This is a genomic window from Planktothrix prolifica NIVA-CYA 540 (assembly GCF_963864145.1).
Taxonomy (GTDB): Bacteria; Cyanobacteriota; Cyanobacteriia; order Cyanobacteriales; family Microcoleaceae; genus Planktothrix; species Planktothrix agardhii.
This window is the reverse complement of the sequence record NZ_CAWLTW010000001.1, coordinates 313,408-371,078: the sequence shown is the minus strand read 5'-3', so window position 1 is coordinate 371,078 and position 57,671 is coordinate 313,408. Positions and strand designations below refer to the sequence as shown.

Genomic DNA, 57,671 nt, shown 5'->3' with positions numbered 1-57,671 from the left:
GGAAAAACTTCCCCTAAGATTAATCGAGATCCCAAGGCTACAAATAACCCTAATAATGCCACAAAAACTAAGTTTCTGAAATATAATTTTTGAGTCGGTTCTTCTGACTGGGGAATAACGCTCAAATCAGGATTAAAATATCTTAAAATACCCACAGAACCCAATAAAACTAAAGACCCAATAGTAAAGGTAATTCCCGATCCTAAACTGAGAATAAACTGACTAGAAATAGGACGAATTGCCCCGACAATACCCCCCATAACAACTAAAATACTCATGGCTTGGGGGAGTTTTGTTTGTACAGCATATTGACCTAATAAAGCCGTAACTGGACTTCTAAAAAGCGCCATGGCAACGGCCCATAAAATCAATAGAATTGGGAATATCCAATGTAAGGAATTAAGAGATTGACCAAAAATATAAAAGGCGGGAATGGCAATAAATAAAGCTGAGGCTAAAATTACTCCTAAACTAATTAAGGGAAAACGAGTTCCCAGCCATCGCCGTTGACGGTCAGAGAAATTTCCTGCTATCGGTTCAATAATTACCCCTAACGCATTTTCAATTACTAAAATAGTTGGGAATAAACCGGGAAATCCAAAAGTTGTTAAGAGTTGAGGAACATATAATCTATACAGTAACCAAGTTAAGCTAATTGCGCCTTGAACTAAGGCTAATCCGATTAACTGAAACCAAAGAATAGACGGTTTAGAAGTTGAGGTTGACATCGGAATTAAGGATTAATACGATTATTTACTAATTCTATGCCTAAATCAATAGCTGCTTTCATACTTGACCCATCAGCTATTCCTTTTCCCGCAATATCAAAGGCTGTGCCATGATCGGGAGAAGTTCTAATAAAGGGTAAACCAATTGTAGTATTGACTGCCCGATCAAATGCCATTAATTTAACCGGAATTAACCCTTGATCATGATACAATGCGATGTAGGCATCATGGGCATTTTTTCCTAAATTAAACCAGGCTTGACCGGGCTTAACCCACATTGTATCGGGGGGAATTGGGCCGTCTAATTGAATATAGGGATAGCGATCGCGTTGTTGATTTAACCAAGGAATTAACCAGTCTTTTTCTTCTGTTCCTAACTGCCCATTTTCTCCGCTATGGGGATTTAATCCGGCTACGGCAATTCTAGGATTTTCTAATCCAAATTCATGGCGTAAACAATCGACCAATAACTCTAATTTTAAACTCATTAATTCCGGGTTTAAGGTTTGGGAAATTTGCGTTAGGGGAATATGGGTCGTAGCTAATAGAGTTCTTAATGTCCAGCCTGTATAGGGAGAGCGGGCAACAAATAGCATTCCAAAGCGTTTAACCTTGGCTTTTTCTGCTAAAAATTCCGTTTGTCCGGGATAATTATAACCCGCTAAATTCCAGAGATTTTTAGCGATTGGCCCGGTGATAATTCCATCAAATTCTCCTTGTAAAGTTCTGGTAATAGCTGTATCTAAATATTGAAAACTGACCGCCCCACTGGTTTGATTTCCGACCCCGATTTCTAATGGGGGTAAACTCGGATCAGGCTCTAAATCAATCACCCGTAACTGATTAGGTTTTGCCGCCTGAAATCCCTGATTTTGTAATTGCTGATAGGTTGCTTGTAAAATGCGATCGCTTCCCACTATAGTTAGATCACACTGTTGATGCAGTGCTGGATCAGCTAAAACTTTTAATATTACTTCTGGCCCGATGCCTGATGGATCGCCTAATGTTATCGCTAAACGAGGTAATTTTTTAGACTGAAGCATAATTCAATATCCTTAAAACCATGTTAATTTTAATTGATATCATACAATAATCCTAAAATTGTAGTAAGCCCTTCAGGGCTTTCTTTCCCTTATTTCTCCCCACTTTTAACCAAATATGAATATTCCCTCAACCCTTAATGTCGCCATCGGCTTATTTTTTATTTATTTACTTCTGAGTTTATTAATATCAGAAATACAAGAATTTTTAGCCAGTTCTATTTTTGATTGGAGAGCCAAAAATTTATATCGTTCTATTCAATTTATTTTAGGAGATTCAGCAACAGAACTTCTGTACCAATACCCTTTAATTAAATCTTGGAAAGATTATAAACAACGGGTGAATAAAAATTCTGTTGGGCCATCTTATATTCCTAATTCAACCTTTGCTTTAGCATTAATTAGTGTAATTATAGAAAAGTCTGGAGTTCAACCCGAAATCAATAGTTTAACCATTGATGATTTTATTCTAGCGATTAACTCAGAGGAGATCAAACAGTTTTTTGATCCAGATCAAATTAAACTATTCAAAATTTTAGCCATAAAAACCAAAAATCAAGCCGGAGATACTGCTAATTTTGAATCCTTAGAAACAGCGATCAGCGATTGGTTTCAACAGTCTATGAACCGGGCATCGGGAGTCTATAAACGGCAAGTAAAAATGATTACACTTACCATTGGATTCCTAGTCGCCATGGGATTAAATGCCGATACATTAAATATTACTAATCGTCTTTTTCAAGAACCTGTTTTACAGGAAAATCTCAGTCAAAGTATTGATATTATCCTAACTAACAATCTTAATTCTCCTTTGAATAACTGTTTAAACTCAGATGCTGACTTGACAAAAAATTGTCAAGATTTAACCGAAAATTTTCTCTATTCTTATTTATTTGACTTTTCTTCCTTGCCTTTAGGATGGGATCAATCTAACTTAAATCAACAGTTTAATTCAGGGGAAAATATTGTTATTCAACTATTTAAAGTTATCATGGGCTGGGGATTAACTGCGATCGCAATTTCCATGGGTTCTTCCTTTTGGTTTGATATTCTCAACAAATTAATTAACGTTCGGAATACCGGATCAAAACCCCAATCTTGAAGTCATAAAAAAACCAGCCTCTTAAAGAAACTGGTTGATTCAATAAATATTAAAAGGGAATTAGAAGCGGAAAGTTGTCCGCAATGTTCCCACAACAATCGTGTTGTTGTTGCTATTATGATCAGGATTGGTGACGACGTAGAAACCAGGTGTCACAGCAATGTACTCGCTGAGGGGTAAGCGATAGAAGCCTTCAATATGAATGGAGGTGTCTCTGTCTTCTAAGCCATTAATATCATGACTGACGACTTTCGGAGGCATCCCCACAATTAAACCCCCAGCATCTCCTTCTCGGAGGATATCGGGAAATCCTAACACCGCAGCCCAGTTGATAATGGTTGCATTACTGTTACCACCATTCTTCTGGTCAGCCCAGGTACTTCCAAACCAACCGCCGATGGAGAAATGGCTGGCGACTTTCCAGTTCATTTGTACGCCCAGGTTATCTGTGGTTGTGGCGTTTTCACCGAAGGGTTTATTAGCACCCCAACTCCCCGTACCACCGGAAACGTATACGTTATCGTTACTGAAGTAACGGTGGTTATAATCCAAGGAAAAAGCCAGGTTATCAGTTGGCGCAAAGACTAATTGAGCCATGGCACCATAGGTACCATTGAACATACCTGTACCCTGGCTGGCTTGAGAAGCAAAACCATCATCGGCCATATAACCCAGGTTAGCTTTAAAAGCGTGACTAAAGGCATATTCCACACCTAAGCCCGTACCAGAAGGGCCCTGGAATGTCGTCGGGTTGAAGCGTCCAAAGCGGGAAATTGAACCACCGGCATCATCACCAAAGGGAGTCAGAACATCTTGAATATCATCCAAGGCTAACCCTTTTGCACCGACCCAGACTAAACCTTTTCCTTGGGAGAAGGGGTAACGGTAGGTGAGGTTATCCAGAGTCACGTTGCCAGGTTGACCATCAATGCCCGTCCGAGACATTAGGGTATTGGTGACATCAAAAGCACTCAAATCCGGTATGGATTGGGCTTGTAAACGGGTTCTGAGTAAATCTTGGCCCGTGAAACTGGTATCAAAGTTTAAACGAGCGCGGTAGCCAAAATAGGCTTCGGCGGGGTCATCGCTCGTATCGGCAAACTGACCTACCACATTATAAGACGCCCGATCTCCAAGGGCATCTCCTGGCCAGAACACCACTTCTCCCCGTAGTTTAGTAGTGGTAGAGAATTGATTGGCTTCCAGTTCTCCGGCGCGGGCTTCTAATACCGTAATTCTTCCGCGCAGACTGGCTAACTCGGCGGCAAATTCTTCCATGAGGCGTTGCAGTTGCGCCAAGTCCTCACGGGTGACTAAATCTTTGGTTGAGGCACTAATCAGTTCATTAATCCGCTCTAAACAGGCGTTCACCCCAGCAGCGAATTCAAAACGGGTTAAAGCACGATTCCCTTTGAAAGTTCCATCGGGATATCCCGCAATACACCCATACCGTTCTACTAGGGATTGTAGAGCTTGGAACGCCCAGTCCGTCGGTTGAACGTCGGATAGTTGGGAGACGGAGGTAACTTGAGCTTGACGCTTGTTGTTGCCCCGACCTTCACGGCCATATTCATTAAGCTGTTGCATCACCTCGGCGTTATTGGCCGCATCGCTTTGAGGTGCCGCATCGAGATCCGCCAGGGGAATCTCGCTGTTAGCGGGAGTTTCGATGCCTCTACTGGGCCAAACTCCAGCATGGGGATTTACGGGTACCTGAGCTAACTGTTGCGGTGGGGTGAGGGTCAAGGTGTCCAAAGGATTCACAGAGACTTGCTCACTGATTTTTAACTCAGTTTGGATGGGTTCCAAAGGGATTTCTGCGGCGGCAGATACTTCGGTTGCCGCTGCAATCGCAGTGGGCCCGGCCTCAGTCACGGGTAACTCTGCTAATGCTGTCATCGGGGCTAATAAACTAGCTCCTAAGACGGCAGGACTGAGTAGCCATGCTTTCAGTAGTATTTTCGACACTCTATTTGCTCCTCACACGGGTCTAATTTTGATATTCTAGCAAGCACTTTCACCAAACCTACAACCATCAGTTAAAATCTAGGATTTTTTTGATGTTGGTTTTGTTCCGACTTCAGGGGTGGAAGTGTTGGCACAATCCAGTCCACAGGCTCCCACGGACAAGTTATCCGCCGAATATTATTCACTCACTTGATTGTTGTGAGTTTGTCTGTGGTTCTTGAATTTTTCAGATTCTATCAGACTGAATCTGATTTAACCAGGTTATGCTGATCTGTTGGAAATCCCTATTCTACCCTAATTCTTGCCAGATGACCTAACAGATTAGAGCTTAGGCCATTTAATGGGTAATGGGTAATGGGTAATGGGTAATGGGTAATGGGTGTAAGGATGAGGTTAGGGGTGAAATACAAACGGCCCATGCTATTGAATCAGACGTCGAATTTTGCCATAGGCGGCGTAGGATTTGCCGTCGGCAGACTCCCTGACTTCATCCACCACATATAGAACTCCTTCAGCCCGAATATCACGGGGAAACCGAATATTATAGTTAGGATTATAACCATCGGAAACCACTCGCGCCCGGAGTTTACTCCCCTCTTTAACACATTGAATAATCACCCCATTTCCCACGGTATCAGTTGTTTCTAAATCTGCAAAGGATTTTGGGGCTTTAATTGCCTGTAAATTCTTTGATTTTTTGACTTTTGGGGTTCCCGCTTGACGTTCTTCTCCGGGTTTAACTAACCGTTTAATTGTGCCTGAAGCCCGGTAAAAATCCCCATTTGCCGAAAGTTTAATTTCTTCAACAATATAAGTCACTCCCGCTTCCCGAATCTGGCGAGGAAACTGCACATTTAACTCAGGATTATATCCCTCAGAAATAACCCGAACTCGCAATTTTCCCCCCTCTCGAATACATTCTACTAATACCCCATGCTCAAAGGTAGAAACTGACTCTAAACTGTCAGCATCTCCGGTATTAATCCCTCTTAAATTTAAGTCTTCTCGGTTACGAGTTCGGGTTTGATAGGATTGATCCCGCATTTCTTTACGGCTGACGGAATCAAAATTTTGGCTTTCAATCCGTTGGGCATAATATTCTAATTGTTCAATTTCTTCGGCAATTTCAAAGATTTCATCTAATAATTTTTGTTGAATATCTTGAATCGCAGATCGTAAGATTTCCGATGCTTTTTTATACTCCCCTTGATCTGCTAGGGCGATCGCTTGTTCTTTAACTTGAGCAATTCGCAATTTACTGGTTTGTTCAAAAACCGATTGATTGGGTTGAATTTGTTCGGCTTCTGCTTCTGAACCAATATTAATTGTAACCTTTAATTCCCCTAAAATTTGCTCAATACTGTCGTTGACAATGGTTTGATATTTATAATTTAGTTGGAGTAAGGTAAGTTGACCTAACTGGTTTTGAGGAGGAATGATCAGTTGTAGTGCTAACTGTTTGGCTTCCACTTCATAGACATCTCCCACAAAAACTTCTAACCCATTGTCAATAGAATTAGTCCGATAATTATTTAATATTTCTCGAAGTTCAATCGACCCTTCCGGCTGTAATTTTACCGTTAAATTTTGTGCAACTACCGAGGTTAAACTTTCTAATTCAATCCGAAATACATCCGCCACATCATCTGGGGATTGAACAAAATAAAAGCGCCCCCCCGCCGCATCAGCCATAGCAATTAATAAGTCTTCATTAAAATAGGTTCCAAATCCTAATGTTGTGGTAATAATTCCCTGTTCGGCTTGTTTTTGAGCCGTTTTAGTCAGAATTTGCGGATCGGTAATTCCGAGATTAGCTTCTCCATCTGTTAATAATAAAACCCGGTTTAAATATTCTGTATTGAGATGGGATTTAACTTGTTCACAGCCTAATAACCAACCCGCACTTAAATTCGTACAACCTCCGGCTTGAATTTGATTCAATTTTGCACAAATATCTGCTTTATCTGTAACCAGTCGGGGAGCTAAAATTACATCAGCCTGATCATCATAAATAACAATAGAAATAATATCCTGAGCCGTTAAAGATTCTACTAATTTTTGCGCCGCTTTAATCGCATATTGGAGGGGTTGACCTGCCATGGAACCGGAGCGATCAATAACTAAACTTAAATTTAATCGCCGTCGAGGGCTAGAATTTTCAGTTTTTTCTCCATTAAAATTGAGAATTAAATCAACGGCAGTCCCCGTATTGGTGGCAATTAATGAATGGGACAGAGAATAGTTAACTTGAATCATAACTCAAAATACCTACAATTTTTCTAGTTTCCATTGTGCCAAATCAATACTAAGGTCTGCCAAAATTTAAGATTTGCTTTTTTTTGCATAAAAGCGGTTTTAGCTATAAGTAGCTAAGTACCTAAACAAAATTAATTACACATCCTCTACCCTGTTCCCTCCCCCCCAAACTGCCCGTGCACGGGCAGTTTGGGGGGGCTGTTCCCTCTCTCAACTAGGTAATTTATTTTGTGCAACTACTTATAAGTATTTTAACTCAAGGGTTGTAACAAAACTTTATATTATGGGATCGGGTTCTCATTCTACTGATCCTCGTAATCTGATAAAATGGGGTTAACAGAACTGGCAAAACAGCCTCAGTCCTCTCTTGATTACCAGAATAGTTGGAATCAAAACAAAAAGATGAGAGATGTTTAAAAAACTTTAGGAGGAGAATCTATGGATTTCGATTTTCGCATTTTGATTGTTCTATTACCCCTAATTGCAGCATTAGGTTGGGTTTTTTTTAATATTGGTGCGATCGCCATTGGACAAGTTCAACGCTTTTTAAATAAAAGTTAAACGTAACTTCTCAGCGATATTTCTTCCTATCCTGTTATGATACGGGGTAGGTTTTTTTCTAAAATGGGTAATGGCTAATGGGTAATGGGTAATGGGTAATTACGAATTATGTCAATCACAGTTACGGTGAAACTATTTGCAGTCTTTCAAGAAGCCTACAAAGTTCCAGAATTAGTATTGAATTTTCCACCAAAAACTCCCATTTCTGCAATTTTAGATCGGTTAATTCAAGAACACCCAGAACTAGAAAAATGGCGAAATGTCACCAGGTTTGGAATTAACCTAGAATTCGTTAATCCTGATACTGAAATACAGGATAAAGATGAAATTGTTTTAATTCCTCCGGTTAGTGGTGGTTAATTCCCTGAACTATTAAAAAGGAATTATTAGACTCCAAAATGCTTGGCTAAATCCTCAGAACCACCAATTAGTTTTCCATCAATAAAAACTTGAGGAACTGTGGTACCTCCGGTGACTGCTTGCAAACTTTTGGTTGTAATTTCTTTCCCTAAAACAATTTCTTCAAAAGCAATTCCTCGCTCTTTTAATAGGGCTTTAGCACGGGCGCAGTAGGGACAACCTACTTTTGTAAACAGCGAAACTAAAGGGAGTTTGACCGCATTAGGATTAATATATTTGAGTATAGTTTCTGCATCGGAAACTTCAAATGGATCGCCAGCAACTTCCGGCTCAATAAACATTTTTTCGATGATCCCATCTTTGACTAACATGGAATAACGCCAGGAACGTTTACCAAATCCCAAATCGGTTTTATCAACTAACATTCCCATCTTTTCTGTAAACTCTCCATTCCCATCGGGAATTAAGGTAAGATTATCTGCTTCTTGATCTTTTGCCCATTCATTCATCACAAAAGCATCATTCACAGAAATACAAATAATATCATCAACTCCATTTTCCTTAAATACGGGTGCTAAATCGTTATAACCCGGAACATGACTACTCGAACAAGTAGGAGTAAATGCACCGGGTAACTCAAAGACAATGACGGTTTTCTGTGAAAATAACTCATCGGTTGTTACATTAACCCATTCATTATTTTTCCGCGTTCTAAAGGCTACATTGGGAACCCGTTGACCTTCGTGATTTTCTAACATTGGTTTCACTGTTGTAGTGGTTACTAATCTGCCATGATAACATTATTAATGTTTTGTTTAAAAATATTAACCCATACAACTGAATATTACAGTAGATTGTGGATATGTTAAGTTTGATAACAAATTGAAAACCTATGTTATCATAAATAGGCAGCAATCTAAGCATCAGACTGAATCACCCACCCCAAAAACAAGTGAATTTCCGTCCCATCATGTCATTGTGCAGGTTGTCGGAATTTGTGGGTTGAAGCAGTCCTGAGAACCTGTAAGCATTGATGTGATTTGCTTTTGCCTTGCTCGATTAACGGCTGATCCATCTATTATAAAACCAGATATGAGTTTACAAACACAATTTGATGAAAAACGCAACGGCGAAAAAATTCTAGTTGCCGATGATGAGTCTGCGATTAGACGGATATTAAAAACTCGTCTTTCGATGGTGGGCTACAATGTGGTCGTTGCCGCCGATGGTTTAGAAGCGCTAGAAATGTTTGAAAAAGAAAGTCCTGATCTTTTGGTTTTGGATGTAATGATGCCGAAATTAAATGGTTATGGCGTGTGTCAAGAACTTCGCACAAAATCGGATATTCCGATTATTATGTTAACCGCTTTAGGGGATGTGGCGGATCGAATTACGGGTTTAGAATTAGGGGCGGACGATTATTTAACTAAACCGTTTTCTCCTAAAGAATTAGAAGCTCGAATTCATGCAATTTTAAGACGGTTTAAAGATACGACTCCATCCCATAGTTTGAGTCCAGAGATGATTCAACTCGAAGCCGTGCGGATTGATACGGTTAAACGACGGGTTTATAAGGGTGATAAAGTGGTTGCCTTAACCTATATTGAATTCAATCTTTTGGAGTTATTAGTTAAACGTTCTGGGAGTGCGGTTTCTCGTTCAGAAATTCTCAAGGAATTATGGGGATATACACCTCGACGGATTGCGGATATGCGGGTTGTGGATGTTCATGTTGCGCGGTTACGAGCAAAAATTGAAGAAGATCAACGCAATCCTGAATATATTTTAACGGTGCGAGGTGTCGGTTATTCTGCTCAACGTTTACCCGGTGTGGAAGAAGCTATTGGCGCTTAATTGTTTTCAAATAAAAACTTTTCAAAATTTCAAAACAACTTTCTTTTTTCTGTTTTTTGTGAATTTTAAATCTCGATTTCCTCCCTGAAAAATAGTTATAGCGCCCGCCAAGGCAGTTAAGACACCAGACGGATCTTGGAACCCAGACGGTAAAGTGTTTTCCTTCGGTGTTCCCTCCCCCCCTAGCCCCCCGTGCACTGGGGGTTTGGGGGGGCTGTTCCGGTGTTCCCTGCTATATCATCAGTTATAGATTAATAGAATTTAGGGTCTAAAATCGAGAATTGGAGGAGAAATATTCAGGCAAAAATTACAAGTCTGAATGTTTCTCCTCTGTTGTTTTAATCAGATGTCTTGATAAATAAAGCCCGATAAACGGGTTCATTTCGTTCTAAAGTTGATTGTTCTCGTTCTGTGGAAAGGGGAAGGGGATTTTCCGTTAACCAGTCATTTTGGGTACGATGAAAAGCGGGATGTTCAGAAAAGCGATCGCACATTTCTAATGCAACTTCTCGTATATCAGACTGGATAAAAATTTCTGTTTCTGCTGCTAAATAATCGGCTAAATTATTTACTAATTCCGGTTGAACAACTCGGCGTTTTTGATGACGTTTTTTAAACCAAGGGTCGGGAAATTGAATACTAACTCGTTTTAATAATCCTGTTGGTAAGGATGCTAAAATCGGTTGAATTGAAGTATTAGCATTACAAAATAAATAATGTAAATTAGTTAATCCCAGTTGATCTCGGATCATATTAGCTTCTTCAACTAAGCTTTCTCTAATTTCTAATCCCAAATAATTCCATCGAGGTTCTAATTGGGCAAATTCCCATAAAAATTGACCTCTAGCGCAGCCAATATCTAAATGAATGGGTTGGTTAGAATTGGTATAAATCTTTGACCAGTCAGGCGGAATTACCGGAATTAGATATTTTTGACTGAGGGGATTAACGTGCTGACGAACTCGGACGCGGGCCATAAATAATGATTGTAAAATGAACAATAGGATTTAATGAAATTGGGAGTATAATAGTTCTTTATGAACTTTTGCCCGATCCACAAAAAACTCGATTTTTCCCTGGGAAAAGGGTTGATTATTAGCATAACAATCAATCCAGATTTTACTAATTAAGTTAGGATCTTTTGGGATTTGAGCAATTTCCCATCCGGGTAATTCTAATTCTTCCATTAAACGGCTAACTTTGGGATCATAACTCAAGGCAAAACAGCGACATTGTTCCGTTGCTGCCATAATTAAACTATGAAATCGCATTCCAATCAAAAATTCAACGCCTCGAAATACACCTTTTAATTGTCGCGGATCTTCTAATATTAGAATTTGACTATTTTCGGGTAGGGCTTGATGTATAATTTGGGCGATCGCTAAATCTTGAATAGGCTGAAACGGAATTAATAAAATAAACGTTTGGGTAGCTTTTTGAAAAGATATTAATGCCTGAGTAATTAATAATAACCGTTCTGGCGTCAATTGGGGGTGAGGTCGCAAAGTCAGGGCAACTCGTGGCGCGGGTAAATCCCACAACCCGGCCACGGGTCGAGATTCCAAGGCCCAAACCGGATCAGGGGCCAGGGTAAAGGGAATATTCCACTTAGATAATAACCTCGCAGAACCCACATCACGCACGCTGACGGCACTACAGCCCGAAAAGGTTTTTTTTGCCAGCCATCGAGAAATAGAACGGTTCAAGGGGCCAATACCCTGGGCCCAGGCAATAGTTGTGAGTCCCATCCGTTGCGCTAATCCCATCAAAGCGCCATAATAAAAAGGACTGATGGCACTGGTCACATCTTGGATCAGACTCCCCCCGCCCCAAATCAAAGCATCGGCGCGACGCAGGGCACTGAGAACTTCCATCCCATTCATCCGGTCGCAGGCTTCCACCTGATAATGGTTTTGGGTTTGGCTGGGGTTTCCCGACAAGATAATTGGTTCAACCGTAGGCGGTAGCATTTGTAACAACGATGCTAACAAAGCCTCATCCCCGCCATTGCCCTTTCCATAATATCCACTACAAATTACCCGTTGCATGGCCTCCCGTTTCCCCAGTTCCCAATATTAATATCAGATTGTACGCTAATTAAATTAACATAAATATCAGACTCAAATATTAACTAACTTTCTGTTATCAATTGTCAAATTATGCACGCTTTATCTATTCCGACCTGGGTAATTCATATTTCGAGTGTGATTGAGTGGATTGTCGCGATTTGGTTCATCTGGATTTATGGAGAAGTGACTCAAAATCGAGCTTGGTGGGGTCTTTCCTTCGCCATGTTACCATCTTTAGTCAGCGCCATGTGTGCCTGTACCTGGCATTATTTTGATAATCCTGCCTCCTTAGAATGGTTAGTTACCTTACAAGCAACGATGACAGTTGTGGGAAATACGACCCTTTGTGTGGCGGCTTGGTGGATTTGGCGTAATGCAAATTCCGTTAAAAATTAAGGTATTTAGCTTGATTATACACAACATTTGATTCCGTCTAACCTTTAAAAAACAATGTTTTCAAAAGATACTTTATTTGCGATTTCTCTATTTCCCTATTTAGGGTTTTTGTGGTTTTTAACTCGTTCTGGACAAATGCCCCGTTTAGCTTTAATGGGATTCTATGGAACATTAGTATTTGTCGCGGTAACAATTCCGGCGGGAATTTATGCCAAAGTAGTTTATCAGGAATCTTTAGCTAATATTGATTGGTTACATGGCGGGGCAGAAGTCTTTTTAACCTTGGCTAATATTTTACTGGTTTTAGGATTTCGCCAAGCGATCATTGAAAAACAATCCTCGCCAGAATAAAAAAAATGAGTTCTCCTAAAACTAACCAGGCTTTTATTCTAACCATAAGTACCATCTTGAGTTTATCTTTATTTGGGATTATGGTTTATCTTTTTGTCAATCCTAAAACGGGTTTAATTCCATTAGTATTTTCAGAAAAACAACAACCAATAAACCGTTTAGAGACAAATTCCCTAACTATTGGAATTTTAGGAAAATCGGATGACTATACCCCATTAGTTGAGTATTTAAAACAACAGTTTGGTGATCAAATTACCATTACTATTGATAGCAAACTTAGGGAATCTTATCAAGAGGTAAAAAACAAACTGGCCACTAAAAAATGGGATATAGCTTTTACCCTTTCCCCGATGATTTCCGTAGCCGCTAAAGATAACGGATATATTTGGGTAGCGCGAATGTTTCCCCAGTCTCCTCCCTATTATCAATCGGCATTATTTGTTGAAAAAAATAGTTCAATTCAGTCTATTTCTGATTTCAAAAATACCACCGTTATTGCTTTAGGAGATTTTAACTCTGCTTCTAGTTTTTATATGCCTAGTTATGATTTATTTGGCAAATCTCTGCGGGTAACGATGGGACATAGGGGGGAAGTAATTCAAGAATTAGTTAAAACCGGGAAAGCGGATGTCGGTGCAGCATCCTATGAAGCGGTTAAAAATGATCCTAATTTTAGGGTAATTCAGAGGAGTAGAAATATTCCAGGGTCAGGGGTATATCTTTCTCCTAATTTGTCAAATAATGATCAAAAAGCGATTACCCAAGCGTTAGTTAATGCTCCTGTAAATATCCAGAAAAAAGCAAATTATGGTGTTGATGGAGAACCGGATTTTTCCTCCTTTATTCAAATTAGTCAGAGAGCAGAAGAAGTATTAAAATGTGCGGATTTCACTCGAAATCCGGTTAACTTTTTCTGTTCTCCAGTAACTTCTACTATTTCATCGTCTTTGACAACAAAATCTAATCAAATTATAGGAATTGTTAATGGTTTAACCATAGTAGAAAATCAAATAACTCGGTTAACATTACAATCAAAAGATCAAAAGATTTATTATGTTTTCCTGAATCCAAAAATTTTGAATCAGATTCCTAATGCTGGAAGTGGGTTAAATCTACAAAATAAAACTATTGTAATTAAAGGAGTTATTCCCGAACAACAATCTAATAAAATTGATAAAATTGTGATTACTGACTCCAATCAAATCAGTGTTTTAAATTAACAAATTATCGAGTCGGAGGTAAACTATTATTATTAAATTGTTTTTAATAGGTTTATTACCTATTGTTTTCACTTCTAAAAGTTTTTATCCATCCATAATCGGTTTTTCTTCGAGAGAAATTAAACAGATTATAGCTACGATTATTCCCGATTTTTCTATCCCTAAAATTACTCCTATACAACCTGAGAAAATAGACCTTGACCAATGCGATGAAATTCCATCAGGCTACGGAATTCCTGGGTTTAGGCCAGGTATTGATAAAAATCAAGTCTTTCAGATGTTTGGGACTCCCGCAAAAATAGAAACTGGGTATTGGCCGAATACCCAAGCTGTTTTTTATCATTTAATTCCTAACCGCGTTAGTCTAGGTTTTTTGTTTGATGAAAAATCGGGTAAATTGCGACAAACGGAAGCTGCATTTTCCCAAGAAGTTGAATTACAAACTATTTTAATTACTTTTAATAGTATGTCAGGTTGTCGCTTAAATTCCACCCTAGAAGCTGGCTTAAAAATGGTTTATAACCGCAAAGATAACGATTATTCTTTTGCAATTGATTCACTCAAAGGTGTTGTTGAGCGACAACAATCTGATCGCATTTATATCGGAATTTGGGAAACCGATTTACATTAGCTTGTTTCAATCAAAAAGTTCTTTAGTATCTGGTATAGCAAGAGGCAATAGGGAATAGGCAATCTCGCTATAGGTAAATACTTACTGTGAGCAGCTTTTAGCTTTCAAGAATGTCCTAATAGATGCGGCAACTGCTATATGCTAAATTTTTAAAAGACTGGAGATTATCCCCTTAAATTGTTTTATGAATTTTTGATCAATATAATCTTTCCATCGCCAAAATAAAGAATTAGGCCCAATATTAAACCATCCTTTTGATGCGATCGCTTTTTGATCTCCTGTCCCAATTAAAGTTAAAAACTCCTTTTGAGGAATAAAAGATTTCAGAGGTTTTTCTTGCGAACTTCGTTTTAAATTTTCAAATAGTGGTTGACCTTGACGCACAGCAAAAACTCCCGCTTTGGGTCGAGGATAATTAACCATTGTGGCGATATCTCCAGCGGCAAAAACTTGGGGATGGGAAATAGATTGTAAGTAATTATTGACTAGAATAAATCCCCTTTCATCCGTTGAAATTCCTGTTTTTTGAACCCAAGGAGATGCTGATGCTTGTGTTACCAAAAAAATGCGATCGCATTCTAGGGTTAGTCCTGATGTACAACGAATAATTTTAACCTGATTCTGATCAATATTACTTACTGTTTGATTTAAGTGTACATTAATATTACGATTTGCGAGAATAGTTTTTACTTTCCGACTTAAATCGGGATGACGTTCAGATAATAGCCGATTACCGCTATGAATCAGATGTAATTCTAACTGATTTAAAGGTTGATTAAATTGTTGATAAATTTGGGTTAGATGGCTATGAATATTCAAGGCTAATTCAACGCCACCCGCACCGCCACCGACAATGGCTAATCTAATTTTTTCTTGCGGATTTTGCTTGATTTTCTGAATTAATTGATCCCAATATTGCAAAAATTGAGAAATAGGTTTAACAGGAATAGTATATTTTATCGCCCCAGGAATAGTTAAGGTTGTTGGAATACTACCAATATCAATTGATAAAATATCAAAGGGAATAGTAGAATTATTTTTACAAATTACTAGATTTTTTTCTAAATCTAAACCTATTGCTGAATCAATATAAAGTTTAGCTTGAGCAAATTGAGCTAAGGACTGTAAATTAATATGACATTGATTAAAACTATAAAACCCCGCAATATAACCGGGTAACATTCCTGAATATGGGGTTTGAATTACATCCGTAATTAATGTTAATTGAACATCTGATAAGGGATTAATTCCCAATTGTTTTAAGGCGATCGCATGGCTATGTCCTCCACCAATTAAAACCAGTTTTTTCATGACAATTTAGGTGATTAAGAAAGATATAATAGAACCCTGAAGGGTTCACTACGAGGTGATTAATAAAGATATAATAGAACCCTGAAGGGTTCACTACGAATGATGATTATATTGTTTTTGCTAGGGAAGGAATAGCGGATAATAGGGTTTGGGTATAGGGATGTTGGGGATTAGTAAATATTGATTCTGTTTCTCCTAATTCAACAATTTTACCGCCGTTCATAACCGCAATCCGATCGGATAAAAACCGAGCCACCCATAAATCATGGGTAATAAACAAATAGGTTAAATTAAACTCTTGTTTTAATTCTAACATTAAATCTAAAACTTGGGCTTGAATACTCGCATCTAACATACTTACGGGTTCATCACAAATTAATAATTGGGGACGGGTCATTAAAGCTCTAGCGATCGCTACTCGTTGTTGTTGTCCCCCCGATAATTCCCCCCCATATCGTTGATAATATTCGATTGCTGGTGTTAATCCCACCCTTTCTAACATCGCTAAAACTTGGTTTTTTGCCTCCTCTGGAGTTGCTAATTTATGAATAAAAAGCGGATCAGCAATACTTTCTCCCACCGTCATCATTGGATTTAAGCAAGCATTAGGATCTTGAAATACCATTTGCATTTGACGGCGATATTTTCGCACCTGTTCAGAGGATAATTTAGTTAAATCTGTTCCTAAAAATTCTACACTGCCATGGGTAGCCCGAATTAACTGTAAAATTGTTCGAGAGAGGGTACTTTTTCCACAACCCGATTCTCCCACTAAACCCAATATTTCCCCAGGATATAATTCTAAATTAATCCCATCCACCGCTTTAATTACGGATTTTTTTTGTTTAGAAAAAAGTTGTTGAATAAATCCAGCTTCTAGGGTATAATATTGTTGTAAATCCTTAATTGATAATAGGGGTTTAGTAGCAGATGTACTCGTTTCTAAGCCAGGATTAACTGCTTTATTTTCAATATCCTGTAAATGTAAAGCTGACTTTAATAAAGATTGAGTATAGGGATGTTGGGGATTTTTAAACACCGTTTCCGATGCTCCCATTTCCACCATTTTTCCCTGATACATTACCGCAATCCGATCGCAATATTCCCCCACCATAGCTAAATCATGGGAAATCAATAAAATAGCTGTTCCCCGTTGTTCACAAAGTCGGGTTAATTCCTGTAAAATTTGAGCGGAAACTGTGACATCTAAACTGGTGGTAGGTTCATCGGCTACAATTAATTTAGGGTCAAGTAATAAAGCTAAAGCGATCGCTACTCTTTGACGCATTCCCCCACTAAATTCATGGGGATATTGTGACCAGCGATTGGCGGGAATTTTTACCGATTCTAATACTTCTAATGCTTTATTTTTAGCTTGGGAATTAGATAATTGAGGACGATGAGCTTTGAGGGTTTCTAAACAATGATCGCCAATGGTCATCAACGGGTCAAGGCGAGTCATGGGGTCTTGAAAAACCAAAGCCACCGCCTCCCCCCGAAACTTTTGCAACCGTTTTTCATCCATCCCAAACACGGGTTGTCCTTCAAACCGCACCTGTCCTTCAATTTGGCTGGTCGTGGGTAACAACCGCATCACCGCCCGCCCAATGGTGGATTTTCCGCAACCGGACTCCCCTACAAGTCCCAGACGTTCTCCGGGTTGTAGGGAAAAGCAGACATCATCAACGGCCCAAATTTGAGCCTTGCGGGAGTGGGGATAGGCGACCCTCAGATGTTCAACATCAAACAAACTTGGCATAATAACAGGGGATAAAGTTCACTGTTGATTGTTAGCAGACAAAGGAAAACCATTGTCTTGTATAGTTAGTATAGGGAAACCCTGCACTCATAAGATCAATTCTGACAATGATACAACAACTTAAAACAATATTAAATCGAGGGAACTTATTAACAGGATTCATAATTTCCCTCCTGTTAACGGTGATTCTTGGATTTTCAGCAACTCCGGCTTTAGCCACGGGAGTTTATCAAGTTCCAACTGTATCTTCCGGTGAGCAAACTTGGGTTGTGGAACTCGATGGCGTTCTTAGCCGTAGTACGGAAGGACGTTTAAATAATAGCTTATCTGAGTTAGCAAAAACAACCGGATATGAAGTTAGATTTTTAACTATTCGCCGTTTAGATTATGGAGAAACCATTGAAACTTTTACCGAAAAAGTCTTTCAAAAATGGTTTCCGACTCCTGAAGTTGCGACGAATCAAACTTTGTTGGCTTTAGATTTACTAACGAATAATGCGGCGATCCAAACAGGAGAAAAAACCAAATCTTTATTAACCGATGAAATAGCTGAAAGTGTGGTGGAAAAAACCCTAAAATATCCCCTTCGTAAAGGAGATAAATATAATGAGGCGTTTATTGCAGCCAGCGATCGCATCTCTGCTGTTTTATCAGGAGAACCCGATCCTGGCCCGCCCCTAGAACAAGATAATATTAGTGTTGAAAGCACCTTTAAATCGGCTGAAGAAACTGACGATATGAGTGCTACAATTATAGTAGTGGTCTTGTTAATCGTGGCGACGGTGGTTCCGATGGCAACTTATTATTATTTCCAGGCAAATCGGAGCTAAAAATATTGATTTTTAGCAATCGTTCAGACCCCTATAACCCCTTGAAAAAAAGGGGTTTAGGAGGTTCCAAGATCCTACTCATTTCAAATTAAATAAAATGCAATTTATTGATCAGGTTGAAGTTGAAGTCGAAGCCGGAAAAGGAGGCGATGGAGTCGTTGCTTTTCGACGAGAAAAATATGTTCCTGCTGGGGGCCCAGCCGGAGGGAATGGCGGGAAAGGAGGTTCAGTTATATTAATTGCGGTTGACAACTTACAAACCCTCTTAGATTTTCGATATAACCATAAATTTAAGGCCGATGATGGTAAACGAGGAGGCCCGAAAAATATGACGGGGGCACAGGGAGAAGATTGTATAATTGAAGTGCCCTTGGGAACAGTGGTTTATGACGCTAATACCGATGAAATATTAGGAGATTTAATCGAAAAAAATCAACAATTTTGTGTCGCAGCCGGAGGTAAAGGAGGTTTAGGAAATAAGTTTTTTTTAAGTAACCGTAATCGCGCTCCTGAATATGCTTTACCCGGATTAGAAGGAGAAAATCGACGGTTAAGATTAGAATTAAAATTATTAGCAGAAGTCGGAATTATTGGTTTACCTAATGCCGGAAAATCCACCTTAATTTCCGCATTATCCGCCGCCCGTCCTAAAATTGCCGATTATCCGTTTACCACCTTAATTCCTAACTTGGGAGTAGTCAGAAAACCCACGGGAGATGGGACGGTTTTTGCTGATATTCCTGGGTTAATTGAAGGCGCCCATTTAGGGGCGGGGTTAGGTCATGAATTCCTCCGACATATTGAACGAACTAGGGTTTTATTACATTTAATTGATATTACCGATAGTGACCCTATTAACAATTATCATACCATTCAAGAGGAATTAAAAGCCTACGGGAGAGGATTAGGAGAACGCCCTCAAATTGTAGCTTTTAATAAAGTCGATGCAGTCGATACTGAAAGCCCAGAAATTCAAGCTCTCGCTGCTCAATTGCAAGAATTGAATCAAAGCCCTATTTTTATGATTTCTGCGGTGGCTGGAATGGATTTAGATGCTTTATTACAAGAGGTTTGGAAACAATTAGATCAACTGTATTTAATTGATAAACAGAAGTTAGAACTCGAAACATTGATGTCTAACCCCCTATCAAGTTGATAATAAAAAGATTAACTTTATGTAAAGTTTTATCCCAAAATCTCTAATTCTCGGCTAATCTGGAATGAAACTCATCTATAGAGGAAGAATCGTGAAGAAATCCATGGTCGGTGTTCTAATGGGTGGAATGGTCAGCCTGATTGCTGCTGTTTATCCAGCAATGGCTGAGAATTGGGTGTATATTGGAAAAGCATCGACTGGAGAAGAAATTTATGTTGATGCGGATAGTATTTCGTCAGCCCGAGAAGGAATCAGATTTACTTACAGCATCGGTAATGAAACCCTTCAGGCGGCAGCTAACTGCAATAATAATACTTGGTATGTCCTGCAATATGATACTACTTATTCTCCCCAAAGTCAGGCAACTCAAGATCTGTTAGGCTATGTTTGTCAAGCCGGAAGTTAAATTAAAATCAATAGTTTTATTCATCAGTGAACTTAGCCGACTGTTTAGACTTACCTTCCTTAAACCTAGTAGGATTAATTATAATCGCCTACACTGGATTGATAAATGTCTTTTTCAATCGGCCAATCTTCATTTTCACCACCAATAATAATTTTTTCAATGGTGACATATTCTTGACTAAGTTGACGAAAGGTGTTAATTAAAACATCAAGAGCAAAAGCATCACTGGTTCCTAAATCAAACCAACACCGCGCCCAAACTCCTTCATATTCTATTTCCCCCATATTGTGCATCAATGCCATCATACTATTATCCACGATGGCATCATCATAAGTCATATAATTTAGGTCAATTCCTGTGTCCTGAACCTGGAGATTTTCAGCATTAAATCCGCCCATTTTTCCTAATAAAAACCAAGAATCAAAAACTTCCTCAATATAATCCCGTTCACTGCGGGAGGGGACGGTTTGAAATTGTAGCCAAATCCAAATATCAAAAGGATTACATTCTCTAAACAAAACTTCCATAATTAAAAGCTATAAGGGTGGTAATTGATTCGCAGTTGGCCCCCAAAGACCATTAGCATTTTTAATTGTATCTCGCAATGGATCACAGGGACGGCTTTGATTATCAATGCGGTTCAAATTTTTGCATTGTTCATAAAAAATTTGAGCCACTAATCGTTTAGGAAGTCGATCAGATTGACCCAAAGATTGAGTAAAATATTTTTGGGCTTCTTTTAATTGGGTCGGGGTTGTGGTTTGATTTTCTGTTTTCAATTTTTTCCCCTGGTCGGCTAAGATTTGCGCCTTTAAATATAATACTTCTGGATGGTTAGGAGCTTCTGATAGAGCTTTATCAGTATAAGTTAAAGCTTGATCCGGCTGACCTAAATTTTTATAGCCCACAGCAATTCCTCGATAGACTAAATAACGAGGTTCCGCTTGTTTTTCTAATTGATTAATTGCTTTTTTTGAGTCAGAAAAGGGAAGATTTAAGGATAATAATAAATCCATATAACCTTGAATTAAATTGAGTTCGGGATCTTGAGGATCAATTTTTTGAGCGACATCTAAAAACTTTAACACCTCTTGTAATTTATTGAGTGCTTTAGGCGCACCTTTGAGTGTACCTTCTGTGACTAAAGTATGACCTCCCTGTAAAAATAAACCGACCGCCACATAGAGATTACCGCGTAAAGGGTCTTTTGTACTTAATAACTTGGCGGATTCTAGGGTTTTATCGCTATAGGTTTTTAAGGCTGTAAAATCCTGATCTTGGTAAGCTAAAGAAGCTAAAAGAGCATAAACTAAAGGTTCATTCGGTTCTTGAGATTGCGCTTGTTCTAAATATTCCTTAGCTTGTTTATAATTCCCCTGGGCAAACATGGATTTAAAAGCAGATTCCGTTTGATTTCCAATCGGACGAGGATCATTTTTACGGAAGGGATCAGCAGCAAAAACAAGATTTACCCCTAAACTAAATACAATTAAACCTGTATTAATTCCCAGGACAAATTTTTTCAAAATCGAAAATAGTTTGGGATTTTTAAAATAAGAATAAATCATTATTTTTAATCAATGAGTAAACAACTAAAGAGTGATTAAATTAAAAATAAACAAAAAGTTAACTGTTAATTAATCAACTGATGACTGATAAATATGTTATAATCCAAAGCAATTAGTGATTTGACCATTGCTTTTGCCTCGTTTTTGGGTTGGACTATCAATGATTGAAGTCTTTACCCCTGTTCCTTCCCCCCTAGCCCCCCGTGCACGGGGGGTTTGGGGGGGCTGTTCCGGTGTTCCCTGCTATATTTTTCTGATGCTTTATATCAAAAACTTAGTTTATCATCCCGCCGCTAGTGACCAATCGATTTTAACCCAAGTTAACTTAGAATTGGCGCCACAGCAAATGGGACTGATTATTGGGCCTAGTGGATCGGGGAAAAGCACACTACTAGAGATTCTATCGGGTTTGGCCACAAAAACCCAGGGAAATATTCGCTGGCGGGAGCAAGAATTGACCCCAGAACACCTACAACAACTGGTGGGTTTAGTGTTTCAATTTCCAGAACGACATTTTTGCGGGGGCACAATTTTAGAGGAGTTGCGCCTGGGTCATCCCGAAATCGACGCAGAACAGGTTGATAAAGCCTTAGAGGAAGTGGGATTGGGCCATTTATCTTTACAGGTCGCGCCCCATTCCCTCAGTGGCGGACAGCAAAGACGTCTGGCCTTAGCGGTACAATTAATTCGTCAACCCCATATTTTAATGTTAGATGAACCCACCGCCGGGTTAGACTGGTCAATGCGACAACAATTAATTAATTTATTAGGTAAATTAAAAAAACATTGGACGTTATTAGTTGTTACCCATGATGCCAGAGAATTATTTAGTTTGGCTGATCGTTGTTGGTCATTAAAACAGGGTCATTTAACCCCCCTAGATATTAATGCCATGGCAATCGAAGAAAAACAAAAAATTGCCGCTTTTCCTCCCGTTTAATTTTTAGTAAATTGAATTATGAATCAAATTTCCGCTCCCCAATTGCCTGATATGACCGCCGTTTGGCAAGAAACTTTAAATTGGCAACCCACTCTCGAACAACAGGTTTTATTTCAACAATTATTTGAGTTAATTATTCAATTTAATCAACAGCTTAACTTAACTCGCCTCACTGAACCCGAAGAATTTTGGGAAAAACATTTATGGGATTCCCTGCGAGGAATTTCCTTTTTATTATCAGAAAAAAATCCCCTATCCCCAGGGACAAAATTTATTGATATTGGGACAGGTGGAGGTTTTCCTGGCATCCCTTTGGCTGTAATTTTTCCTGAATCTTCCGTCACCCTTTTAGACTCAACTCGGAAAAAAATTACGGCATTAACCACTATTTTAGAAGAATTAAAGATCAATAATACTATTCCTTGGGTGGGTCGGGCGGAAGCTCTTGGTCAACATCCAAAACATCGAGAATCCTACGATTTTGCCCTATTAAGAGCCGTTGCCCCTCCCTCAGTCAGTGCGGAATATGCACTACCGTTATTAAAGGTGGGAGGGACTGCAATTCTCTATCGCGGTCATTGGACACCGGAAGAAGAACAGCAGTTAATCTCGGCGGTTAAACAATTAGGGGGAGTGCTAGAATCTGTGGATGGGTTTACCACTCCTTTAACCCAAAGTATTCGCCATTGTTTATATTTAAAAAAAGTCAGACCCACGGCCAAACAATATCCCCGCGCTATCGGTATTCCCGGTCAAAAACCCCTGTAGTAAGCCCTTCAGGGCTGAAAATAGGGGTTTTTCGGTAAATATAATATAGTAATATGAAATCCAATTACTGAATCAACCACCAGCAACCGCCGGAACAATACTAACTTCATCCCCAGATTCTAGTTTGGTTTTAGTTCCTTCTAGGAAACGAATATCTTCACTATTCACATAGAAGTTCAAGAATCTCCGGGGTTCGCCAGTATCATCACAGAGACTTTTTTTAATCCCTGGACAACTAACTTCTAAGGAATCAATTAATTCAGAAACGCTAGAACCTGCACACTCAATTGTTGCTTGATTATTAGTAAACTTTTGCAGGGGTGTGGGAATTAAAACTTTAACGGTCATAGGTTCAACAGGACAATAAATTAATAGTTTGGGTTGAGTAGAAACGTTTTAGACTATTTGAAACCTACACTAACACTTGTTGCCATTCCAGACGGTCTAAAGTGCGAGCGCGTTCAATTGCCCGTTCAAAACTTTCTAATTTCGGTTCAATGGTTAAGGGTTCACCGACATAACCTTGGATGGCTTCTTGAGTTTTTAAGCCATTTCCAGTAATATAAACAACGGTAGTTTCTTCAGGATCAATTTTACCCGCTTCTACCAATTTTTTCAAGACGGCAATAGTTGTTCCTCCGGCAGTTTCTGTAAAAATACCTTCGGTTTCAGCTAATAATTTCATTCCTTGAATCACTTCTTCATCATTGACAGATTCAATATTTCCGTTAGTTTTGTTCGCTAATTCAACTGCATAAATTCCATCGGCGGGGTTGCCAATAGCAATGGATTTAGCAATAGTATTAGGTTTAACCGGAGTAATAAAATCCCGTCCTTCTTTAAACGCCGTAGCAACAGGAGAACAACCTTCCGCCTGGGCTCCACTGAAACGCACGGGTTTGTCATCAACTAAACCGACTTCAACAAATTCTCGGAAACCTTTATGAATTTTAGTGAATAGGGAACCGGAAGCAATGGGAGCAACAATATGGTCGGGTAATTTCCAGCCCAGTTGTTCGATGACTTCATAGCCCAAGGTTTTTGAACCTTCGGAATAGTAGGGACGTAGGTTAATATTCACAAATCCCCAGCCGTGGGTATTAGCCACTTCTGAACAGAGGCGGTTGACTTGATCGTAATTACCTTTAACGGCCATTAAAATCGGGTTGTAGATTAAAGTCCCCAGGATTTTACCCGCTTCTAAATCTGCCGGGATGAACACACAACAGTCCAGACCCGCTCTGGCGGCAATGGCGGCCGTGGAGTTGGCTAAATTTCCGGTACTAGCACAGGAAACCGTCGAAAATCCTAATTCTCTAGCGCGACTCAAGGCAACGGACACCACCCGATCTTTGAAGCTCAGAGTGGGCATATTCACAGCATCGTTTTTAATATACAGATTTTTTAAACCCAGGCGACGGGCCAACCGTTCCGACTTAATCAGGGGAGTCATTCCCGTACCCACATCAATCACATTCTCAGTAGCGACAGGCAGGAACTTCCGATAACGCCAAATCGAGTTAGGGCCAGCTTCAATCGTAGCGCGAGTTACGGTTTGGCGGAGCAGGTCATAGTTGTACTGGACTTCTAATGGGCCAAAACAGACTTCACAAACGTGCTTGGCTTCGGGGGCGTATTCTTCCCCACACTCTTTACATTTTAATTTGTCAAAGGTAGCGCCTGTGAGTGCTAAGTTGTTGGTTGTTGCCTGAGTCATGACCTGTCCTCCACTGTGAATCTGATACTGCGATGTTGAAATTAAGGTATCACAACCTCAAAAATGTCGTCAACAATACCCGACCTTTTTTGTCGGGATTAAAACTAGATTCAACAGTGCTAGGTTTAGGGTTCACCGCTCCGTCTCCTGAATCCCTTGATCGATTCAGAGAAAATCCGGTGATTTACAAACTTAGGGGTATATGGTATTAGAAAAGCAGTCCTGAACACTTTTAGTAACGGGATAGAGGGTGTTGTAGTTCATCCAGTGCGGTTAGTGGCTAAGTAAGACCTGAGATATTTGTCTAGGGTTTTCAGAACTATACAACTACCGATCAGACTCAATTTGCCTAAAATCTAAAAATATTAGTGCAAAATGCCATCTGAAAAATGTTTGCTAGGGAGTATCGGTAAAAAACAATTCTTGATATGATATCGCGTGTTATTGGTGTGGTGTGGTGTGGTGTGATGAGGAGTAATTGATGCCAATTTCTGTAGATTTCAGTGGCAGGCCTTTTCACTTTATCGGGATCGGCGGGATTGGAATGTCAGCCCTAGCCTATATCCTAGCGAAGCGAAAGCTACCTATTTATGGCTCGGATATTCAACGTAGCCATATTACTCAACGCCTACAAGATTTAGGCGCCGAAATTTTTTGCCATCAACAGGCAAGCAATTTTGAGTATGTTAAACAACCCCAGGAGCGGGGGAATAAACAACCGATTGGGGTGGAACTGGAATTATCCGTCGCTCAAAACGGCGTAAAAACTGCCCTAGCTGGGGTAAAAGTCGAAAGTTTGAAGGGGAAAGGACAAAACTCCCCAAAATTACCTCAAGTTATTTGTTCGACCGCCATTAGTTCTGGAAATTTGGAATATCAAGCCGCCCAGGAGTTAGGTTGTCCGATTTTTCATCGTTCCGATTTACTAGCGGCCTTAATTCAAGAGTATCAAAGTATTGCTGTGGCTGGAACCCATGGCAAAACCACTACCAGTAGCATGATTGCCATGATCTTGCTGGTGGCAGGTCTTGATCCCACCATTTTAATTGGGGGAGAAGTTAATGCCTGGGAGGGAAATGCCCGCATGGGTCAGGGGCCCTATATGGTGGCGGAAGCCGACGAATCCGATGGTTCCCTGGTCAAAATTAAAGCCCAAATTGGTGTAATCACCAATATTGAGTTAGATCACCCCGATCACTATGAAAGCTTAGAACAGGTGATCAACACCTTCAAAGTCTTTGAGAACAACTGTCAAACCTTAGTAGGCTGTATTGATTGCGAAACTGTACGGGAGCAAATCCAACCCAGTATTACCTACAGTTTAAATCCTGACTCCGGTGCCGATTATATCGTTAAGGATGTTGAATATCGTGCCAATGGGATCTTAGCTCCAGTGTGGGAGCGAGGCAATTTCCTTGGTAAGTTAGAGTTAAAGTTGCTCGGGCAACATAATCTCAGTAATGCCTTAGCTGCGATCGCCGTAGGACGGCAGTTAGGCCTAGAGTTTTCCATCATAGCCAAGGCATTAGCAGATTTTGAAGGAGCAAAACGTCGTTTTGAGCATAGAGGGTGTTTTAATGACATCCTGTTTGTAGATGACTATGCCCATCATCCCAGTGAAATCCGCGCCACCCTCGCCGCTGCTCGCCTGCGGATGCAAGATAGTATCTTAAATACCCAACCCCACCTTCAACGTATTGTTGCTATTTTTCAACCCCATCGGTATAGTCGAACTCATGCCTTTCTTCAAGACTTCGCTCAGTGTTTTACCGATGCCGATGTGGTAATTCTGACCGAAATTTATAGTGCCGGAGAACCGAATAGCTGGGACATTGATGGCCAGAAAGTCGCAGACTTGATTGGTCATTACCACCTTCAAATATTGTATCAGCCCTCTATGAATGACGTTAAGGGCTGTTTGGCTCAACTCCTACAGCCCGGAGATTTAGCTATATTTCTCGGTGCCGGTAACCTCAATAAAATTATTCCCGAGGTGATGGCATTTTATCAAACCTCTCCCTGATACTAAGGGGACTGAGGCAGGGTGCTTCTCCCGATTGACAGACTGATCTATATGCAATCGGTGATTTATATCCAAGTTCTAAGGTATTCATTTTGATATGGTCATGACACTCTCTTATGACTCCCCCAGTCAAACCAACTACTCTCAGCCACGCTCCATAGCCCTACCTGAAACGGACTGTTTGATTCAATCTTTAGTTCCTTTAACCACCTTCACCTCCTTTCGGGTCGGAGGGCCAGCCGAGTGGTATGTCGCACCTAAAGGAGTAGAACAACTTCAAGAAGCCCTCTTATGGGCCGATACTCAAGGATTACCGATCACCCTCTTGGGGGCGGGATCAAATTTATTAATTAGTGACCAAGGGTTATCAGGATTAGTGATTGCAACTCGTCATCTACGTTATGTTGACTTTGATTCAGAAACAGGGTTACTGACCGCCGGGGCGGGAACTTCCCTTCCCCGTTTAGCCTGGAAAGCCGCTCGCCTGGGATGGCGGGGACTGGAATGGGCCGTAGGCATCCCCGGAACCATGGGGGGGGCAGTGGTCATGAATGCTGGTGCTCACCGATCCTGCACCGCAGAAATTTTAGTCCATACCCATGTTCTATCCAAGTCCGGGGAATTACAGATTTTAACCCCGGAAGATTTAGCCTATCGCTATCGCACCTCAATTTTGCAAGGGGGCGATCGCTTTGTGACTCAGGCGACTTTCCAGTTAGAACCAGGTCATGATCCCCAACAGGTTCTTGCGGATACAACTGCCCATTTTAATCAACGTCGCAATAGCCAACCCTATCATCTACCCAGTTGTGGCAGTGTATTCCGTAACCCGGGTCTGAAAACGGCGGGGTGGCTGATTGAACAGGCGGGTTTAAAAGGTTACAGCATCGGTCAAGCTCAGGTAGCTGAACGCCATGCTAATTTTATTCTTAATTGTGGCGGTGCAACGGCCGGTGATATTTTTTCGTTAATTCGTCATGTTCAAGAACAGGTTGAACGGCGCTGGTCGTTTTTATTGGAACCCGAAGTTAAAATTATGGGTGATTTCCCGGGGTTTTGATTCCCCACGGGGATCGGGGTAGGGACAATCTCTTACCCCAAAACGCAGTTAATCCGCCAAAAAATGCTACTATAGCTTACTTATATGGCGTCAACTTGACTATACAAAGCGTTTTCAGCGCTCGATAAACAAACTATGACACAAGAAAAAGAAAAACCAGGATTTGGTTTTGGTCTGGGCAAAATGAAGGAACTGGCTGAGGCTTTTAAAAAGGCGCAGCAAGTTCAAGAAGGAGCGAAAAAGCTCCAAGAAGACCTAGATCAGTTAGAAATTCTAGGGAAAGCTGGGGGCGGCTTAGTTAAGGTATACCTGAGTGGAAACCAAGAACCCCGTCGGGTGGAGATTTCACCGGATGTTTTAGGCGAGGGCGCTGAGGTGATCTCTGATCTGGTTTTGGTTGCCATGCGGGAAGCTTATGGTAACTCCACTGCAACCATGCGCGAACGGATGGAAGAACTGACCGGGGGTTTGAATTTACCCGGGTTAGGTTAGATAACCCATAAACCTCAAACAAGGCACTGCCAGCGTCCTCGCTGGCTGTGTTTTTTTGGTTAAACATAGAACAAATTATTGGTCAGATCCCTAATTTGGGGTCTTGAGTTTTTAGCTTAATTCTTCACTTATGCCTTATAAATTATTATTTGTGTGTCTCGGTAATATTTGCCGTTCTCCGGCCGCGGAAAATATTATGAATCATTTAATTGATCAGGCAAATTTGAATACTCAGATTGTTTGTGATTCTGCGGGAACATCGAGTTATCATATTGGCAGTTCCCCCGACCGACGCATGACTCAAACTGCTAACCAAAGGGGAATTAAAATGACGGGAAAAGGTCGTCAATTTCAGCGAGATGATTTTGAAAAATTTGATTTAATTTTAGCAATGGATCAAGAGAATTATGAAAATATTCTCCATCTTGATCCCTTGGGAAAATATCGCCATAAAGTTAAGTTGATGTGTGAGTTTTGTCGCCATCATACCCTCAAAGAAGTTCCCGATCCCTATTATGGAGGGACGGAAGGATTTAATCAAGTGATTGATTTATTATTAGATTCCTGTGAGGGCTTGTTAGAGTTTATTATTCAAGACCAAAAATTATAAACTCAAGCCTAGAAGGGAACAGGGAACAGGCCGCGTCGTGAGCTTGTCGAACGAGAACAGGGAACAGGGAACAGGGGGAATTGGGATTAAGCAGAATATCTCTACTCAATATAAATCTGTCCTGCTGTTTCTTGATCTAGGGTGGCACGAGTCCTGCCAATTTTAATAATATAGGAAGGAAATTTCTGCTCTAATTGAATCTCAATTCCAGGCATAATTCCCAGAGCCATTAATTTATTAATTAGGCTAGGATCAATAGTTTTTAAGCCAGAAACTATTCCTTTTTTCCCAGTTTTTACCGATGATAATGACATCATTTTAGAAACTAACTCCTAAACTATTTAAAGCTAAATTTGTACAGTAACCAACTAAGAAGGCAAAGGGAAAGATAAAAGAAGTCATTAATATTGTGATCAGCTTTCCTTGCTCTTTAAACATCATTTGTAATTGGGCAATACAAGGTAAAAATAAAGTCAAAACAATCGCCGCAATAAACAACTGATTGCCATTAAAAATCCCCTGTTGCTGCATATCAAATAGCCCCGCAGCCCCATAATCTCGTCGGAAAAACCCATATAAGAAAATAGGAGCCGCTTCCTTGGGAAGTCCTAAACTTAAACTAATTGGTTCTAAACCTCGAATGAGAATATCAAATAAACCCGTTAATTTTCCTAACCAAATAAACACCGATGCCCAAATAAACAGAGGTAAAATTTCATAAAAATACCATGTCATTCGCACCCAGGTTTTAATCAAAATATTCCTGAATTTAGGAAGTCTTAAAGGTGGAATTTCCATATAAAATCCCGCCGGTTTTCCGGGGATAATTTTTGAGGTTAGAAATCCCATTCCCAAGAAAATAAAGATTAAAAATACAGCCCAAACGATTAATGCTGTTGGTTTTTGCGATAATAACCCGACAATTACCCCCCATTGTGCCGCACAAGGAATCGCTAAAGAGAGTAAAAAAACCGCAATTAATCTTTCCCTACGGGTCTCTAAAGTTCGGGTTACCATCGTTGCCATCGTATCACAACCAAACCCTAAAACAATCGGAATTACAGACCTTCCCGATAATCCAATAGATTTGAATACCCGATCTAACATTAAGGACAATCTGGGTAAGTAACCACTATCTTCTAAGATAGAAAACATTAAAAAGAAGGTGGCAACAATGGGTAAAACAATAGCAGTTGCATAACGAATTCCCAAGGTAATAATCCCATAGTCATTGGCAATTAAATCCTGTAAAGGTTGCCAAGGAAAAATGAAAGCTGTCACCTGATTAACAACCGGATTAATCTGTTGTTCAAAGAAAGTTTCAATTAAATCAACTAAAGTTCCAGCCCCAAATTCTCCGACAAATTTATACACCCCATAATATAGAATAATCATTAATATGGGAAATCCGGTTAGGGGATTAACAGTGATTTGATGCAGTTTTTCTGTGAATAAAGTTTTTTCCTGATCTGGCTCAGTCAGCACCAACTTTTCCAGGTTTCTAGCCTGTTGATGACGAGTCTGGGCAATAGCCGCACAAAGGGATTCTTCTAATTGATTTTGGGTGGTTTTCAGAATAATTTCTACTTCTTGAGATCGGGTTTGATCCTGTTGAAGTAATTGCCAAAGATTGGGATCTTTTTGCAACAGGAGTAATGCTAAACTGCGACGAGAAATTGCATAATTATCCACCCAATTCGGGAGAGAATCTTCAGAGAATAGAGACTCGATTTTGGAAATGGCGTTCTCGATTGGTTGCGGATAAATTACTGGACTCAACATGGTTTATAATCCTTTCTTTTAACAGGCGTAATCCTTGGTTTAAAGCGGCTGCCATTGTGACAATGGGAATGCCTAATTTAGTTTCTAAATCTTCCGTTTGAATGGCTAACCCTAATTGTCTGGCTTCATCCATCATATTAATAGCTAGTAAAACGGGTAAACCTGTTTCTATGAGTTGAAATGTTAGAGGTAACATTCGACTTAAATTTTTAGCATCCACAACATGAATAACTAAATCAAACCATTCGCCCATTAATAAATCTCTGGAGACTTTTTCTTCTTCGGTAATCGGAATCAGAGAGTACATTCCTGGGGTATCAACAACCGCAATCGGAGTATTACCGATTTTCATTTCCCCCCTGGAGATTTCTACCGTTGTCCCAGGGTAGTTGGACACGGTAACATACGTCCCCGTTAACCCGTTAAAAACTACGCTTTTGCCAACATTCGGCATTCCCACCAGGGCAATTCTAGGGATTTTGTGGGGCTCAATCACGGTTTCCGGTTGCTTCTTGAGAAAATATCTCAAGAATTTGTCAAAAAAACGCGGAGAATGACTAGAACATTGGTTGGAACATTTGTGGCAGTCCATAGTTATTCAGAATTTGACCATGTATTTAAGCAATATAGCCGATTATAAAACCAATATCTATCAAAAAATCATCAAGAAATGTAAATATAGTTAGGAAAATCGTATAGATTTATTAAATTAGCTTGACTTTTTATTAATAATATGGTTTTAGAGATTCGAGTTTGGGGTGAAATTAGTCAGAATTAGTCAAAGCCACTTATCGCTATAAACTGTCAAGAAATTCAATACCTGATCCTTTAGGAAGGAATTCCCTTTACTTTCATTAAATTCAAAGGATAAATAAAAATGCTACAATTAGACCATCATCTATGTTTGTTTATCTGTGTGTCCATTATGATCGGGAAGGTACAAATCACTCAATTAGCATTTGTTATTAGGGCTAAGAATCATAATCCTAGTTTGCTAACTCATGATTTTTTGAGAATCAATAAAATTGTTGATGCAGATTGGGTGGTTACTTCTCCTGTTTTTACTACGGATATCGTTTCTCATGTCGTTTATAAAAACGGTGTAACGATTTTTATTCAACCTGATCAAATATCTTTTAAACAATCAATAGAAGGGGAGTATTCCCACAACAAGGTGCTTCTTCAAGATTTAGCCCTAAGATATTTAGAAGTTTTTCCCGATCTTAATTATTCTGCGATGGAAATTAATTTAATGGGTCATATTGAGTTTCAATCTCAAGAAGAATTAGACAATTATATATCTGATTATTTATTAAGACCCGGAGACTGGAAAAACTTCTTAAACAAAAAACCATCATTATCAGCCACTTTAATCTATTCCTTTGAGGATTATCAGATCAATGTTTCTATCGATCCTGTCTTAATTTATGATGATCAAAAAGCAACTGAAAAAAATCTAGGGATTCTATTTGCTGGTAGTATTCATCGAGACTTTATCCTAGATCATAACTCAGAGGATAAGTTAAAACCGATTAAAGAAAGGGTATCTCTTTGGTCTGAAGATGTGAATAGTTATATTTCATTAGTTAATGATTGTTTATTAAATTAGGAGGAATAATTACTATGACTATCAACTATGAAAATATAAATACTATCACAGAGATTTATGATTATGATTCTCAGCAGCTATCAGTGAAAGGAATAGTATTTCCTAAAATGTGTAATTCTAGCGAAATCAGGGTCTTAAACCGCCAAGATTTTAGCAAGGCTTTATCAAGTATTTTTCCTTGTGAAAAGCCAAAATTTCCAGGTTTTTCACTTAAAAAGTCATTAACTAATCCTGATGATTTTATGATTACCTTTAACCGTCTATTAGAGTTAACAGAAATAGACCCTGATTTAGATGAGGAAGAGGAGTGTGAGATATTAAATCCCTCAGATTATGCAGTTTCAAAATCAGTGAAACAATTAATCGATTTATATAAATTATTAGGTCGATCTTTTCCCCGTGGTTTTTCCTCTTTGGAAAGTCGAGGCGGAGTTAATTTGATTTGGACTAATCAAGAGTTTGACAAAGAAGTTTGGGTTGAAATTCCTTTTAATAGCAAGATTGAAGAGTCGGTTTATTATAGAAAAGGCAATGATAGCGAGTTAATTAAGAATCCTTCCTTAGAGGAAATTTCTGACCTTCTTTTCTGGGTATCTAATCAGCAACCTATTATTTAGTTAAGCATCTGTGGATAAATTATCTGATGATACGATACTGTATCGAGCTATTACAAAAAAAGATTGGATTAACCCTGATCCTAAAACAGTTCATGCAAAAGCGTTTATTTTACAGATAAAGAGAGGAAACTATGAGGAGGCTTTATCTGCTGCACTTGAACCTGAACAATCTTATAATAGATTGTCTAAATGTTGGGGGGTAATTTGTTTTACTGTTAGGGATGTCAGAGAATGGGGGTTAGATGCGATTCAGGATAAACCTGACCATGTAAGTATTATTAATGTTCCTAATCCTGAAACACACGGAAAGGAAGCAAAATATATTGCAAGTAAGTTAGCAAAGAAATCTCGATTATTTTTAGATCGTTTAAATAATCCTATTATCAACAAAAAGTAGATTTCTATTATTTAATCAGCTATTTTTCTTGCCTTGATGTCGAGGCTCAACATCATAAGTGATTTGACTTACTCAAAGCTGTGCAAAAGTGTCATTGACATTGCTTGTTAAGGTGTTTTTGAGTTTCTGGGGTCAAACAGCCCTCATTTTCAGGTAAAATAATAAAAATAATATTCACCCTGTGTAACAGTAATTTTGAGTGTGGCTAATTCTAATCGAAAACCAATTCTCCTTGACTTTGAAAAGCCTCTAGTTGAGCTAGAAAGCCGAATTGATCAAATTCGTCAGTTAGCGAATGAAAATGGTGTGGATGTGTCCGAGGAAATCCTACAACTCGAAGCCCGCGCCAGCCAATTGCGACAAGAAATTTTCAGTGGTTTATCTCCCTTACAACGGCTACAACTGGCTCGCCATCCCCGTCGCCCCAGTACCCTAGATTATATTCAAGCCATGACCGATGAATGGATGGAACTCCATGGCGATCGCCGGGGTTATGACGATCCCGCGTTGGTGGGAGGTGTAGCTCGTTTAGGGGGACAACCTGTGGTTATCCTCGGTCATCAGAAAGGACGGGATACCAAAGATAACGTCGCCCGTAATTTTGGGATGGCCGCCCCCGGTGGTTATCGGAAAGCGATGCGCCTGATGGAACACGCTAACCGCTTTGGGATGCCAATTCTGACCTTTATTGATACTCCTGGGGCTTGGGCGGGAGTGGACGCCGAAAAATTAGGCCAAGGAGAAGCGATCGCCTATAACCTCCGAGAAATGTTTGATTTAGAGGTTCCAATTATCTGTACTGTTATTGGTGAGGGTGGTTCCGGTGGGGCGTTAGGTATTGGTGTGGGTGAAAAACTGCTGATGTTAGAATATTCGGTTTATACTGTAGCTACCCCCGAAGCCTGCGCCGCGATTTTGTGGAAAGATGCGGGTCAAGCTCCCCAAGCGGCCCAAGCATTGAAAATCACCTCCAAAGACCTCAAACAATTAGGCATTATTGATCAAGTTGTACCCGAACCCGATGGAGGTGCCCATAGCAACCCTTTAAAGGCAGCAGAACTACTGAAAAAGGCTTTAATTCAATCTTTAGGGGAACTTCTGGCTTTAACATCCCAGCAGCGTCAAGAAATGCGCTATCAGAAATTTAGAAATATTGGAGTTTTTGCAGAAGCTAAGGTTTAAACGATGGATAATACCAGGGAAGAATAAGCAGAGAACCCAAACATTTGAAAATATGGCCAATAAAATCCCTTTAGAAGTTAAAATTAGTGGTTCATTTTTTGCCCTGGTATTTGGTATTGTTCTTCTGGGTTTCTATGGAGTGTCCCGTCTGAATAGGCAGATTGAAACCTTGGGTTATACTGTAATTCCCAGTATTCGGGGTTTAAATAAAATTAATGAAGGACAAACCCAACTTCAATCGGCGGAACGGTTATTAATCAATCCTTTATTAACAGAAGAAGAACGATCAAAAGAATTAAATCGCATTGAAAAGGCGTGGTCACAAATTAAGCAGGGATTTGAAGAATACGAAAAAACCGAACAAACCGAAGCCGAAAAAAACAGCTATGAACAGTTTTTAATTGATTGGGAGCAATGGCGTCAGTCCCACCAAGATTATTTAGCGTTAGAAGCCAAATATCATCAATTAGGCATAACTAACCCTTGGAACAGTTTACTGCTTTTAAAAGATCAAAAAAACGTTGATCGTGCTGAACTCGAAAAAATAGAAGCAGCCTTAAAATTAAGGCTAGAACTAGATAAAATTGATCAGGAAAACCGGAAAAGATATTACCTAGCAGAGCAATCTCTTGTACCAGTTTTAGAAATAAATAATAAATTGGGTGAATTAACTAAACAAGAAGCTATTAATGATGTTAAAACCATTAGTTTTTTGATGGTAGTAGCAATTATTGTTTGTCCTACCTTGGCTTTGATATTAGGAAAATTTTTGAGCCGAGGGATTATTAACCCGATTCTAAATAGTATTAGTCAGATTGCTAATTCTTCTAGTCAAATTGCCACCACTATCGAAGAACAAGAACGAATTACTGCTCAACAGGCGGCGGCGGTGAATGAAACTACAACGACTATTGATGAATTAGGGTCGTCTTCTCGCCAGTCGGCGGAAAAGGCAAAACTCGCGGCTAATAATGCTATTGAAGTCGCTGATATTTCTGAAGAAAATAAACAACTGGTTCAAAGAACTTTAGCCGGAATTTCTGCCTTGCAATCTACAGTAGAACAAATTTCTAATAAGATGACTGGTTTAGATGAGCAAATGAATCAAATTAGTATAGTTACTAACTTAGTTACCGATTTAGCTAATCAAACTAATATGTTAGCGTTGAATGCTTCTATTGAAGCGGTGAGAGCCGGAGAATATGGGAAAGGATTTGCCGTCGTCGCCGGAGAAATTCGCAAATTAGCTGACCAAAGTAAAAATTCTGCGACTCAAATTAATCATTTAATTACCGAAACTCAAAAATCCCTGCAAACAACTGTTTCTGTGACCGCATCGGGCAAACAAAATGCCATAGATGGGATTGAATTATCCCAACAAACCGCTATGGCTCTGGAAAGGTTGTTTAATGGAATTAATCATGTAATGATGATTAATCAAGAAATTGCCTTAACTTCTCAACAACAAGCAACAGCAGTGGAACAACTCGTCACCGCCATGAACCAGATCAACCAGGGGACTCAACAAAGCGTCTTAGGAATTAGGGAAACCCGTGGTAGCGTTCAACAAATCAACCAAGTTGCCGTTAATCTTCAAAACCTGGCGGGAAAAAAAAGTTGAGTTCTTTGTTGAGTTCCTTGAAGTTGAGAAGGATTCACCGAGAATCCTAAATCCTTAATGCTTTTGATGATATACTGATGGCAGTAACAAATCTTTACATATTTCTCAGATTCAGCAGTTTATAGATTTGTAACATTAGTTTGTATTGCGGGCGTCCTCGCTCGCTGGCATGGTCGAAAACTTAACAGGTACATGAATGAGCCTCGTGCAAAAAAGAGCCTTGATCACAGGAGCCAGTAGTGGCATCGGTCGGGCAACAGCCATAGCCTTTGCCAAAGCCGGGATTGATATTGCATTGGTCAGTCGCCAAAAGGATCGCTTAGAGTCTGTAGCCAAAGAAGCCCGCAATCTGGGTGTGGAGGCGAAAGCCTTCCCCCTAGACTTAGCAAAAGTCGAACAAGTTCATACCCAAATCGATAGTATCGTGGCTGCTTTTGGCCCCGTTAATATCCTCGTCAATAATGCCGGGATGGGATATACCGGACACTTAATCGAAACCTCCCTAGCCGATTGGCAAAAGGTGATCGACTTAAACTTAACCAGCGTATTCCAGTGTATAAAAGGTGTTCTACCAGGGATGCGGGATCAAGGAAGTGGAACCATTATTAATGTTGTTTCCATTGCTGGTCTAAAGGTTTTTCCCAACTGGGGGGCTTACTGCGTAAGTAAATTTGGTTTGATGGCTCTCTCCAAAACCCTGAACATAGAGGAACGGGCCAATGGAATTCGGGTAACGGCCCTCTGTCCGGGTTCTGTGAATACTCCCATCTGGGATAGCGAAACCGTTAAAGCTGACTTTGATCGCTCCGCAATGCTGACACCGGAGATTGTGGCTGAGTCAATTCTCTATGTGGCATTATTACCCACCTCTGCGGTTATTGAAGAATTAACCCTGATGCCAAGCGTTGGTACGTTTTAAATCGTGTTCAATATCGATTTTAAAACAGTTTAACTTTGTTGTTTTTAAACCTTGATTCAAGATACACCATGACTATCTCCACAAACACCAATGGCGTCAAAAATGAGGACACTACTGGATTTTCGATTAGACCGGATCGAACTTTATCCTATAGTCAAAGCACTCCCTCCCAACTCTGCACAGAGGTGAGTGATGAGGAAATGATGGGGGCGGTTCGCACTATGCTTTTAGGTGTCGGTGAAGACCCCGAACGGGAAGGATTGCTCAAAACACCAAAACGGGTAGCTGAAGCCATGCGTTTTTTAACCAGTGGTTACAGTCAATCCCTGGAAGATTTGGTGAATGGGGCTATTTTTGATGAAGGCCATGAAGAAATGGTGCTGGTACGCGACATCACCTTTTTCAGTATGTGCGAACACCATATGTTACCTTTCATGGGTCGGGCGCACGTTGCCTATATTCCCAATCAAAAAGTAATTGGTTTAAGCAAACTGGCTCGAATTGTGGAAATGTACAGCCGTCGTTTACAAGTTCAAGAACGTCTAACTCGCCAAATTGCTGAAGCAGTTCAAAGCGTCTTGGAACCTCAAGGAGTCGCCATTGTCATGGAAGCTACCCATATGTGTATGGCAATGCGAGGGGTGCAAAAACCCGGGTCTTGGACAGTAACTAGCGCCATGGTCGGTGTATTCCAAGATGAACAGAAAACCCGTGAAGAATTCCTAAATTTGATTCGCCACCAACCTTCGTTTTTTTAACACGGATTATACGGATTAAGAGGATTTCACAGATTACTGTTTTCTGTTGATCAACAAGTATTTGCGCTCGTTTCTCCTTTCTTAGTTCACTAACTAAAAAATTGATCATGACTCAACCGATTAAGTTTGGAACCGATGGCTGGCGCGGTGTGATTGCTGCGGACTTTACCTTTGAACGAGTGGCTTTAGTCGCCCCCATTGCGGCTCAGATTCTCTATCAAACCTATGGAGAAACAACCGGAAGCCGGACGATTATTGTTGGCCATGATCGACGTTTTTTAGCTGAGGAATTTGCCCAATGTGCGGCCGAAGCCATCCAAGCGGCGGGCTTTGATGTGAAACTGAGTGAAACTTATGCCCCCACTCCGGCTTTCTCCTTAATCGCATATCAACAAAAGGCTTTAGGGGCGATTGTGTTAACGGCTAGTCATAACCCCGGTAAATATTTGGGTTTAAAAGTCAAAGGGGCTTTTGGGGGGTCAGTGGGGCCAGAAATTACCCAACAAATTGAGGCGTTATTAGAGCAACCCCCAACCTTTGAAACCCCGCGCGGAATCTTAGAACGCTTTAATCCTTGGCCAAGTTATTGTGAAACTCTCCGTTCTAAGGTGGATATTGGGGCAATTAAGGAGGCAATAAATCAAGGAAAATTAACGGTTTTTGCTGATGTGATGCACGGGGCGGCGACCGGAGGATTAACCCAATTATTGGGAGATAATATTCACGAAATTAATCCCGATCGTGATCCGTATTTTGGCGGAACGGCGCCGGAACCTTTACCTCGTTATATTCCTAAATTGTTTGAACAATTAGAATCCCATCGCTCTACTAACGGGGGTTTAGCCATTGGATTTGTGTTTGATGGGGATAGCGATCGCATTGCCGCAGTGGATCAAAATGGTAATTTTCTCAGTTCTCAAATTTTGATTCCAGTATTAATTGAACATTTATCTACTCGTCGCGGATTTACGGGAGAAATTGTTAAAACCGTCAGTGGTTCTGATTTAATTCCTCGAATTGCTAAATTATTTAATTTATCGCTGTATGAAACGGCGATCGGTTATAAATATATTGCTGATCGAATGTTGGCTACTGAAGTTTTAGTCGGGGGCGAAGAATCGGGAGGAGTCGGCTATGGAACCCATATTCCTGAACGGGATGCGCTGTTATCGGCGCTGTATGTCTTAGAAGCGATGGTACAGTCTGGGGAAGATCCGACCCAAACCTATCAACGGTTACAGGCGCAAACGGGCTTTGATTCAGCCTATGATCGGATTGATTTACCCTTAGCTAGTATGGATGTGCGATCGCGTCTAGTTGAACAACTTAAAACTCACCCCCTACAGGAAATTGCGGGACAGGCTGTGGTTGATTGTTTGACCGTTGATGGCTACAAATACCGCCTCGCAGATAGTCGCTGGTTATTAATTCGCTTTAGTGGGACAGAACCCGTTCTCCGTCTTTATTGCGAAGCTCCCGACATGGATAGGGTTCAAGAAACTCTAGCCTGGGCGAAGGATTGGGCAAATCAGTTTTGATTGGATGCCGTAGGGTGCGTGATAACTTCTCGCACGCACCATGTTTCAACAACGTACCGCCTTCCGTGGCTATCTGTTAGCCCTAAAGGGCTTACTACGAAAATATGACCGAAAAAATATTAATTGTTGCAACCGGAAATCCAGGTAAACTAAAGGAAATGCAGGCTTATTTGGAGGATTTAGAGATTGAATTGCAGATTAAGCCCAAAGATTTAGAAATAGAAGAAACCGGAAAAACTTTTGTTGAAAATGCGGCTTTAAAAGCGTCCCAAGTTGCCTTGGCGACGGGAGAATGGGCGATCGCCGATGATTCAGGATTGGCTGTAGAAGCCTTAAATGGAGCGCCAGGACTCTATTCAGCCCGTTATGCTCCTACGGAAGCTGAATGTATTGTGCGACTGCTCAAGGAACTAGGGGATCATCCTAACCGTAATGCTGAATTTGTTTGTGCAGTGGCGATCGCCCGTCCCGATGGTTCCATTGCTGTAGAATATCAGGGAATTTGTCAAGGAACAATCACAAATGAACCAACTGGAATCGGAGGTTTTGGTTACGATCCGATTTTTTACGTTCCCCAGGTTAACATGACCTTTGCCCAAATGTCTGCGGAATTAAAACATAAAATCTCCCACCGGGGTCAAGCCTTCCAAGGGATTCTACCCCAACTGCAAACATTATTTGAGAGCGCAAATATAGACAATAAAAACTTTGAATAGGACTATAGCAATCCTAAATAGGTTGTAACATTTTAATACTGACATGAAACAGCCAGAAGTATTACCCCAGATCCCTCCCCCCCAAACCCCCCGTGCACGGGGGGTTTGGGGGGCTGTTCCGGTGTTCCCTTTTGATCAGGGATTTTAAACACAACTCAAATAGGATTGCTATATATAGCAATCGTAAAAGGCTGTAATATTTCAATACTGACATGAAACAGTCAAAGTCTTACCCCTGTTCCCTGTTCCCTGTTCCCTGTTCCGGTGTTCCCTTTTGGTCAACAATTTTGAACACAACTCAAAGAGGATTGCTATAACAATCGTAAATAGGTTGTAACATTTCCATACTGACATCAAACAGCCAGAAGTATTATCCGGTGTTCCCTATTACCTTGTAGACTTGATGAAATTTTCATCTTTTCAGATATGAACATAACCAATAATCATGAAACAAAGACAAACATCCTGGGAATACCGGCAGATCGAGGTAGATGGCTTTTAATACCTTTGGGGATGACTATTCTACTGTGCTTAGGTAGTGTCTATTCCTGGAGTATTTTTAGAACTCCCTTGGAAAAAGAACTGGGAATTAGTGCCAGTGCCAGCCTATTGCCATTCACATTTATTTTAGTTTTTTATGCGGCTGTCATGCCGATAGCCGGTTTTTATATTCCTCGGATTGGTACTCGTCTCATGACCGCAGTTGGCGGGATGATCGTCGGTTTAGGTTATATTCTTTCCAGCTTTGCTACCAATGTGACAACGCTAGTCTTGACCTATGGAGTGATTGCTGGCATTGGGGTTGGTATTGCCTATGGTGTGCCGATGGTGGTAGTATCCCGATGGTTCCCTGATAAAAAAGGATTGGCTGTAGGGTTGACGATTATTGGCTTTGGACTTTCCCCCTTGATCACCGCTCCCCTCGCCAACCAACTAATCGATATCTATACTGTTCGACCCACCTTACGGATTCTCGGTATTGCCTTTATATTGATCATTTTAGCCATTTCCCTGACTATGAAGTTGCCACCCCAGGGCTGGCATCCTCGACAAAATATGGCAAATTCCACATCGATACTAGCCTCATCTTACCCGAAGAATTTGTTGCGGAGTCGCTCATTTTATGGACTGTGGATTTGCTATGTGATCGGCACTTTAGTTGGTTTGAGTGCGATCGGTATTTCTAGTACAGTAGGAGAGGAAATTATTAATATTGACCCGACCGTGGCGGCTAGTAGTGTTTCCTTATTTGCCCTATTTAATGGGGTAAGTCGTCCCTTGTTCGGTTGGTTAGTTGATCGGTTTAAGCCTCACTATATTGCTATTTTGTCCTATGTGTTAATTTTAATCGCCTGTATATTAATGGTCAACGCCCAGACAGGACAAGTTGGTAACTACCTGATTGCCTTCTGTCTATTTTGGTTTTGTCTGGGCGGTTGGTTGGCAATGGCTCCCACTATCACCCTGGGCTTTTTTAATCCAGAACAATATGCTCAAAACTATGGCATTGTCTTTACAGCTTATGGTGTTGGTGCTTTGATTGGAACCTTGGCGACGGGTCGTATTCGAGATTTATTTGGCACATACACCTATGTGTTTTACCCAATGGCATTTTTGGCGATGATTGGCATTATTGTGGCTTGTTTTCTGCTGAAAAAAGAAAGATTTTGAATAAAAGTGGGATACGACAATGCCGTATCCCTGATGGCAAAAAAACTTAAATTGCCTCTAAATTTTTCTCTCCAGTCCGAATTCGGATAATTTGTTCCACTGGAGATATAAAGATCTTACCGTCACCGATTTCCCCTGTACGGGCAGCAGTAATAACTTTCTCCAAGACCATATCAACCTGACTATCTTCGACAACAATTTCGACTTTAAGTTTTTGCAGGAACTCCACGGTGTACTCAGAACCCCGGTAACGTTCTGTTTGACCCTTCTGGCGTCCGAACCCTCTAACTTCAGAAACCGTCATCCCCACAATACCCGCATTGACCAGGGCGATTTTAACCTCATCAAGCTTAAAAGGCCGAATAATTGCTTCTATCTTCTTCAAAATCCTCACTCCTCAAGTTAAATATTTCTTGTAGTCGTCACTTAGCATTCTATCTGTTGATATCACCGCTAAGAGACAATTATTTGTAAAATATGCTACAATTTATCACCTAAATGGAATTAGGGTTGACTTAGCCTAACATCTTGATCTCAATGTGATCTAATCAGACTAGAGAACAAGACAAAAGCCACCGAACCAGCCCCAAATCCATCAGAGATTTTACCATACTTTGGAAAGTTAGGATAATGGTTTAAGAATCGATAGACAGACTTCATCGAAAATCTATCTGATCTCCCTAAAAAATCCCAACATCCTTAACAACTTCACTGATATTGTAAAGTCTTGTTAAAAGTGGCAGTCTCTCGGGCCTGAGAGCTTGGTAACTTTTAAAATAAAAAAACTTATGTACGGGCAGGTTAATCAAAATCAAACTTTAGTGTAAATACGCTAATTGAAAAACCTACCCCCAGTCAACTTAAACACAGTTCGAGGAATTACTGTGCAACTAAAAACTAAAATAGCTGCAAAACGAGCAACGGGTGCTTACGCACTGATGGATAGTTTGAAGCGCCATGGCGTCAAACACATTTTCGGATATCCCGGTGGGGCGATTTTGCCCATTTATGATGAACTCTACCGCTTTGAAGCCGCGGGGGATTTAAAACATATCCTGGTGCGTCATGAACAAGGAGCCGCCCATGCCGCCGATGGTTATGCCCGGGCAACGGGCCATGTAGGGGTCTGTTTTGGGACTTCTGGCCCCGGAGCCACTAACCTAGTTACGGGGATTGCCACCGCCCAAATGGACTCGATTCCGATGGTGGTGATTACCGGACAGGTTCCCCGGTCGTCCATTGGGACGGATGCTTTCCAAGAAACCGATATCTATGGGATCACCCTGCCGATTGTCAAGCACTCCTATGTGGTGCGTGACCCGAAGGATATGGCTCGAATTATCGCCGAGGCTTTCCATATTGCCAGTAGTGGACGTCCTGGCCCGGTATTAGTTGATATTCCTAAAGATGTAGGTTTAGAAGAATTTGATTATGTTCCCGTTAATCCTGGGGAAGTCACCCTACCCGGATATCGGCCAACGGTAAAAGGAAATAGCCGCCAAATTAATCAAGCCATTAAATTAATTCGGCAAGCTGAAAAACCGTTGCTCTATGTTGGGGGCGGGGCGATTGCCGCCGGAGCCCATCGAGAAATCCAAGAATTAGCCGAACTATTTAATCTCCCTGTGACCACAACCCTGATGGGTAAGGGCGTCTTTAGTGAAACCCATCCCCTATCGGTGGGAATGTTGGGAATGCACGGCACGGCCTATGCTAATTTTGCGGTGACGGAATGCGATTTATTAATTGCCGTGGGCGCCCGTTTTGATGACCGGGTGACGGGGAAATTAGATGAATTTGCGGCCCGTGCCAAGGTGATCCATATTGATATTGATCCAGCCGAAGTTGGGAAAAATCGCGCCCCGGAAGTTCCCATTGTTGGGGATGTTAGACAGGTGTTAGTCGATTTATTACGCCGATGTCATGAAACGGACGGAGCCCCCCAAACCCCCCGTGCACGGGGGGAGCGGAAACCAGTCTAACGGCCGAATGGTTACAACGCATTCAACGCTGGCGGGAAGATTATCCCCTGGTTGTGCCGATTTATCAGGATTCTCTGTCCCCCCAAGAGGTAATCGATACTTTGGGGAAAATGGCTCCCGATGCTTATTTCACAACGGATGTGGGACAGCACCAAATGTGGGCGGCTCAATTCCTGAAAAATGGCCCGCGACAATGGATTTCCAGCGCCGGGTTAGGGACAATGGGCTATGGAATGCCCGCAGCGATGGGGGCAAAAATGGCTCTCCCGAATGAACAGGTGATCTGTGTGGCCGGGGATGCTAGTATTCAGATGAATATTCAGGAGTTGGGGACTCTGGCTGAATATGGAATTAATGTTAAAACCGTGATTATCAATAATGGTTGGCAAGGCATGGTGCGTCAGTGGCAAGAAACCTTCTATGGCGAGCGCTATTCTTCTTCTAATATGCAGGCGGGAATGCCTGATTTTGTGATGTTAGCCCAAGCCTACGGGGTTAAGGGGATGCAAGTCACCCGCCGGGAGGACTTAAAGGATGCGATCGCAGAAATGTTGGCCTTTGAGGGCCCGGTATTAATGGATGTGCAGGTGAAACGGGATGAAAACTGTTATCCCATGGTCGCCCCAGGTAAGAGCAATGCTCAAATGATTGGTTTACCCGAGCGGACAAATTTAGAAACCATTGAGTTAGTTTATTGTAGCAATTGTGGCGCGAAAAATGTGGGCAGTAATAATTTCTGTCCTGAATGTGGCACTAAATTGTAAATTAACTAGATTTCAGGTGATCAGCAACCCCTATCCGGGGTTGTTTTTTATTGATTTCAGGTGTAAGGTTTGTTGTTGTGCTTTAGCACTCTGATTCGGAAGTGCTAAAGCACAACAACGGGATCAGAGAATTTTTAGTTATTTATTTTTAGTTTGATTTAATGAATAGTAATCATGAATCGGTATCGGAACTTACCCTTGAATATTATATTAATTTAGGTCGGCAATATTATCAAGGGCAAAACTGGGAAGCGGCGATTAATAATTATTTAAGGGCTTTAGAGTTACAGCCGGACTATTTCGGGACTTACTATGCTTTAGGGTATAGTTATTTTCAAGATGGTCAATGGGAAAAGGCGATCGCAAATTACCTTAAAGCAACGGAATTAAAACCGGATTTAATTGATTGTTACCAAAATTTAGGCTATGCTTATATTAAATTAGGGGAATGGCATCAAGCCTTAGAATATTATAATCAATTATTAACTTTTGAAGGAGCTATTCTCTATCCTCCCCATAACTATTTGCGAGAAATGTTAATTCAATGGCAAAGTATTAATTTCTCGGAGATGAATCATAATTTAGATCGGAAAATTATCAAGATTTTTCAAGCTGACCCCGGGTTATATAGTATGCTTAATCGTTTATCTTCTGGGTATCAAAAACAGGTTTTTTCCCGACTTCAAGAACAAGGAATTGAGGTGACGGAAGATCAAACGGAAGCCGATATTATTATTTCTCAATATTTTGTTGTTTTAGAAAGTTTTGCCCGTCAATATAAGCAGCAAAAAAAATACCTTTTATACACGGAAGAACCGCGTTTCGACATTAACTTCGAGTCTAAAGTTAATATTAATGACGTAGAAATTAATATTATGAATATTTATACTGGGGATGTTTTTGTTAATAATTATCATCTCTGTATTTGGCGGGGTAATGTGTTTAGTCAACCTTTGGAATTGTTCACCGATGATGATTTTGGACGACCTAAACATCGGAAAATTGCCGCTTTAATGTCAAAAAATCCCATAGCTGGATTTACAAATTTAGTCAGGGAGGGAAAAAGTATTGATTTATATAATTTACGGAATCAAATTGCTTTAGAAGGTCATCAATTAGGGAAAGTTGATATTTATGGAAATGGTTGGGAAATCGGAATTACTATAGAAAATTCTAGGGATGGAGACTGGACAACTCGCAAGTTTGAAATTCTGCGAGATTATCATTTTAATCTGTGTTTTGAGAATACCATCGCCCCCTATTACTGTACAGAAAAAATTTGGGATGCAATTATTGGAGGATGTTTACCGATTTATTATGGGGGAAAAGATGCAACTATTTATCAAGATTTCCCCGCGAATAGTTTTTTAGACTATTCTGATTTTGAGCATACTAGGGAGTTGTTTCAATATATCGAAAATATGACCTTTTCAGAATATAAACAACGGTTAAATTTATGTATTGAGACGTTTAACCTTGTCGGGGAAGTTCTCCGAAATCATGATTTTTATATTCCTCAACGGGCGGATAATTTAACTGAAAAAATTAGAAGTATCGTTTTTTAAAACTCAGTCATCGTTGTTGTGCTTTAGCACTTCCTAATCGTTTTTAGCACATCCTAATCAGAGTCCTTACCAGTCTAACAACCGGATAACGGAGGATTCTTGTAAAGAATTGAAACGTTTACTTGTGCATGGAGGCAAGGGGACTGAAACAATAAAATACGGAGGCCCTAAAGAGCCTACTACATTATCCGCGAAATCTATTTAATCAGCAAGCGCTTTTAAATGTCTACTAATTAATTCCGCAGCGAAACTATTTCCGGCGATATTCCAGTGGGTATCATTGGGTTTATAGAGGCGAGTTGTTTTAGAAGCGGCGACAAAACTCGGTAATAAATCCAAATAGTCAATATTAGCCTGTCGTAAGCGCTCTGTTAACATTCGGTTAGGAAGTTCAAAATCTAATAAATTCGGATCATTTGGATCAAAAGCTGTTTTTACTTGCTGTTGAAGTTGTGAATTAACTTGAACTTCATCAGGGATAATTACAATAGTTAAGGGGATATTTTGAGAATCAGCAATTTGTTTAATTTTAATTAAATCCTGCATCGCATCTTCTAAAAAACCTCTAAATATATCATTGTTGGAATTTTTCACGAACATATTACTTTTATTAACAGTATTCTGGAGATACTTGGCATTATCAATTGTTGGTTGATTATCCTCATATTTAGGAACTGTGTTTATGAATGTACCTTGATAATGGCTTTGAATTTTAATTAAAGATTTAATTAAAGCTACGAGATATGACTTTTCCTCTTTTCTGAGGTGGGTGGTCATGGAATTATCTAAAAAATCATTGCCAATATAGAAGGACAAAACAATGCGGTCTGGATTTAATTTTAATCCTTCATTGACTAAAATAGATAAATAATCCCTTGGCCCCAGCCCTGGAATACCCATATTAATTACTTCGGTTTTTTGACCGGATTTATTTAATTTTTTTTCTAACAGGGTTAAATAATTATATTGATAGGGAACAACACCATAGGCGAAGGAATCTCCTATCCCTAAAATTCGGTGGGTTTGGGCAGGTTTTTCTACGGTAAATTCCAGGTCTTTAAAACCTTGGGAATTTAACTTAAAATCATAGTCGGGGGCGTTGGCTTTTCCCCGAAAACGGTTATAGGAAGAATCATAAAAAACAAAACTAGGATTAATTTTATTATAAATTCTTAGGGTAATTTCGGACATCACAAACGTAATTAAAGCGATTAATGCAGTTTGTCCGAGAATTTGAGTAAAAGCTTTTAGTTGGGTTTTTTGCATTTTAAATTTTATTGGAAGAAGGGGGAAAAAGTTTAAAAAATTGATTGGTTTTGGGAATTAAATTCTCAAATAATATTTCCGCAGCCAGTTGATTTCCGGCTGAATTCCAGTGAGGTTCTTGTAACAAATATAAGGGGCGTTGTTTTTGTTCAGCGTGAAACCGAGGACGGAAATCTATATAGGTAATTTGTTGTGATTGCAGATGGGGAATCAAAATATTTTGCATACAGTTTGGGTCATATTTGGATAAATTCAGTTCATGTTTTTGGGTAATTTGGTTTAGTAAGTTAGGATTAACTTGAAATTCATCGGGATATATCGCAACAATAAACTGGGTATTTTGTTGTTTTAACAGCCGATTCATTTCATCAATGCTTTGGAGAATATAATTAATATTACCATTCCAAACCCCTTTTTGCAAATCTTGACGTTTACAAAATTCTAAGCGGCTTTTTTCTATCTCCAGAAAGGTTTCTGGGGATAAAATACCAGGGGATTTGTCTGCTTGAGAATTATTAGCAACGAGTTGTAACGAATAAGGGGAAGAAGACGGTAAAACCGATTGTTTTTTTGCCTTTGCAGCTTCCTGAAATACTTTGTATTTTTGCTGGATAAAGAGTAACAAACGAGATTGATTAATAATCGGATAACCTAATATTTTCAACTCTTTACGTTTATCTATATCAATATAAATATCATTGACAATAATACGTTTACGGTTGGGGTCAGCATCAACAAAATCATTTCCGACAAAAAACCCTAATACGACCAAATCAGGATGATATTGTAGGGCATATTTTTTTAATAGGGCTAATTGTTCTCCGGTGTGAGTTCCGGGGTATCCAGCATTAATAACTTCAACTTGGGAGTTTTGATAATATTGTGCAAATTTATTTTCTAATAAAGCCGTATAATTTCCTTCTTGTCCTCCCGCCCAATTAAAGGAATCACTGAGAATCAAAATTCGATATTTTCCGGGTTCTTTTTGGAGGGGATAATCTCGATCATTAAACCCAAATTGATTATTACCATTAGCATGAGGGCGAATTTTAAACCCTAAATCGGGATCATATTGATACGCTCCTTGGGATAAATAGGGTTCGAGGACAATCATTAATACTTCCACTAAGAATAATGGTACAATTGTCCAACAGAATAATAATAGCAAGATTTTGGATAGAGATTTTTTAATCATAAATAACCGGGAATTATAGCAGAAAAGATTGATTTAACCACAAAGACACAAAGACACAAAGACACAAAGAAGTTTTAAACACTAACCTGCTTTTGGTTATAGCGATCGCAAACTTCCTAAATTCTAGCGTAATTCAGAGAATAATTTATTTTTTTCAAGGTTCAATAAGCTGATTATTTTTATTCAAAGAAGGAGGAACAATTAACACTTTATCAACACGGTTGCCATCCATATCCATCACTTCAATGCGTAAATTTTGCCATTCAAAATGATCGGCAGCAGCTGGAATCCGCCCTAACTGAGTAATCACAAATCCTCCAACTGTATGATAGTTTCCTTCTGATTGTTCTAATAAATCTTCTAAATCAAATAACTCAAAAAATTCCTCAACGGGCAACATTCCATCTACAAGCCAAGATCCATCTTCCCGTTGCACTTTTTGAGGTTCTTCGGGATTATCCCAGGAGGGCATATCGCCGACTAATTCCATTAGAATATCATTTAAAGTTACTAATCCTTGAATTACGCCATATTCATCAACAACTACAGCAAAATGGGTTTCTCCCTGTTTAAATAATTCTAAAATTTTTAAAACAGAAGTGGTTTCAGGAACAAATAAAGGACGGCGTAAATTTACAGTTAAATCTAAGGGATGACCGGATAGGGATTGAGTTAATAAATCCGCGACTTTAATAAACCCTAAAACATGATCTAAATCTTCCTGACAAACTAGAATGCGAGTGTAACTATTTTGGGCAATACTCTGACGATTTTCTTCGGCAGAATCATCAATATCAAGCCAAAAAATCTCAGGGCGAGGCGTCATTAAACTTCTGACTTGGCGATCGCCTAATTCAAACACTCGTCCGACAATACTTTGTTCCGCTTCCTCCACAATTCCCGATCGGGTTCCCTGCTCAATCATAATCTTAATTTCCTCCTCGGTAACTTCCGGTTCCGTCGAGGTGTTACTACCCAAAAGCTTTAAAATTAATTCCGTAGACATACCCAATAAATGTACAATCGGGGAACTAAAATTAGATAACCAACGCATGGGAATTGAAACGCTAGTTGCGATGGATTCAGGAGCATTCAGAGCTAACCGTTTAGGAACTAATTCCCCGATTATTAATGATAAATAGGTAATAATGATCACAACAATTGTAAAACTAATTGCATTGCTGTGGGGAACTAAAATCGGAATTTTGTTTAGTTGGATGGCTAATCGGGCTGAAATTGCCGCCCCTCCAAAGGCCCCGGCTAAAATCCCAATCAGGGTAATTCCAATTTGCACCGTTGAGAGTAAACTATTGGGAGAGTTGGCTAATTCTAAAGCAACTTTTGCCTTTTTATTGCCTCGATTGGCTGACTGTTGTAAACGAACTTTCCGCGCCGAAAGAATCGCAATTTCTGACATCGCAAATACGCCATTGGCGACAATCAGAAGGAAAACGATTAGAATTTCTTGGAATACAGATGACATTTTGAGGTCAGAATAGGAAGATAAAAGATTAGAATAACTGATCTTATCAAGATCTGATTATCTTAGTTCCTCATTCCGGTGTTCCCTATTCCCTGTTCCCTACTCCCATATGACATTTTCCTCCATCGTGCGTGCATTGGGGCGATCGCCCTTAACGGCTGAACTCCTGACCAAACTGAATAAATCTCAGTCCCTCTACCTAAATGGTCTGTCTCGCATTCCCAAGGGGTTAGTCGCTTCAACTTTAGCCCAGGAGTCGGGATTAAATTTATTTGTGGTGACAGCCACCCTGGAGGAAGCGGGACGGTGGGCGGCCCAATTGGAAGCCATGGGATGGGCGACAGTTCAGTTTTACCCCACTTCCGAGGCGTCGCCCTACGAGTCGGTGACTTCCGAGGAGATGACCTGGGGACAAATGCAGGTGTTAGCGGAGTTGGCGGGACGGTTGCAGACACCTTCGGCCGTACCGATGGCAATTGTGGCCACAGAACGGAGTTTACAGCCCCATTTACCCCCGGTTTCGGCGTTTCAACCCTATTGTTTAACCCTATATCGGGGGATGACCTCGGCCGGAAAAACCCTTGATGAACAGTTTGCCAAGTTAGGCTATGAGCGGGTATCCTTGGTGGAAACCGAGGGCCAATGGAGTCGGCGGGGGGATATTGTGGATATTTTCCCCGTGGCTTCGGAATGGCCCGTGCGTTTAGAATGGTTTGGGGATGAGTTAGAACAAATTCGAGAACTAGATCCGATCACCCAAAGATCCTTAGATAAAATTGAAAATCTAATTCTCACCCCGACCAATTTTGATGTAATTATTCAAGGGAATTTAGCCTCGGCTGAAACCTTAATTTCCCAAATTATTCCCCCCATCCCTAAACCAGAATTTCAACTCGATAATAATAACTATAAATCCCCTAAATCCTATAATTCCTTATTGGGTTTAGCTTTTGAACAACCCGCTTGTTTATTAGACTATTTAACTGATACGACTTTAATTGTGATTGATGAAATTGATCAATGTTGTGCCCATAGCGATCGCTGGTTAGAACATATTGAAGAACAATGGCAAGCCTTACCCGAAAAACCGCCTAAAATTCATCGTTTATTTACCGAATCTTTGCAACAAATTGAATCCTTTGATAAACTCTATTTATCTGAAATAGGGGATTATCAACCCAGCCTAGTTAATATTACCAATGTTCCCAGTTTAAACCTATCTTCTCGTCCAGTTCCGGCAACTCCCCATCAATTTGCTAAACTGGCGGAATTAATTCGTTATGAGCGACAACGATATTTTTCTATATTTATTGTTTCCGCCCAACCTAGTCGATCGGTTGCCCTATTATCAGAACATGATTGCCCCTCAAAATTCATTCCTAACCCGCGAGATTACCCCGCCATTGATAGCTTAATTAAAAATACCCCCGTCGCCTTAAAATATACCGGACTTGCCGAATTAGAAGGGTTTATTTTACCGACATTTCGGTTAGTTTTAATTACTGACCGAGAATTTTATGGTCAGCATTCCTTAGCCACCCATGGTTATATTAGAAAACGACGACGGGCGGCATCAAAACAGGTTGAACTGAATAAACTCCGACCAGGGGATTTTGTGGTTCATCGTCAACATGGGGTAGGGCGATTTACTAAATTAGAAAGTCTAGTAATTAATAACGAAACTAGGGAATATTTGGTTTTACAATATGACGATGGTACGTTAAGAGTTGCCGCCGATCAAGTTGGCAGTTTATCACGATTTAGAAGTACCGGGGGCAAAGTTCCCCAACTGAATAAACTTAGCGGACAAGCCTGGGAAAAAACCAAGGAAAAAGTCAAAAAAACCTTAAAGAAATTAGCCGTAGATCTATTAAAATTATATGCCCAACGCGCCCAACAAACGGGCTATGCGTTCCCCCCTGATATGCCTTGGCAACAGGAACTAGAAGACTCCTTTTCCTATCAACCAACCCCCGATCAAATTAAATCTACCCAAGACGTGAAACGGGATATGGAAAGCGATCGGCCCATGGACAGGTTAGTTTGTGGAGATGTAGGATTTGGGAAAACAGAAGTCGCAATTCGGGCTATTTTTAAAGCCGTTACTGCTGGAAAACAGGTAGCATTATTAGCCCCCACTACAATTCTAACCCAACAACATTATCATACCATAAAAGAACGATTTTCTCCCTATCCCATAGAAGTTGCTTTAATTAATCGTTTTCGCACCAATTCCGAAAAACAAGAGATATTAAAACGGTTGGCAACGGGAGAAATTGATATAATTGTTGGCACTCAATCCTTACTGGGAAAAGGGGTACATTTTAAGGATTTAGGGTTATTAGTCGTTGATGAAGAACAACGTTTTGGAGTTAATCAAAAGGAAAAAATTAAGACATTAAAAACCCATGTTGATGTCTTAACTTTAACCGCTACTCCTATTCCTAGAACCTTATATATGGCATTATCTGGGATTCGAGAAATGAGTTTAATTACCACTCCTCCTCCTTCCCGTCGCCCAATTCAAACCCATTTATCTCCTTTAAATTTAGAAATAGTTAGAACAGCAATTCGTCAGGAATTAGATCGGGGGGGACAGGTGTTTTATGTTGTCCCTAGAATTGAAGGAATTGAAGAAAAATCTGCCCAAATTCGAGAGATGATTCCTGGGGTGAGATTAGCGATCGCCCACGGACAAATAGACGCATCCGAATTAGAATCAATTATGTTAACATTTAGTTCCGGGGACGCGGATGTTTTAGTCTGTACAACCATTATTGAATCGGGGTTAGATATTCCCAGAGTTAACACGATTTTAGTTGAAGATTCTCACCGTTTCGGCCTAGGTCAATTATATCAATTACGGGGTCGGGTTGGACGTTCGGGAGTGCAAGCTCACGCCTGGTTATTCTATCCGACAACGGCCGACGGACGGGTTAATTTAACCGATGATGCTCGGAAAAGATTGAGAGCAATTCAAGAATTTGCCCAGTTAGGATCGGGTTATCAATTAGCGATGCGAGACTTAGAAATTCGGGGCGCAGGAGACATTTTAGGGGCCGAACAATCGGGTCAAATGGATGTGGTCGGGTTCGATCTTTATAGTGAAATGTTACAAGAAGCTATCCAAGAAGTCAGGGGTCAAGAAATTCCCCAGGTTGATGATACTCAAATTGACTTGAGTTTAACAGCTTTTATTCCTTCCAATTATATTACGGATTTAGATCAAAAAATGAGTGCTTATCGGTCAGTTGCTGCTTGTCAAAGTCGGGATGAATTATCTCGAATTGAGGAAGATTGGTGCGATCGCTATGGCCCAGTTCCTACCCCGGCGCGTCAATTAATTAGAATTATGGAACTCAAACAAATTGCTAAGAAATTAGGCTTTTCTCGGATTAAACCCGACGGAAAACAACATATTTTATTAGAAACCCCCATGGAAGAACCCGCATGGAATTTATTAAAAGCCAATTTATCAGAAAGTTTACATACTCGGTTTGTGTATAGTAAAGGTAAAGTTACGGTGAGGGGATTAGCGGTATTAAGTGCGGATAAACAGTTAGAATCTTTAATAGGTTGGTTAGCCCAAATGCAAACCGCTTTACCGGAAAATTCTGTTGTTTAGATAATCCCGTTTTTCTGAATTTTCAAACCCAAAAAATCAAGGTCAAAAACATGAACACTAAAGAATTATTAATTAAAGAAGTAGAAAATAGTCCTGATTTCATCTTACAAGAGGTTTGGGATTTTCTGCAATTTCTTAAAACCAAATATCAGCAAGAACAGTTAGAAATTAGTATACTGAGTGAATCTTCCCTACAAAAAGATTGGTTACAGCCGGCGGAGGAGGAAGCATGGAAAAATTTGTAAAAGGTGATGTAGTTATTGTCCCTTTCCCCTTTTCTGATTTAACACAAGCCAAGCGACGGCCTGCATTAGTAATAGCAACCTTAACAGGAGATGATCTAATTCTTTGCCAGATTACTAGCCAAACTATCGGTGATTGCTATGGTATTACCCTTGAAAATAGCGATTTTAGTGAGGGAGGACTCAACCAAAATAGCAATATTAGACCTAATCGTTTGTTTACTGCTGATAAAGGAATTATACTGTATAAAGCGGGTCAAATTAAACCCCAAAAGTTAGTAGAAGTTATTGCTACAATAGTTAAAATTATTCAGTAATCATTTTCTTAATCATAGAGTTAATAAATACAATGACCGATCAAACACCGATTGAAACCCCAACCTTTAACCCCTGGAATTATAAACCCTGGTGGTGTCAACCTTGGTCAATTCTATTAACTGGAATTACCCTAATTTCAGGGAGTTGGTTTCTATTTAAAACCCTGTGGATTACAATTTTAGTCGCTATTCCTTTGTTGGCCTGGATGGGATTTTTTGTATTAATCTGGCCGAAGTTAATGGCAGAGGTTTATTCTCAAGAATATTTAAGTAATGAGGAATAAGTTAGAACAACAGAAACCGGGTTTCTTAATTTAATCTTGGATAAGCCGCAAAAATTGTCGCAGAAACCCGGTTTCTTATGTGGTGGAATCCTTGGGATAGTGGTAAGATGGAAAAGTAAATTCAAGGTTGTTTTATGTCAAATCCTGAATTATTAGCTCAACTGCGGCAATTATCCCGTGCGGATAAGTTTCAAATGATGCAGTTTTTAACGGCTGAATTGGCAAAAGAAGAAGGAATTATATTAGGGAATGAAGCAGCAGAAATTATTGGTGCAGTGCATACATCTAATGGTGCAGCAGAACAATTGATGCAGTTACTAGAAACAGAAAAAAAGCAAACTCAAAATGTTTAATATTAGGCGATATCCTTTTCAACCTAAACGGGATGAGTTTGGCGTTTTAGCTGATGTTCCCTATCTGCCTTTAACACTAACTTATCAAAATCGTTCGGTTGAGGTTATGGGTTTGCTCGATACAGGAGCTAGTGTTAATGTGTTGCCTTATAATATTGGAATACAATTAGGAGCAATTTGGGAAGAACAAAGATTTTCTATTGCTTTAGCGGGTAATTTAGCAAGTGCTGAAGCAAAAGCGTTATTAGTTTTGGCAACAGTAGGGGAGTTTGAGCCAGTTCAGTTGGCTTTTGCTTGGACTAGGGTAAATAATATTCCAATTATTTTAGGACGGACTAATTTTTTTACTGAGTTTGATGTTTGTTTTTATGGGTCACAATTAGCGTTTGAAGTATGTCCTAAATTTAGGGATAGTTGAGATTATTAATCTTCTAAAATAGTCCTTTGTAGCCAAGTAATAATAGTTTGAATCAGGTGCGGATCTTGTTTTTCCCCAGAACAGAAACCGGGTTTCTTAATTTAATCTTGGGTAAGCCGCAAAAATTGTCGCAGAAACCCGGTTTCTTATATGGATTGAAGTTGATGCTTAAGCGAAGTCGAAGGGCTCACGATGCGGCCTATTGCGGTGTTCCCTGCTATAAACTATTTGGTAAAGTTTGCCTGAAATTAAATTTTTATTGAAAGAATTAACCTTCCTTGCAAGACTTTCTGATGGCGTTGATAATTAACTATTTTCTGGAGTCTCATCAGGAGGTTTACTAATTCCTAGACTTTTTTTCGATGAACGTAATTTTTTCCAAAGTTGTTTGATTTGTTGATAGGCTTCCTCTGAACTTACTTTCCCATTCGTTTCCAATCCACAAATATAGTTAACTCGCTGGGCAAATTCCTGCAAGTTGGAATTGAAAATCAGTTTTTCTGGCGTAAACTCTCCCTGGTAGCGACTACGGGGATAAAGAAAATCATCGCGTTCTGACATAGCTATCTCCCAAAGAATTAGGAATGTGGGGTTCCAAATAGGACGGAAAATGGACAATTAGCCACTACCGAGATTCATCAAAAGCAGTTAAGGGCTTAATTGACATTCTATTGGGTTTAATCCTCATCGTACTCAGCATAGCCTATCTGCTTGATTAATTCTGTCTTTAACAACTATTCACAAAGCCGTGGCTGAATATTAAGACGGGGAGTAGTAGGGACTGTTGGTAAATCTGATAGCACCGAGAGCCTAAACCCTTACAATATTTGTGAGTAGAATCGTGTTTAGGATGTAAATTTCAGTGGCTAATCCATTTTTAACCGTTAACGACGAACCCATTATCTTAGGTCAAGCCCTAAAATACTTGCAAGCGGCTGGAAAACTACAGCCCATGGTAACTGATATTTTGCGAGAATATATTCTGGATCGGGAATTGCAATCCCGAACGGATTTGGATATCCCTGCTGCTAGTATTGAACAATCCGTAGTGAATTTTAGATTGGAACGTAATCTCAGCGACCCCCAAGCCTTTCAACAGTGGTTAGAAAGTAACCGCATGACCTACGAAGCCTTTCACCAACAAATTGTTTCTGGGTTCAAACGGGAAAAACTCAAACTTTCAATCGTACAACCTCAACTTGAGGAGTATTTTCAGCAACGAAAACCCGCCTTAGATGCAGTGGTGTTATCACGAATTTCCTTAAATGACTATGAACTTGCAGAAACATTAGTATCCCGTTTAAAAGAACAGGAAAGCCGATTTGAAGAATTAGCCCGAGAGTATTCCATTACCAATGAACGCTCTTTTGGTGGCATGATGGGGGCCGTGGGTTGGTCAACCATTCCCGATAATCTCAAGGTGATTTTACAGCAAACCCCACCCGGACAAATTGTTGGCCCGATGGAAGTCGAGGGCGGTTGGTGTATTTTCCGAGTAGACGAGTTTTTAGAAGCCTCCTTAGACAACCCTCAAGTTAAACAACGGCTGCAAAACGAATTATTTGATCAGTGGTTAAATCAACAACTACAATCCGCTAAAATTACCCTGAATATTCAAGATTAACTCTCTTAAAAATACAGGAGTTAGGATTGTTTATAACATAAGTCTGGGAGCTTGAAAACGAGCGTGTCTTCAGACCACCAGATGAAAAGCGACCCAGGGAAATTTATTCACCGTGAATATTTCTCGAATTCATGTTAACATAAGGTAGGTCGAAAAAAGGAGATTTCTATGATAGTTTTGGAATATAAGTGCCAAGGCAAACCCAATCAATATAAAGCGATTGATGAAGCAATTCGCACCACCCAATTCATTCGCAATAAAGCAATTAGATATTGGATGGATAATTCAAGAGAATTAAAGATTGATAGATTTGCCTTAAATAAATATTCTACAACTCTCAGAAATCAATTCCCCTTTGTTGCCGACCTAAATTCAATGGCAGTCCAATCCGCAGCCGAGCGAGGATGGTCTGCCATTAGTCGTTTTTACGACAATTGTAAGAAAAACATTTCCGGTAAAAAAGGATATCCCAAATTCCAAAAAAATTGCCGTTCCGTTGAATATAAAACATCGGGATGGAAACTACACCCAACCAAAAGACAAATTACCTTAACCGATAAAAACGGC

Annotated in this window: 56 protein-coding genes and 2 pseudogenes (1 of these 58 running past the window's edge); 37 read left to right on the top strand and 21 right to left on the bottom strand. The window is 40.0% G+C overall.

Annotated features, from left to right (window positions below):
- On the bottom strand, nucleotides 1-728 hold the 5' portion of the coding sequence (locus tag AC559H_RS01670; RefSeq protein WP_026793655.1) for an MFS transporter. Its footprint begins 472 nt before the window's first position; only the first 728 of its 1,200 coding nucleotides appear in the window; it begins with the start codon at nucleotides 726-728; its stop codon lies off the left edge, out of view.
- Between the two features lie 5 nt (nucleotides 729-733).
- Nucleotides 734-1,771 carry a 4-hydroxythreonine-4-phosphate dehydrogenase PdxA gene (pdxA, locus tag AC559H_RS01665; RefSeq protein WP_036831508.1) on the bottom strand — a complete coding sequence of 346 codons (1,038 nt, stop codon included), beginning with the start codon at nucleotides 1,769-1,771 and terminating at the stop codon, nucleotides 734-736.
- A gap of 115 nt (nucleotides 1,772-1,886) precedes the next feature.
- On the opposite strand from pdxA, the gene AC559H_RS01660 reads away from it, so the two are divergent.
- Nucleotides 1,887-2,870: a hypothetical protein gene (locus AC559H_RS01660; protein WP_026793656.1), complete on the top strand. Its 984-nt coding sequence runs from the start codon at nucleotides 1,887-1,889 to the stop codon at nucleotides 2,868-2,870.
- Nucleotides 2,871-2,930: 60 nt separating this feature from the next.
- Here the strand turns inward: AC559H_RS01660 and AC559H_RS01655 are convergent, their stop codons facing one another.
- Entirely contained in the window at nucleotides 2,931-4,838 is a 1,908-nt protein-coding gene (locus AC559H_RS01655; RefSeq protein WP_026793657.1) for an iron uptake porin, read from the bottom strand.
- 420 nt (nucleotides 4,839-5,258) lie between these two features.
- Nucleotides 5,259-7,094, bottom strand: a complete 1,836-nt coding sequence (locus tag AC559H_RS01650; RefSeq protein WP_036831511.1) for a vWA domain-containing protein — start codon at nucleotides 7,092-7,094, stop codon at nucleotides 5,259-5,261.
- Nucleotides 7,095-7,532: 438 nt separating this feature from the next.
- On the opposite strand from AC559H_RS01650, the gene AC559H_RS01645 reads away from it, so the two are divergent.
- Together AC559H_RS01645 and AC559H_RS01640 are read left to right on the top strand one after the other, a co-directional pair.
- Nucleotides 7,533-7,655, top strand: a complete 123-nt coding sequence (locus tag AC559H_RS01645; protein WP_026787195.1) for a photosystem II protein Y — start codon at nucleotides 7,533-7,535, stop codon at nucleotides 7,653-7,655.
- Nucleotides 7,656-7,763: 108 nt separating this feature from the next.
- Nucleotides 7,764-8,015: a MoaD/ThiS family protein gene (locus tag AC559H_RS01640; protein ID WP_026793659.1), complete on the top strand. Its 252-nt coding sequence runs from the start codon at nucleotides 7,764-7,766 to the stop codon at nucleotides 8,013-8,015.
- Nucleotides 8,016-8,041: 26 nt separating this feature from the next.
- Here the strand turns inward: AC559H_RS01640 and AC559H_RS01635 are convergent, their stop codons facing one another.
- Nucleotides 8,042-8,773 carry a glutathione peroxidase gene (locus tag AC559H_RS01635; RefSeq protein WP_026793660.1) on the bottom strand — a complete coding sequence of 244 codons (732 nt, stop codon included), beginning with the start codon at nucleotides 8,771-8,773 and terminating at the stop codon, nucleotides 8,042-8,044.
- A 334-nt stretch (nucleotides 8,774-9,107) separates the two neighbouring features.
- Here AC559H_RS01635 and rpaB point away from each other — a divergent pair, with 334 nt between their 5' ends.
- On the top strand, nucleotides 9,108-9,869 hold the full coding sequence (gene rpaB, locus AC559H_RS01630) for a response regulator transcription factor RpaB (protein ID WP_026787192.1): 762 nt from the start codon (nucleotides 9,108-9,110) through the stop codon (nucleotides 9,867-9,869).
- Between the two features lie 338 nt (nucleotides 9,870-10,207).
- Here rpaB and trmB read toward each other — a convergent pair whose 3' ends face one another.
- Together trmB and csaB are read right to left on the bottom strand one after the other, a co-directional pair.
- Complete coding sequence (gene trmB / locus AC559H_RS01625; RefSeq protein ID WP_026793661.1) at nucleotides 10,208-10,846, bottom strand: tRNA (guanosine(46)-N7)-methyltransferase TrmB; 639 nt, start codon at nucleotides 10,844-10,846, stop codon at nucleotides 10,208-10,210.
- 30 nt (nucleotides 10,847-10,876) lie between these two features.
- A complete protein-coding gene (csaB, locus tag AC559H_RS01620) occupies nucleotides 10,877-11,917 on the bottom strand; it encodes a polysaccharide pyruvyl transferase CsaB (protein WP_026793662.1) in 1,041 nt (346 codons plus the stop codon).
- 111 nt (nucleotides 11,918-12,028) lie between these two features.
- On the opposite strand from csaB, the gene AC559H_RS01615 reads away from it, so the two are divergent.
- From AC559H_RS01615 to AC559H_RS01600, 4 genes are read left to right on the top strand one after another with little or no spacing between them, the layout of a single operon-like run.
- Nucleotides 12,029-12,334, top strand: coding sequence for a DUF2499 domain-containing protein (locus AC559H_RS01615; protein WP_026787189.1), 306 nt, complete (start codon nucleotides 12,029-12,031; stop codon nucleotides 12,332-12,334).
- A gap of 54 nt (nucleotides 12,335-12,388) precedes the next feature.
- Nucleotides 12,389-12,685: a DUF3593 domain-containing protein gene (locus tag AC559H_RS01610; protein WP_026787188.1), complete on the top strand. Its 297-nt coding sequence runs from the start codon at nucleotides 12,389-12,391 to the stop codon at nucleotides 12,683-12,685.
- Between the two features lie 5 nt (nucleotides 12,686-12,690).
- Nucleotides 12,691-13,905: a phosphate/phosphite/phosphonate ABC transporter substrate-binding protein gene (locus tag AC559H_RS01605; protein WP_051319497.1), complete on the top strand. Its 1,215-nt coding sequence runs from the start codon at nucleotides 12,691-12,693 to the stop codon at nucleotides 13,903-13,905.
- 37 nt (nucleotides 13,906-13,942) lie between these two features.
- Nucleotides 13,943-14,536 (top strand): hypothetical protein, encoded by a 594-nt coding sequence (locus AC559H_RS01600; protein WP_233423000.1) that lies wholly within the window; start codon nucleotides 13,943-13,945, stop codon nucleotides 14,534-14,536.
- A 141-nt stretch (nucleotides 14,537-14,677) separates the two neighbouring features.
- Here AC559H_RS01600 and AC559H_RS01595 read toward each other — a convergent pair whose 3' ends face one another.
- Nucleotides 14,678-15,847, bottom strand: coding sequence for an FAD-dependent oxidoreductase (locus AC559H_RS01595; RefSeq protein WP_036831513.1), 1,170 nt, complete (start codon nucleotides 15,845-15,847; stop codon nucleotides 14,678-14,680).
- 106 nt (nucleotides 15,848-15,953) lie between these two features.
- Complete coding sequence (locus AC559H_RS01590) at nucleotides 15,954-17,606, bottom strand: ABC transporter ATP-binding protein (protein ID WP_026787185.1); 1,653 nt, start codon at nucleotides 17,604-17,606, stop codon at nucleotides 15,954-15,956.
- Between the two features lie 107 nt (nucleotides 17,607-17,713).
- On the opposite strand from AC559H_RS01590, the gene psb32 reads away from it, so the two are divergent.
- From psb32 to AC559H_RS01575, 3 genes are all read left to right on the top strand, one after another.
- On the top strand, nucleotides 17,714-18,436 hold the full coding sequence (psb32, locus tag AC559H_RS01585; protein WP_026787184.1) for a photosystem II repair protein Psb32: 723 nt from the start codon (nucleotides 17,714-17,716) through the stop codon (nucleotides 18,434-18,436).
- A 97-nt stretch (nucleotides 18,437-18,533) separates the two neighbouring features.
- On the top strand, nucleotides 18,534-19,592 hold the full coding sequence (obgE, locus tag AC559H_RS01580; RefSeq protein WP_026793665.1) for a GTPase ObgE: 1,059 nt from the start codon (nucleotides 18,534-18,536) through the stop codon (nucleotides 19,590-19,592).
- A gap of 91 nt (nucleotides 19,593-19,683) precedes the next feature.
- Nucleotides 19,684-19,998 carry a hypothetical protein gene (locus tag AC559H_RS01575; protein ID WP_233422999.1) on the top strand — a complete coding sequence of 105 codons (315 nt, stop codon included), beginning with the start codon at nucleotides 19,684-19,686 and terminating at the stop codon, nucleotides 19,996-19,998.
- Nucleotides 19,999-20,072: 74 nt separating this feature from the next.
- On the opposite strand, the gene AC559H_RS01570 is transcribed toward AC559H_RS01575, so the two are convergent.
- Both AC559H_RS01570 and AC559H_RS01565 read right to left on the bottom strand, forming a co-directional pair.
- Nucleotides 20,073-20,525, bottom strand: coding sequence for a DUF3531 family protein (locus AC559H_RS01570; protein WP_026787182.1), 453 nt, complete (start codon nucleotides 20,523-20,525; stop codon nucleotides 20,073-20,075).
- A gap of 9 nt (nucleotides 20,526-20,534) precedes the next feature.
- Nucleotides 20,535-21,566 (bottom strand): Sll0314/Alr1548 family TPR repeat-containing protein, encoded by a 1,032-nt coding sequence (locus AC559H_RS01565; RefSeq protein ID WP_026793667.1) that lies wholly within the window; start codon nucleotides 21,564-21,566, stop codon nucleotides 20,535-20,537.
- Nucleotides 21,567-21,822: 256 nt separating this feature from the next.
- Here AC559H_RS01565 and AC559H_RS01560 point away from each other — a divergent pair, with 256 nt between their 5' ends.
- Nucleotides 21,823-22,506: an ABC transporter ATP-binding protein gene (locus AC559H_RS01560; RefSeq protein ID WP_026793668.1), complete on the top strand. Its 684-nt coding sequence runs from the start codon at nucleotides 21,823-21,825 to the stop codon at nucleotides 22,504-22,506.
- Between the two features lie 18 nt (nucleotides 22,507-22,524).
- On the top strand, nucleotides 22,525-23,274 hold the full coding sequence (rsmG, locus tag AC559H_RS01555) for a 16S rRNA (guanine(527)-N(7))-methyltransferase RsmG (protein ID WP_026793669.1): 750 nt from the start codon (nucleotides 22,525-22,527) through the stop codon (nucleotides 23,272-23,274).
- Nucleotides 23,275-23,346: 72 nt separating this feature from the next.
- Here rsmG and AC559H_RS01550 read toward each other — a convergent pair whose 3' ends face one another.
- Complete coding sequence (locus tag AC559H_RS01550; RefSeq protein WP_026793670.1) at nucleotides 23,347-23,622, bottom strand: MoaD/ThiS family protein; 276 nt, start codon at nucleotides 23,620-23,622, stop codon at nucleotides 23,347-23,349.
- 64 nt (nucleotides 23,623-23,686) lie between these two features.
- Nucleotides 23,687-24,991: a threonine synthase gene (gene thrC / locus AC559H_RS01545; RefSeq protein ID WP_026793671.1), complete on the bottom strand. Its 1,305-nt coding sequence runs from the start codon at nucleotides 24,989-24,991 to the stop codon at nucleotides 23,687-23,689.
- 481 nt (nucleotides 24,992-25,472) lie between these two features.
- Between thrC and murC the strand changes: the two genes are divergently transcribed.
- From murC to AC559H_RS01525, 4 genes are all read left to right on the top strand, one after another.
- Nucleotides 25,473-27,014, top strand: coding sequence for a UDP-N-acetylmuramate--L-alanine ligase (gene murC, locus AC559H_RS01540; RefSeq protein ID WP_026793672.1), 1,542 nt, complete (start codon nucleotides 25,473-25,475; stop codon nucleotides 27,012-27,014).
- 97 nt (nucleotides 27,015-27,111) lie between these two features.
- A complete protein-coding gene (gene murB / locus AC559H_RS01535; RefSeq protein ID WP_026793673.1) occupies nucleotides 27,112-28,074 on the top strand; it encodes a UDP-N-acetylmuramate dehydrogenase in 963 nt (320 codons plus the stop codon).
- 135 nt (nucleotides 28,075-28,209) lie between these two features.
- The gene (locus AC559H_RS01530) at nucleotides 28,210-28,566 is read left to right on the top strand and encodes a YbaB/EbfC family nucleoid-associated protein (RefSeq protein WP_026793674.1); all 357 of its coding nucleotides are present in this window, start codon (nucleotides 28,210-28,212) and stop codon (nucleotides 28,564-28,566) included.
- A gap of 130 nt (nucleotides 28,567-28,696) precedes the next feature.
- The gene (locus AC559H_RS01525) at nucleotides 28,697-29,176 is read left to right on the top strand and encodes a low molecular weight protein-tyrosine-phosphatase (protein WP_026793675.1); all 480 of its coding nucleotides are present in this window, start codon (nucleotides 28,697-28,699) and stop codon (nucleotides 29,174-29,176) included.
- Nucleotides 29,177-29,277: 101 nt separating this feature from the next.
- Here AC559H_RS01525 and AC559H_RS01520 read toward each other — a convergent pair whose 3' ends face one another.
- Genes AC559H_RS01520 through AC559H_RS01510 form a run of 3 tightly spaced genes read right to left on the bottom strand, consistent with a single transcriptional unit; the run spans nucleotide 29,278 to nucleotide 31,454 of the window.
- On the bottom strand, nucleotides 29,278-29,493 hold the full coding sequence (locus AC559H_RS01520; RefSeq protein ID WP_026793676.1) for a FeoA family protein: 216 nt from the start codon (nucleotides 29,491-29,493) through the stop codon (nucleotides 29,278-29,280).
- A 1-nt stretch (nucleotide 29,494) separates the two neighbouring features.
- The gene (locus tag AC559H_RS01515; protein WP_026787171.1) at nucleotides 29,495-30,958 is read right to left on the bottom strand and encodes a ferrous iron transporter B; all 1,464 of its coding nucleotides are present in this window, start codon (nucleotides 30,956-30,958) and stop codon (nucleotides 29,495-29,497) included.
- On the bottom strand, nucleotides 30,888-31,454 hold the full coding sequence (locus AC559H_RS01510; protein ID WP_233422998.1) for a FeoB small GTPase domain-containing protein: 567 nt from the start codon (nucleotides 31,452-31,454) through the stop codon (nucleotides 30,888-30,890). Before AC559H_RS01510 ends, AC559H_RS01515 begins: the two co-directional genes overlap by 71 nt.
- A gap of 381 nt (nucleotides 31,455-31,835) precedes the next feature.
- On the opposite strand from AC559H_RS01510, the gene AC559H_RS01505 reads away from it, so the two are divergent.
- The 10 genes from AC559H_RS01505 (at nucleotide 31,836) to AC559H_RS01460 (ending at nucleotide 41,986) form a co-directional block, all read left to right on the top strand.
- Entirely contained in the window at nucleotides 31,836-32,567 is a 732-nt protein-coding gene (locus tag AC559H_RS01505) for a hypothetical protein (RefSeq protein WP_026793677.1), read from the top strand.
- A 14-nt stretch (nucleotides 32,568-32,581) separates the two neighbouring features.
- A complete protein-coding gene (locus AC559H_RS01500) occupies nucleotides 32,582-33,184 on the top strand; it encodes a hypothetical protein (protein WP_026793678.1) in 603 nt (200 codons plus the stop codon).
- A 10-nt stretch (nucleotides 33,185-33,194) separates the two neighbouring features.
- Complete coding sequence (locus AC559H_RS01495) at nucleotides 33,195-33,581, top strand: hypothetical protein (protein ID WP_051319498.1); 387 nt, start codon at nucleotides 33,195-33,197, stop codon at nucleotides 33,579-33,581.
- A gap of 201 nt (nucleotides 33,582-33,782) precedes the next feature.
- Nucleotides 33,783-34,763: an acetyl-CoA carboxylase carboxyl transferase subunit alpha gene (gene accA, locus AC559H_RS01490; protein WP_026787167.1), complete on the top strand. Its 981-nt coding sequence runs from the start codon at nucleotides 33,783-33,785 to the stop codon at nucleotides 34,761-34,763.
- 52 nt (nucleotides 34,764-34,815) lie between these two features.
- Nucleotides 34,816-36,384: a HAMP domain-containing methyl-accepting chemotaxis protein gene (locus AC559H_RS01485; protein WP_036831517.1), complete on the top strand. Its 1,569-nt coding sequence runs from the start codon at nucleotides 34,816-34,818 to the stop codon at nucleotides 36,382-36,384.
- Nucleotides 36,385-36,580: 196 nt separating this feature from the next.
- Entirely contained in the window at nucleotides 36,581-37,303 is a 723-nt protein-coding gene (locus AC559H_RS01480) for an SDR family oxidoreductase (RefSeq protein ID WP_026793679.1), read from the top strand.
- Nucleotides 37,304-37,371: 68 nt separating this feature from the next.
- Entirely contained in the window at nucleotides 37,372-38,061 is a 690-nt protein-coding gene (gene folE / locus AC559H_RS01475; protein WP_026787165.1) for a GTP cyclohydrolase I FolE, read from the top strand.
- Between the two features lie 107 nt (nucleotides 38,062-38,168).
- A complete protein-coding gene (locus AC559H_RS01470; RefSeq protein WP_026793680.1) occupies nucleotides 38,169-39,599 on the top strand; it encodes a phosphoglucomutase/phosphomannomutase family protein in 1,431 nt (476 codons plus the stop codon).
- 104 nt (nucleotides 39,600-39,703) lie between these two features.
- Nucleotides 39,704-40,315, top strand: coding sequence for an RdgB/HAM1 family non-canonical purine NTP pyrophosphatase (gene rdgB / locus AC559H_RS01465; RefSeq protein WP_026793681.1), 612 nt, complete (start codon nucleotides 39,704-39,706; stop codon nucleotides 40,313-40,315).
- A 426-nt stretch (nucleotides 40,316-40,741) separates the two neighbouring features.
- Nucleotides 40,742-41,986 carry an L-lactate MFS transporter gene (locus AC559H_RS01460; protein WP_026793682.1) on the top strand — a complete coding sequence of 415 codons (1,245 nt, stop codon included), beginning with the start codon at nucleotides 40,742-40,744 and terminating at the stop codon, nucleotides 41,984-41,986.
- 46 nt (nucleotides 41,987-42,032) lie between these two features.
- On the opposite strand, the gene AC559H_RS01455 is transcribed toward AC559H_RS01460, so the two are convergent.
- On the bottom strand, nucleotides 42,033-42,371 hold the full coding sequence (locus AC559H_RS01455) for a P-II family nitrogen regulator (RefSeq protein ID WP_026793683.1): 339 nt from the start codon (nucleotides 42,369-42,371) through the stop codon (nucleotides 42,033-42,035).
- A 499-nt stretch (nucleotides 42,372-42,870) separates the two neighbouring features.
- Here AC559H_RS01455 and ilvB point away from each other — a divergent pair.
- Nucleotides 42,871-44,732 (top strand): annotated as a pseudogene (gene ilvB, locus AC559H_RS01450) (biosynthetic-type acetolactate synthase large subunit).
- 161 nt (nucleotides 44,733-44,893) lie between these two features.
- A complete protein-coding gene (locus AC559H_RS01445; RefSeq protein WP_051319499.1) occupies nucleotides 44,894-46,297 on the top strand; it encodes a tetratricopeptide repeat protein in 1,404 nt (467 codons plus the stop codon).
- Between the two features lie 201 nt (nucleotides 46,298-46,498).
- On the opposite strand, the gene AC559H_RS01440 is transcribed toward AC559H_RS01445, so the two are convergent.
- From AC559H_RS01440 to AC559H_RS01430, 3 genes are all read right to left on the bottom strand, one after another.
- On the bottom strand, nucleotides 46,499-47,563 hold the full coding sequence (locus AC559H_RS01440; RefSeq protein ID WP_051319500.1) for an SGNH/GDSL hydrolase family protein: 1,065 nt from the start codon (nucleotides 47,561-47,563) through the stop codon (nucleotides 46,499-46,501).
- A 1-nt stretch (nucleotide 47,564) separates the two neighbouring features.
- Nucleotides 47,565-48,758 carry an SGNH/GDSL hydrolase family protein gene (locus AC559H_RS01435; RefSeq protein WP_026787158.1) on the bottom strand — a complete coding sequence of 398 codons (1,194 nt, stop codon included), beginning with the start codon at nucleotides 48,756-48,758 and terminating at the stop codon, nucleotides 47,565-47,567.
- Nucleotides 48,759-48,912: 154 nt separating this feature from the next.
- On the bottom strand, nucleotides 48,913-50,241 hold the full coding sequence (locus tag AC559H_RS01430; RefSeq protein ID WP_026793687.1) for a hemolysin family protein: 1,329 nt from the start codon (nucleotides 50,239-50,241) through the stop codon (nucleotides 48,913-48,915).
- Between the two features lie 109 nt (nucleotides 50,242-50,350).
- Between AC559H_RS01430 and mfd the strand changes: the two genes are divergently transcribed.
- From mfd to AC559H_RS01400, 6 genes are all read left to right on the top strand, one after another.
- Nucleotides 50,351-53,866 carry a transcription-repair coupling factor gene (gene mfd / locus AC559H_RS01425; protein ID WP_026793688.1) on the top strand — a complete coding sequence of 1,172 codons (3,516 nt, stop codon included), beginning with the start codon at nucleotides 50,351-50,353 and terminating at the stop codon, nucleotides 53,864-53,866.
- Between the two features lie 50 nt (nucleotides 53,867-53,916).
- A complete protein-coding gene (locus AC559H_RS01420; protein ID WP_026787155.1) occupies nucleotides 53,917-54,111 on the top strand; it encodes a hypothetical protein in 195 nt (64 codons plus the stop codon).
- Nucleotides 54,096-54,425: a type II toxin-antitoxin system PemK/MazF family toxin gene (locus AC559H_RS01415; protein WP_026787154.1), complete on the top strand. Its 330-nt coding sequence runs from the start codon at nucleotides 54,096-54,098 to the stop codon at nucleotides 54,423-54,425. The genes AC559H_RS01420 and AC559H_RS01415 overlap by 16 nt, the downstream gene beginning before the upstream one ends.
- Before the next feature lie 32 nt (nucleotides 54,426-54,457).
- Nucleotides 54,458-54,709, top strand: a complete 252-nt coding sequence (locus AC559H_RS01410; RefSeq protein ID WP_026793689.1) for a DUF6737 family protein — start codon at nucleotides 54,458-54,460, stop codon at nucleotides 54,707-54,709.
- A gap of 134 nt (nucleotides 54,710-54,843) precedes the next feature.
- A complete protein-coding gene (locus AC559H_RS01405; RefSeq protein WP_026787152.1) occupies nucleotides 54,844-55,062 on the top strand; it encodes a hypothetical protein in 219 nt (72 codons plus the stop codon).
- A complete protein-coding gene (locus tag AC559H_RS01400) occupies nucleotides 55,055-55,480 on the top strand; it encodes a pepsin/retropepsin-like aspartic protease family protein (protein ID WP_026798418.1) in 426 nt (141 codons plus the stop codon). The genes AC559H_RS01405 and AC559H_RS01400 overlap by 8 nt, the downstream gene beginning before the upstream one ends.
- Nucleotides 55,481-55,786: 306 nt before the next feature.
- On the opposite strand, the gene AC559H_RS01395 is transcribed toward AC559H_RS01400, so the two are convergent.
- Complete coding sequence (locus AC559H_RS01395; RefSeq protein ID WP_026797524.1) at nucleotides 55,787-56,041, bottom strand: DUF7219 family protein; 255 nt, start codon at nucleotides 56,039-56,041, stop codon at nucleotides 55,787-55,789.
- Nucleotides 56,042-56,342: 301 nt separating this feature from the next.
- Here AC559H_RS01395 and AC559H_RS01390 point away from each other — a divergent pair, with 301 nt between their 5' ends.
- Nucleotides 56,343-57,104, top strand: coding sequence for a peptidylprolyl isomerase (locus AC559H_RS01390; protein WP_026797525.1), 762 nt, complete (start codon nucleotides 56,343-56,345; stop codon nucleotides 57,102-57,104).
- 168 nt (nucleotides 57,105-57,272) lie between these two features.
- Nucleotides 57,273-57,671 (top strand): annotated as a pseudogene (locus tag AC559H_RS01385) (transposase); the annotation flags it as partial.

Bases quoted from the DNA above. Each gene is read 5' to 3' on its own strand.
- pdxA (WP_036831508.1), bottom strand. From the start codon at position 1,771: ATGCTTCAGTCTAAAAAATTACCTCGTTTAGCGATAACATTAGGCGAT.
- AC559H_RS01660 (WP_026793656.1), top strand. From the start codon at position 1,887: ATGAATATTCCCTCAACCCTTAATGTCGCCATCGGCTTATTTTTTATT.
- AC559H_RS01650 (WP_036831511.1), bottom strand. From the start codon at position 7,094: ATGATTCAAGTTAACTATTCTCTGTCCCATTCATTAATTGCCACCAAT.
- AC559H_RS01645 (WP_026787195.1), top strand. From the start codon at position 7,533: ATGGATTTCGATTTTCGCATTTTGATTGTTCTATTACCCCTAATTGCA.
- AC559H_RS01640 (WP_026793659.1), top strand. From the start codon at position 7,764: ATGTCAATCACAGTTACGGTGAAACTATTTGCAGTCTTTCAAGAAGCC.
- AC559H_RS01635 (WP_026793660.1), bottom strand. From the start codon at position 8,773: ATGTTAGAAAATCACGAAGGTCAACGGGTTCCCAATGTAGCCTTTAGA.
- rpaB (WP_026787192.1), top strand. From the start codon at position 9,108: ATGAGTTTACAAACACAATTTGATGAAAAACGCAACGGCGAAAAAATT.
- trmB (WP_026793661.1), bottom strand. From the start codon at position 10,846: ATGGCCCGCGTCCGAGTTCGTCAGCACGTTAATCCCCTCAGTCAAAAA.
- csaB (WP_026793662.1), bottom strand. From the start codon at position 11,917: ATGCAACGGGTAATTTGTAGTGGATATTATGGAAAGGGCAATGGCGGG.
- AC559H_RS01615 (WP_026787189.1), top strand. From the start codon at position 12,029: ATGCACGCTTTATCTATTCCGACCTGGGTAATTCATATTTCGAGTGTG.
- AC559H_RS01610 (WP_026787188.1), top strand. From the start codon at position 12,389: ATGTTTTCAAAAGATACTTTATTTGCGATTTCTCTATTTCCCTATTTA.
- AC559H_RS01605 (WP_051319497.1), top strand. From the start codon at position 12,691: ATGAGTTCTCCTAAAACTAACCAGGCTTTTATTCTAACCATAAGTACC.
- AC559H_RS01595 (WP_036831513.1), bottom strand. From the start codon at position 15,847: ATGAAAAAACTGGTTTTAATTGGTGGAGGACATAGCCATGCGATCGCC.
- AC559H_RS01590 (WP_026787185.1), bottom strand. From the start codon at position 17,606: ATGCCAAGTTTGTTTGATGTTGAACATCTGAGGGTCGCCTATCCCCAC.
- psb32 (WP_026787184.1), top strand. From the start codon at position 17,714: ATGATACAACAACTTAAAACAATATTAAATCGAGGGAACTTATTAACA.
- obgE (WP_026793665.1), top strand. From the start codon at position 18,534: ATGCAATTTATTGATCAGGTTGAAGTTGAAGTCGAAGCCGGAAAAGGA.
- AC559H_RS01570 (WP_026787182.1), bottom strand. From the start codon at position 20,525: ATGGAAGTTTTGTTTAGAGAATGTAATCCTTTTGATATTTGGATTTGG.
- AC559H_RS01565 (WP_026793667.1), bottom strand. From the start codon at position 21,566: ATGATTTATTCTTATTTTAAAAATCCCAAACTATTTTCGATTTTGAAA.
- AC559H_RS01560 (WP_026793668.1), top strand. From the start codon at position 21,823: ATGCTTTATATCAAAAACTTAGTTTATCATCCCGCCGCTAGTGACCAA.
- rsmG (WP_026793669.1), top strand. From the start codon at position 22,525: ATGAATCAAATTTCCGCTCCCCAATTGCCTGATATGACCGCCGTTTGG.
- AC559H_RS01550 (WP_026793670.1), bottom strand. From the start codon at position 23,622: ATGACCGTTAAAGTTTTAATTCCCACACCCCTGCAAAAGTTTACTAAT.
- thrC (WP_026793671.1), bottom strand. From the start codon at position 24,991: ATGACTCAGGCAACAACCAACAACTTAGCACTCACAGGCGCTACCTTT.
- murC (WP_026793672.1), top strand. From the start codon at position 25,473: ATGCCAATTTCTGTAGATTTCAGTGGCAGGCCTTTTCACTTTATCGGG.
- murB (WP_026793673.1), top strand. From the start codon at position 27,112: ATGGTCATGACACTCTCTTATGACTCCCCCAGTCAAACCAACTACTCT.
- AC559H_RS01530 (WP_026793674.1), top strand. From the start codon at position 28,210: ATGACACAAGAAAAAGAAAAACCAGGATTTGGTTTTGGTCTGGGCAAA.
- AC559H_RS01525 (WP_026793675.1), top strand. From the start codon at position 28,697: ATGCCTTATAAATTATTATTTGTGTGTCTCGGTAATATTTGCCGTTCT.
- AC559H_RS01520 (WP_026793676.1), bottom strand. From the start codon at position 29,493: ATGATGTCATTATCATCGGTAAAAACTGGGAAAAAAGGAATAGTTTCT.
- AC559H_RS01515 (WP_026787171.1), bottom strand. From the start codon at position 30,958: ATGTTGAGTCCAGTAATTTATCCGCAACCAATCGAGAACGCCATTTCC.
- AC559H_RS01505 (WP_026793677.1), top strand. From the start codon at position 31,836: ATGCTACAATTAGACCATCATCTATGTTTGTTTATCTGTGTGTCCATT.
- AC559H_RS01500 (WP_026793678.1), top strand. From the start codon at position 32,582: ATGACTATCAACTATGAAAATATAAATACTATCACAGAGATTTATGAT.
- AC559H_RS01485 (WP_036831517.1), top strand. From the start codon at position 34,816: ATGGCCAATAAAATCCCTTTAGAAGTTAAAATTAGTGGTTCATTTTTT.
- AC559H_RS01480 (WP_026793679.1), top strand. From the start codon at position 36,581: ATGAGCCTCGTGCAAAAAAGAGCCTTGATCACAGGAGCCAGTAGTGGC.
- folE (WP_026787165.1), top strand. From the start codon at position 37,372: ATGACTATCTCCACAAACACCAATGGCGTCAAAAATGAGGACACTACT.
- AC559H_RS01470 (WP_026793680.1), top strand. From the start codon at position 38,169: ATGACTCAACCGATTAAGTTTGGAACCGATGGCTGGCGCGGTGTGATT.
- rdgB (WP_026793681.1), top strand. From the start codon at position 39,704: ATGACCGAAAAAATATTAATTGTTGCAACCGGAAATCCAGGTAAACTA.
- AC559H_RS01460 (WP_026793682.1), top strand. From the start codon at position 40,742: ATGAACATAACCAATAATCATGAAACAAAGACAAACATCCTGGGAATA.
- AC559H_RS01445 (WP_051319499.1), top strand. From the start codon at position 44,894: ATGAATAGTAATCATGAATCGGTATCGGAACTTACCCTTGAATATTAT.
- AC559H_RS01440 (WP_051319500.1), bottom strand. From the start codon at position 47,563: ATGCAAAAAACCCAACTAAAAGCTTTTACTCAAATTCTCGGACAAACT.
- AC559H_RS01435 (WP_026787158.1), bottom strand. From the start codon at position 48,758: ATGATTAAAAAATCTCTATCCAAAATCTTGCTATTATTATTCTGTTGG.
- AC559H_RS01430 (WP_026793687.1), bottom strand. From the start codon at position 50,241: ATGTCATCTGTATTCCAAGAAATTCTAATCGTTTTCCTTCTGATTGTC.
- mfd (WP_026793688.1), top strand. From the start codon at position 50,351: ATGACATTTTCCTCCATCGTGCGTGCATTGGGGCGATCGCCCTTAACG.
- AC559H_RS01420 (WP_026787155.1), top strand. From the start codon at position 53,917: ATGAACACTAAAGAATTATTAATTAAAGAAGTAGAAAATAGTCCTGAT.
- AC559H_RS01415 (WP_026787154.1), top strand. From the start codon at position 54,096: ATGGAAAAATTTGTAAAAGGTGATGTAGTTATTGTCCCTTTCCCCTTT.
- AC559H_RS01410 (WP_026793689.1), top strand. From the start codon at position 54,458: ATGACCGATCAAACACCGATTGAAACCCCAACCTTTAACCCCTGGAAT.
- AC559H_RS01405 (WP_026787152.1), top strand. From the start codon at position 54,844: ATGTCAAATCCTGAATTATTAGCTCAACTGCGGCAATTATCCCGTGCG.
- AC559H_RS01400 (WP_026798418.1), top strand. From the start codon at position 55,055: ATGTTTAATATTAGGCGATATCCTTTTCAACCTAAACGGGATGAGTTT.
- AC559H_RS01395 (WP_026797524.1), bottom strand. From the start codon at position 56,041: ATGTCAGAACGCGATGATTTTCTTTATCCCCGTAGTCGCTACCAGGGA.